Genomic DNA, 54,477 nt, shown 5'->3' with positions numbered 1-54,477 from the left:
GTCAGTAGGTACCCGGCGGCTGCGTGCCTCTGCACAACGCGAGGACTACGGCCGGCTCGGGCCAATGGAGCCTGGAACCCGCCGTAAGGACTACGGCCAGGTGCCACAGTGGCTTCAGGGCGCCTGGTTCCGGGGCGGGAAGCGACGAAGCATCCCTCCGGTGATCGGGCACCCGACGCATCACGTGGATCTTGCGGGCATCACACTGGGCCAGGGCTCCGGGTGTGGACCGGGCCCAGCCGTACCCATCATCCCACAAAAGCCCGAGAACGGGCTTTCCCGCACCGTGGCGCAGTGCTCGGAGTTTTTCCGGAGGTCCCATGGTTACAATCGGCGGCATACCGGTCTTATCGAAAGGACACGCCAGCGCATGAGTACCGCCGCGGGAGGCACTCCCACCCAGCACCAGGATGAGAAGGCGCTTCCCCTCATGACCCGGCACCGGCCTTTCGCGTGGCTCCTGCTCGTGACCGGCGTCGTCGGCTTCATCGCGTCATGGTGGCTCGTCATCGAGAAGCTGGAAGTGCTGCAGGACAAGAACCACGCCACCATCTGCGACATCAACCCGTGGATCTCCTGTGGCCAGGTCATGCAGACCGCGCAGAGCTCCGTGTTCGGATTCCCGAACATGTTCATCGGCATCGTGGCGTTCCCGGTCATCATCACGACCGCCATGGCTTTGCTTTCCGGCGCCCGTTTCGCACGCTGGTACTGGCTCGGCCTCCAGACGGGTGTGACCCTCGGCTTCGCGTTCGTCTGCTGGCTGTGGTCCCAGGCCCTCTACTCTATCGGCATCCTGTGCCCGTTCTGCATGATCGTCTGGGCCATGATGATCCCCATGTTCGTGTGGGTCACGGTGCGGAACATCGTCCACGGGGTCATCCCCGTCCCGGAGAAGTTCCGGAGGTCCGTGGGCGATTTCGCCTGGCCGCTCGTGGCGCTGCTCTACATCGGCGTGATCGCCTCGATCCTGATCCGCTTCAGCGGGGTCTTCTTCGGCTCCACCATGTGAGTCCCGGAGACAGCAATGCCGGTCCAGGAGAGTTCCTGGACCGGCATGGTGCTTTAAGGCCGACGTTCTCAGAACCAGATGGCGATCTCACGCTCGGCGGACTCGACCGAGTCGGAGCCGTGCACGAGGTTCTGCTGGACCGCGACACCCCAGTCGCGGCCGAAGTCGCCGCGGATGGTGCCCGGGGCGGCCGTGGTGGGGTCCGTGGTCCCGGCAAGAGAACGGAAGCCCTCGATCACGCGGTCGCCCTCGACGATGGCCGCCACGACCGGGCCGGACTGCATGAACTCGAGCAGCGGTTCGTAGAAGGGCTTGCCTTCGTGCTCCGCATAGTGCTGCTCCAGCAGCTCGCGGCCGGCGTCGAGCTTCTTCAAGGCGGCCAGGGTGTAGCCCTTGGCTTCGATGCGGGCCAGAATGGCCCCGGTCAGCTGCCGCTGGACGCCGTCAGGCTTGACGAGGACGAGGGTGCGCTCAATGCTCACTACTGCTCCCAAAAAGAGGTGGTTGGTTCCGTAACGATTCTAGGTTGTGGCCGGGCCGCCCGACGACGGCGGTTCAGGCCTCGTCCGGGTGCTCGGCTTCCCAGCGGGCCTGCTCGGCGGCGCGTTGACGCTGCTCCCGGTCGATCCGCCCGCCGGCCCGGAGTCCGTACCACCACGTGATGGCGAACAGGATGCCGATCACGAACATGGTGGATTCCAGGAAGCCCGTGAGGATCAGCAGCAGCTGGATGCCCCAGCCCAGGCCGTAGCCCCACTTCTTCTGCAGGAAAGCGCAGGAGAGCACCATGAGGACGGCCAGGCCGATGCCGACACCCAGGAGCACCGGGGCGATCGGCTCGCTTTTGCGGAGGCCGAAGACCACCAGCGCGGCGAAGAACATCACGAACGCTTCGAGCACCAGCACGGTCGAGGCGAACGTGACCTTGGTCGAGCGGGCCTTCTTCGGGGTCCCGGGACGCCATTCCCGCTGCGCGCGGGTCAGTTTCGCCATGCTCATGCCCCCTTGGCCTGGAGCAGGATGCGGGCCTCCGCCACCACGGTGATCGAACCGGTGATGAGGACCCCTCCGCTCAGGTCATCGTTCGCCTCGGAGCGGGCCACGGCCCATTCGATGGCGTCGTCGAGCTTCTCGGAGATGTGGACGTTCTCCTCGCCCCATCCCAGATCCACGGCCAGCTCAGCCAGCTCCGCGGCAGGGATGGCGCGCGGCGAGGTGGACTGGGTCAGGCAGATCTCCTCCGCCAGGTCGCCCAGGGACTCCTTGAGCTGGTTGAGGATCTCGGCGGCGTCCTTCTCCTGAAGGACGCCCAGAACCACGACGAGCTTGCTGAAGCTGAAGGACTCCTGGATCGCTTCGGCGGAGGCGCGGATGCCGTCCGGGTTGTGCGCCGCGTCCACGATGATGGTCGGAGCGGTGCGGACCACCTCGAGGCGACCGGGCGAGGTGACGTTGAGGAACGCCTCGCGCAGCACCCCGGGATCGAGCTCACGCTCTCCCCCGCCGAAGAACGCCTCCAGCGCGGCCACGGCCACAGCCGCGTTCTCCGCCTGGTGGGCGCCGTGCAGCGGGAGGAAGACCTCGTCGTAGCGGCCGGCCAGGCCCTGGATGTCGAGCATCTGCCCGCCGACGGCCACGGCGCGGGATTCCACACCGAACTCGACGCCTTCGAAACGGAACGGCACGCCCACTTCCTGGGCCTTCTCCAGGAGCACCTGAGCCGCGTCCCGCGGCTGGACGGCGCTGACCAGGAAACCGCCGGGCTTGATGATCCCGGCCTTCTCCACGGCGATCTCGCCCGTGGTGTCACCCAGCAGATCGGTGTGGTCCAGGGAGATCGGGGTCACCACGGAGACCGCGCCGTCGCCCACATTGGTGGCGTCGGTGATGCCGCCCAGGCCCACCTCGATGACCGCGACGTCCACGGGCTGGTCTGCGAAGACCGCGTAGCCCAGGATGGTCAGGCACTCGAAGTACGTCAGGCGCGGCTGATCATCCGCTTCCAGCTCGGCGTCGACGATCGCGAGGTACGGACGGATCTCATCCCAGATCCGCACGAACGTCTCGTCGCTGACCGGCTCACCGTTGATGCTGATGCGCTCGGTCACCTTGGACAGGTGCGGGCTGGTGTACCGGCCGGTGCTGAGCCCGTGGGCGATCAGGCCCTGCTCGATCATGCGGGCCGTGCTGGTCTTCCCATTGGTCCCGGTGATGTGGATGATGGGGCACGCCTTGTTCGGCTCGCCCAGCACCTCCATCGCCCGGAACAGCGGGGCCAGGCGCGGCTCCATCTTGTTCTCCGGAGCACGCCCCAGCAGTTCGGCGTAAACGCTCTCCACCGAGAATTCGTCGCTCATGCTTCCACCTTCTCCACGATCACGGTCGGCTCATCTGCGGTCGCCAGGTCGAGCTCCAGGCTCAGGGTCTCACCCTTGACCAGTTCGCGGTGCGCCTCGAGGGCGTCCACGGTCGCCAGATCGGCGCCGATGCGGGTGCGGATCCGGTCGGAGACCTCGAGCCCGGCGTCCTTGCGGGCCTGCTGGATGGCGCGGACCATGTCACGGGCCACGCCTTCGGCCTCCAGCTCCGGCGTCACCTCGGTGTTGAGCACCACGAAGCCACCGCCGGGCAGGACCGCGGCGGCGCGGGAGCCCGCGTCCTCCGACTCGGCCACCACGGTCTCCAGGGCGTACTCGTGCGGCTCGAGGGCGAGCCCGCCCGCGGTCACCACGCCGTCGTCGCCCACGGACCAATCGCCCGACTTGCTCGCCTTGATGGCCAGCTGGACGTTCTTGCCGAGGCGCGGGCCGGCGGCACGGGCGTTGACCACGAGCTTCTGCTCGATGCCGAACTCCTCCGGGGAGGCCGATTCGGCATCCAGGACGCGGACCTTGCGGACGTTCAGCTCATCGGCGACGACGCCGGCGAAGGCCTCCAGAGACGCTCCACCGGGCGCCACGACGGTCAGCTCCTGCAGCGGCAGGCGCACGCGCAGCTTGGCGGCCTTCCGCAGCGAGGATCCCGTGGAGCAGATCTGCTGCACACGGTCCATGGCCGCGACCAGCTCTTCGTCCTGCGGGAACAGCGCGGCGTCCGGGTAGTCCGTGAGGTGCACGGACCGGCCGCCGGTGAGGCCGCGCCAGATCTCTTCCGCCACGAGGGGCAGGAGCGGCGCGGCGGCGCGAGTCACGGTCTCGAGGGCCGTGTAGAGGGCGTCGAAGGCATCCGTGTTCTCGTCGAAGAAGCGCTGGCGGCTGCGGCGCACGTACCAGTTGGTGAGCATGTCCAGGTACTCGCGCAGGGCGTCGCACGCATCGGAGATGTCGTACGAGTCCAGCGATTCCCGGACGGTCGTCACCAAGGCGCCGGTGTTGGCGAGAAGGTAACGGTCCAGCTCGTCGCTGTAGCCGTCGTAGCGGAGCTTCGCCTCGTAGCCCTGTCCGCCGTTCGCAGTGTTGGTGTAGAGCGAGAAGAAGCTGTACACGTTCCACAGCGGGAGCAGCACCTGGCGCACGCCGTCGCGGATGCCCTGCTCGGTGACCACCAGGTTGCCACCGCGCAGGATCGGGCTGGACATGAGGAACCAGCGCATGGCGTCGGAACCGTCGCGATCAAGGACCTCGGACACGTCCGGATAGTTGCGCAGGCTCTTGGACATCTTCTGCCCGTCGGAGCCCAGCACGATGCCATGGCTGATGACGTTGCGGAACGCCGGGCGGTCGAAGAGCGCGGTGGACAGGATGTGCAGCATGTAGAACCAGCCGCGGGTCTGCCCGATGTACTCGACGATGAAGTCCGCCGGGTTATGGGTGTTGAACCACTCTTCGTTCTCGAACGGGTAGTGCACCTGGCCGTACGGCATCGAGCCGGAGTCGAACCAGACGTCGAGCACGTCCTCCACGCGGCGCAGTGTTCCGCCGCAGCCTTCGTGGACGCGCGTCAGCTCGTCGATGAAGGGACGGTGCAGATCGGTCTCGCCCTGGTGGTTGACGGGCAGCCGGCCGAAAGCCGCCTGCATCTCGGCCAGGGAGCCGTAGACCTCGCGGTGCTCGCACTCCTCGCCATCGCATTCCCAGACCGGGATGGGGCTGCCCCAGAAGCGGTTGCGGGAGATCGACCAGTCGCGGGCGTTCTCGAGCCACTTGCCGAACTGGCCGTCCTTGACGTTGCCCGGGATCCAGTTGATCTCCTGGTTGAGCTCGACCATGCGCTCCTTGAAGGTCGTCACGGAGACGTACCAGGAGGACACGGCGCGGTAGATCAGGGGGTTGCGGCAGCGCCAGCAGTGCGGGTAGCTGTGCTCGTAGCTCGCCTGGCGGACCAGACGGCCCTGAGCCTTGAGATGCTGCGTGATCGGCTTGTTGGCTTCGAAGACCTGCAACCCGGCGATGTCGGCCAGCTCACCGTGCTTGAACAGCGGCAGGAACTTGGCGCCCTCGTCCACGGACAGCACGACGGGGATCCCGGCTGCTTCACAGACCTTCTGGTCGTCCTCACCGTAGGCGGGAGCCTGGTGGACCAGACCGGTGCCGTCGGTGGTGGTGACGTAGTCGGCCACGAGGATGCGCCAGGCGTTCTCGGTGCCGTACTTCTCGGCGTCGGCGAAGTCGTCCCAGAGGCGCTGGTAGCCGATGCCCTCGAGCTGGGCGCCCGCGTAGGTGGCGGTGACCGCCTCGGCGGCGGCAGCGGCGTCGTCGTATCCCAGGTCCTTGGCGTAGCCGGCCAGGAGGTCCTGGGCGATCAGGAAACGGGAGCCCTCGGGGACGTCGGAGGCCTTGACGCCGTTCGGACCCATCGGCACGACGGCGTACTGGATCTCCGGCCCGACCGCGAGAGCGGCGTTCGTGGGCAGCGTCCAGGGGGTGGTGGTCCAGGCGAGGGCGAGGACACCTTCGAGGTCGCGGGACAGCGGGTTCTCCCCCGCGATGAGCGGGAAGGTGACGGTGACGGTCTGGTCCTGGCGGTTCTTGTAGACGTCGTCATCCATGCGGAGTTCATGGTTGGACAGCGGCGTCTCGTCCTTCCAGCAGTACGGGAGGACGCGGTAGCCGTTGTACGTCAGGCCCATCTCGTGGAGCTGCTTGAAGGCCCAGATGACGGACTCCATGTACTCGACGTTGAGCGTCTTGTAGTCGTGCTCGAAGTCGACCCAGCGGGCCTGAGCGCGGACATAGTCCTTCCACTCGTCCGCGTACTTCATCACGGAGGCGCGGCAGGCGTCGTTGAACTTGTCGATGCCCATGGCGGCGATCTGGGTCTTGTCGGTCATGCCCAGCTGCTTCATGGCCTCCAGCTCGGCGGGCAGGCCGTGCGTGTCCCAGCCGAAGCGGCGCTCCACGCGCTTGCCGCGCTGCGTCTGGTAGCGGCCGACGAGGTCCTTGGCATAACCGGTGAGGAGGTGGCCGTAGTGCGGCAGGCCGTTGGCGAAGGGAGGACCGTCGTAGAAGACGAACTCGTTGCTGCCATCGACTCCGGCGTCCCGCTGGTCGATACTGGCCTGGAAGGTGCCGTCCTCATCCCAGTACTTGAGGATCCGCTTCTCGATCTCGGGGAAGCGGACGGAGGCGGAGACGGTGCGGTCCTCGCTGGAGGAGACCTTGGGGTAGATGGTCACTGTGGCATCCTGGCGTTTCGCTGCGTGTCGGCGCGCTGTGCCCGCAGGGGCACGGTGCGACTGCGCGAGGACGCTTCCCTGCCGCTGGGGACAGGTGGCGCGGTACCACCCCGCTTGCCGTCCTCCCGCTGCTGCGGAGGGACGACCGCTCATTGGTGCGCTGTGACGGGCACGACCGTCCGGTTCTACTCTCCCGCTGCTCCTGGCGCACGACGCCGCCGGGACGGGATTTCTTCCGGAAGCTCACCGGTGATGGCCGGGTCGAAGCTTTGTGTCCAGTTTAGCGGATACCGCAAGGTGGCGTGGGCCCGGCGAAGTGGACGCGCATCCCGTCCTTAGTTGGTTCCGAGCGGGCCGCGCAGAAGCTTATGGGCCGCAGGCTGGGCCACGGGCCGGATGGTCACGTGAGCGAGGTTCACGTGATGCGGAGCCTGAACGGCATAGGCGATGACGTCCGCGACATCCTCGGCCACCAGAGGTTCCTCCACCCCCGCGTAGACCTTCGCGGCGGCCTCGGCGTCGCCCAGCCGGCGGAGGGCGAACTCCTCGGTCTGCACCAGACCGGGCGCGATCTCGATGACACGGATGTTGTGCTCGGCTTCCTCCAGGCGCAGTGCGTCGTTGAGCGCGGCCTGGCCGAACTTGGCGGCGTTGTACCCGGCACCGCCTTCGTAGGCGACATGGCCGGCAGTGGAAGTGACGTTGAGGACCGTGCCGCGTCCGTGAGCGCGCAGCAGGGGAAGGAACGCTTTCGTGAGCTTGAGGGTGCCCAGGACGTTGACCCGGTACATCCATTCCCAGTCGTCGGTGTCGGCGTCCGCCACCCGGTCCGCGCCGCGAGCGCCCCCGGCGACGTTGATCAGGGTGTCGATGCCGCCGTCGGCGGTCACGGTCTCGACCAGACGCGCGACGTCGGCGTCCTCGCTGATGTCCGCCGCGAGCGGGACGACGCCGGTCTCCTGGGCAAGTGCCTCCAGGCGGTCCGCGCGGCGTGCGACGGCGTAAACCTTCCAGCCCTCCGCACTCAGCCGGCGGGCCGTGGCCTCGCCGATGCCGGTGCTGGCTCCCGTGACGAGAGCGATTCGAGGGGGCTGGGAGTTCTGGAGCGTCATGGCACCACTTTAACCGGCGTCGGGAAGCACCGTGTCACAGCAGCCTTCGCTCCGGAGCTCCCGCAGCGGAACCAGGCCCATCGGGGGCCGGAGATGACGGAGGCGGAAGGGCAACTCCCCCTCCGCCTCCGTCCGTTCCTCAGGCCCTCGCAAGGCCCCTGACAGCCACCCGGACAGTCGCCGTCACGCGTCATGTCGAGCGCTCCCCTGGTCAGGCTGCTGTGCAGGTGTCTCCTGCGCTCCGGCCGTCACGGGGAGACCGCCCTGTCGGCCGTCCACGGGAGCGATCACCGAGTACACGGAGGAATCACCCTGCAGCGATTGGCTGGCGGTTCCATCGACTCCCACCGGAACGTCACCGGCGATCGTGACGCGGTTGAGCCGGCGCGGCTGGGAATCGTAGTTGTCCGGCGCGTAGTGCTGGGTGATGCGGTTGTCGAAGAGAACCAGTTGATTGGGTTCCCAGTTCACGCGGACGACGTTCTCCGGCCGAGTGACGTACGCCTGGAGCAGGCGCAGGATGTCCCGGGACTCGGTGTTGGACAGACCGACGATCCGGAGTCGCTGGGCGAAGCCGCCGATGAAGAGACCATGCTCGCCGGTCAGCGGATGGACGCGGACCACGGGATGCGCGGTCTCGAAGTGGACCCGGGTGAACTCCTTACGCCGTTCCTCCGCGGTCGCGTGCTCCAGGTTCTTGGGGACGGAGTAGTCGTAGTCGTTCGTGTGGATCGCCCAGAGGGTGTTCGCGAAGCGGCGCAGTTCCTCGGGCAGGTCACGGTAGGCGCCCTCGGTGGTCGCGATCAGTGTCTCTCCGCCGTAGGCCGGCACCTCGATGCTGCGGAGGGTGGAAGCCTGGGGCGGGTTCAGCACGAACGTGACGTCGGTGTGCCAGGTGTTGGCAGAGCCGTTCTCGCTGTCCACGGGTAGGACGTTCTCCTCCCCTTCCACGGACGCGACGGTCGGATGCGCCTTGGTCAGCGGGCCGAAGTGACTGGCGAACCGGACCTGGTCCTCATCGGTGAGGATGTTCGCTTCACGGAAGACCAGGGCCTTGTGCCGGTTGAGGGCCTCGCGGATCTGGGTCACGGTTGCCGGGTCCAGCTCCCCACTGAGGTCCAGCCCTCGGATCTCGGCCCCGATGCGGGCGCTGAGCGGAGTGAATTCAAGTTTGGTGGCGGCGATGGTGCTCATCACGTGCCGTCCTTTCGGTCGTCTTTCTGGAAGGTCAGCGGACCCGCCGCGGGGCAGGCCGTACCCCCGTGTCTACCGGGGTTTCGGGCCTGACGAAAGGTCCGCCGACTTCCAGCTCAACCGTGCGACGTGGCGCTTAAACGGGCGACATCAGAGGTCACCCCCGGCACGCTCGTGTGACCCGGTATGAGCTTCCGTGACCCCTGAATCCGGGCCCGGGAAGAGTGTGAGTTTTCCTCCGGGATGGCCTGTCGACAGGAAGCGGTGAGCCGCCGGGGCCTCCGACAACGGGTAGCTGCGGCTCAGCGGAACCCTCAGCAGACCCCGGCCTGCGAGCGTCACCAGATCCTCGCGCGCCGCGTCCCGGAATGCCGCGCTCTCGGGCTTGGTGCCGGCGAGCGCCTGGAACCCGTTTTCCTCGGCCCGGCGTGATGCGGCGACAGTGACGATGCGCTGTCGGTCAGCGACGAGAGACAACGACACCTCGACGGCTTCATCGGTCCCTGCGGCATCCAGAGCTGCATCGACTCCGCCGCGCTTGAGGGAACGGACCGCCTCCTCGACCCGCTCCTGCAACCCAGGCCCGTAGAGGACCGGGATCCCGCCGAACCCTCGAACCTCCTCCGCCCGGGCTTCACTCGCCGTGCCGATCACGGTGATGCCCCGCAGCGCCGCGAGCTGAAGGACGATGGAACCGACAGCGCCGGACGCCCCGTGCAGCAGAAGGGTCTCGCCGGCGGTGGCGCCGACCGCGTGGAGCATCTCCGCCGCAGTGGTTCCCGCCAGCAGGAGATTCGCGGCCTCCTCGACATCGAGCGACGGCGAACGGTGCAGGACCTTCTCGGCCGACACGGTGAGCTCCGTGGCATAGCCGCCACGGACCCGGAAGGCGAGCACCTCGTCGCCCACCATGACGGGGCCGGTCACAGCCGTCGCACCGGGACCCACCGCCACGACGGTGCCGGCGACCTCATAGCCGATGGCGACCGGCAGCTGCTGACCCGCGCGCGGCGCCGCGACATGCTTGGCATCGGCCGGGTTGACCCCCGCGGCCCGCACGGCGATCGTCACCTCTCCGAGCCCAGGTGCCGTAGGAGAGTATTCGAGGAACTCCCATCCGTCGGGGCTTCCCCATTCCGACGCGATCCAGTGCCATGCCATGAGTTCTCCTTCTTTCGAATGCCAACTGTTTGAATACCGGCCTATTCCGGCCCGTTGCTGTTCCTGTCGAGCCGGTCCTTCGAAAAACCCACTCACGCCGAAAAACGTGCCCACCCCCGGCTTTCGTTCGACGCTACTCCTGCGCTTCAGAGGGAACACCCCTCTCTCACCCAGCGAACACTGCTCCCGGCGACAACCCTGCCCACCCCACGGAGGCCCAGGATTACAGTGGACGGATGCTGCCCTCCCCCACGTCACGCCTCCGCTTCCGTGAAATGACCCCCTCGGACCTCGACGCGATGGCCCGCCTCCTCGGTGATCCCACGGTGATGGAGTTCTACCCTCGCCCGAAGACCAGGCCCGAGGCGCTGGCGTGGATCGAATGGAACCAGCGGAACTACCGCGAGCTCGGTCACGGACTCTGGGTCGTGGAGGACCACGACGGCACCTTCATCGGGGACTGCGGTCTCACATGGCAGCGGGTCAATGGCCTGCCCCGCCTCGAAGTGGGCTACCACGTCGTGCCGGAGTTCCAGCGCCGGGGTCTGGCCACGGAGGCTGCCCAGGTGTGCCGGGATTTCGCGCGGGACGTGCTCGAAGCTCAGGAACTCGTCGCGATCATCCACCCTGAGAACCGGGCATCCCGGCGGGTGGCGGAGAAACTCGGCATGAGGCAGGGCCCGGATGATCACGGGGATGCTGGAGCTCTCGAGGGCACCGGGCCGATCCGGACCGTCATGGCCATGGATTTTCCTCCGCCTCGTCCGTGAGGTCCTCTGGATCCAAGGGGTGCGGTGGCGGGATGCGGTCGGCGCCGGACGGATGTCACTCCACGTGTTCCAGCAGATAGGCGCGCAGCACCTGGGCGTGATTGATCTCGCGGTCCTTCGCCGCGTAAAGCAATTCGACGTCCCGGCCCTCCCTCACGAGTCCGATCACGTGGTCCACCGGAACCGGGTGCTCATCGAGTTCCTCCCGGTACAGCGTGGTGAACTCCTCGAAGCGGGAGGCCATGTGCGCGAACTCCGTTCGGAGCGGGCCGGAGGGGGCGATGTCCTTGAGCCACTCGTCCAGCGCGGCTTTCTCCTTGCTCACCCCGCGTGGCCAGAGCCGGTCCACGAGGATGCGGTACCGGCCTTCGACGGGCTCGTCGTAGATCCGGGCGGTGGTCAATTGTCCAAGCTGCTGATTCGTCATGGTTCATGCTAGGCACCGCGGTTCCATGTCGACCCGAGTGAAGGTCTCTATGTGGACAACCGGCCGGGCCACGCCCTGTGGTGTTCCGTAGACGGGCTGGGCAGAGAGAGTGACCCGGTCAGGTCACGGTCACGGTGAAGGTCATCCGCTGGCCGTTGAGTTCATAGCGGTCGCTGAGCTCACGCCGGACCCGGAACTCGTAGATGACGGTCGCCGTCCCCGTGGAGACCGCGGTGAAAGTCTCGACCTGTTCCGAAGCACCTCCGACAGGCCGAGGCTCGGCGGGCGGCTCTTTCGGGACATCGGCGAGATGCGATCCCGGGCCTTCGACGCGCACCCAGTGGTATCCGACAGACGAATTGGTCATGCCGAGATCGATGATCACTCGGCCACCCACCGGGACGGTCGCGGCGGTGTGGTCCTTGTCCAGACGGAACTCCGGCGCTGCGCACGCGCTGGCGGTGAAGGCCAGCCAGACTCCCGGAATCGACACCAGCACCGCACGACGGCTCATCGATGCCCCTGGCACACTTCTTCTGCTCCCCCGATGACCGGCCATGGTCGGAGTGTACCCGCAAGGCGTGCGCCGGCCCGGTTACAGTGGCACCGTGAACTCTTCCGGTGCCGGCCGCTACGCCCCGTCCCCCAGCGGTGACCTGCATCTGGGCAACCTCCGCACCGCCTTGCTGGCCTGGCTCTTCGCCCGCAGCACGAACCGCCGTTTCCTTTTGCGGGTGGAAGATCTGGACAGGGTCCGGGCCCGCGCCGAAGAGTCGCAGCTCCGAGACCTCGAGGCCGTGGGCGTGGCCTGGGACGAACCCGCGGTCCGCCAGTCCGAACGCGGAGGGCTCCACGACGCCGCCCTCGAAACGCTGATCCGCGACGGGCGGACCTTCGAATGTTTCTGCACCCGCCGCGACATCGCCGAGGCGACGTCCGCGGCGCACGGCGCGATTCCCCTCTACCCCGGGACCTGCCGGAACCTCAGCGATGCCGAACGCGAGGAACGGCGCCGTGAACGCCCTGCCGCGCTGCGCTTCCGGTCCGGGGGCGGCACGGAACGCTTCACCGACGCCCTGGCGGGCGACTACGTGGGTCCCGTGGACGACGTGGTCCTGCGCAGGAACGACGGAGCCGTCGCCTACAACCTGGCGGTCGTGGTCGACGACGCCGACCAGGGCGTGGACCAGGTGGTGCGCGGTGACGATCTCCTCGCCTCCACGCCCACCCAGATCCGGCTGGCGCGCACCCTGGGCCACGCGCCGCCGTCGTACGCCCATGTGCCGCTCGTCCTCGGGCCGGAAGGCAAGAGACTGGCCAAGCGCGACGGCGCGGTGACGCTCAGCGATCTGGCCGCGGCAGGCTGGGACGCGGCGGAGGTCCGCGACGCGCTGTTGCAATCGCTGGGTCTGCCCGGGGGCGGGCTGGAGAACGCCCTGGCGGCCTTCGACCCCGAACGGCTCCCCCGCGAACCCTGGGTGTTCCGCGGCACACTGGGCCGCGGAACACCCGGCTGAGGACCGCCGCGCGCACCAGGCATGAAAGAATTGCTCTCATGACTGATGCGACGCAGGGTACAGACACGCCCGAAGCCACCACCGTTCCCGACAAGCCGGCCCTCGAGGGCCTGGAAGCCAAGCTCACCGAGCGGTGGCTGGCCGAGGGGACCTACAAGTTCCAGCAGGACACCACCCGGGGTGAGGTCTACTCGATCGACACTCCCCCTCCCACCGCTTCCGGCTCGCTGCACGTGGGCCACATGTTCTCCTTCACCCAGACCGACGTTCTCGCGCGCTACCAGCGCATGCAGGGCAAGAACGTCTTCTACCCGATGGGCTGGGACGACAACGGTCTGCCCACCGAGCGCCGCGTCCAGAACTACTACGGCGTCCGCTGCGATCCGGCCATCCCCTACCAGGAGGGCTACCAGCCCCCGGCCGAGCCGGCGAAGAACCAGCGTGACTGGGACGTCGTGTCCCGCCGCAACTTCATCGAGCTGTGCGAGCGCCTGGCCGTCGAGGATGAGAAGGTCTTCGAGCACCTGTTCAAGACCCTCGGACTCTCCGTGGACTGGGACATGACCTACCGCACCATCGATGACGCCTCCCGTGCGGTCTCCCAGCGCGCCTTCCTGGCGAACCACGCGGCCGGGGACGCCTACCTGGCCGAGGCCCCGACCCTCTGGGACGTGACCTTCCGGACCGCCGTGGCCCAAGCCGAGCTCGAGGACCGCGAAGTCGCCGGCGCGTACCACCGGTACCCGTTCTTCACCGAGGACGGCGAGAAGATCTTCATCGAGACCACGCGTCCCGAGCTGCTCGCCGCGTGCGCCGCGCTCGTGGCGAACCCGGACGACGAGCGCTACCAGCCGCTCTTCGGCAAGAAGGTCACGTCGCCGCTCTTCGGCGTCGAGGTCGAGGTCAAGGCCCACCCGCTGGCCAAGGCCGACAAGGGCTCCGGCATCGCCATGGTCTGCACCTTCGGTGACCTGACCGACGTCACCTGGTGGCGCGAGCTGCAGCTGCCCACCCGCGCGATCATCGGCCGCGACGGCCGCATCCTCGCCGAGACCCCCGAGTGGATCACCACCGACGCCGGCCGTGAAGCCTACGAGCGGATCGCCGGCAAGACCGCGTTCTCCGCGAAGGAGGCCGTGGTCGAGATGCTGCGCGAGCAGGACCTCCTGGACGGCGAGCCGAAGAAGATCATGCACGCCGTGAACTTCTTCGAGAAGGGCGACAAGCCCCTCGAAGTGGTCACGAGCCGCCAGTGGTACATCCGCAACGGCGGCCGCGACGAGGACCGTCGCGAGCGCCTCATCGCGCGTGGCCGGGAGATCGACTTCCACCCGGCGTTCATGCGGTCCCGCTACGAGAACTGGATCGAAGGCCTCAACGGTGACTGGCTGGTCTCCCGCCAGCGCTTCTTCGGCGTGCCCGTGCCGGTCTGGTACGGCCTCGACGCCGAGGGCAACCCGGACTACGAGAACCCGATCGTCCCCGCCGACGAGATGCTTCCCGTGGACCCCGCCGCCGACGTGGCCCCCGGTTACACCGAGGACCAGCGCGGCGTGCCCGGCGGCTTCATCGGCGACGCCGACGTCCTGGACACCTGGGCCACCTCCGCGCTGACCCCGCAGATCGTGGGCGGCTGGAGCCGTGACGAGGACCTCTTCGCCAAGGTGTTCCCGTTCGACCTCCGCCCGCAAGGCCACGACATCATCCGCACCTGGCTGTTCTCCTCGGTGGTCCGCGCGGACGCCCTGCAGAACGTGGCGCCGTGGAAGCACGCGGCCATCTCCGGGTGGATCCTGGACCCGGACCGCAAGAAGATGTCCAAGTCCAAGGGCAATGTGGTGGTCCCGACCGCCGTCCTCGAGGAATTCGGTTCGGACGCCGTCCGCTACTGGGCCTCCTCCGCCAAGCTCGGCGCGGACACCGCGTACGAGATCGCCCAGATGAAGATCGGCCGCCGCCTGGCCATCAAGCTGCTCAACGCGTCCAAGTTCGTCCTGAACCTCGGCGCCACGGAGGCCTCGGTGCTGACGGCCGACAGCGCGGTGCTGACGAACGCCCTGGACCGCGGGCTGCTGACCCAGCTCGCCGAAGTGGTCCGCCAGGCCACGGACGCCTTCGAGAAGTACGACTACGCCCGTGCCTTGCAGGTGACCGAGTCCTTCTTCTGGCAGTTCACGGACGACTACGTCGAACTCATCAAGGACCGCGCCTACGGCGCTCAGGGCGAGGAAGGACAGGCGTCGGTCCTGGCCGCACTGGCGACCACGCTGGATGCCCTGCTGCGCCTCTTCGCACCGTTCCTTCCGTTCGCCACCGAAGAGGTGTGGAGCTGGTGGCGCACCGGGTCCGTGCACCGCGCCGCCTGGCCGGCGCCGCTGGAGGGCATCGACGGCGACGTCGCGCTGCTCGCCACGGTCGGCGAAGCTCTCTCGGGTCTCCGCAAGGCGAAGTCCGAGGCGAAGGTCAAGCAGCGCACCGAGGTCCTGCAGGCGACGGTCTCCGGCCCCGCCGCGCGGATCGCGCAGCTCGAGGCCGGCCTCGCCGATCTGAAGGCCGCAGCGAACGCCCGCGAGGTCTCCCTGGTGGAGGCCGACGGCGAGCTCACGGTGAGCGACGTCGAGCTGGCTCCGGCCGAGGCGCCGGCGCAGGCTTGAGTCAGACGCTCGGCTGGTCGCGGCACAGGGTGCCGCGACGCCGAAGGGGTGGTCCCGGATCTTCCGGGGCCACCCCTTCGGCGTTGTGCTAGGGTTGCTTCACATTCAGGCGTTCCGACCGCCTGCTCGAGACGCTGAAGGAGGTGTGACCATGACTGTCACGTTCCCCGTCGCCATGCCCGGCGACGCTTCGACACTCCACACCTCCCTCGTCTCCGCCTGAGCCGCACTCTGACCCGCGCCGTCCGCGCTCCGTCCCTCCGGGACGCACCGAACCGCGCCGGAATCTGCGGCAGGAGACCTCCACGAAAGAGTCTCCACTGTGACTTCTTCACTGCACGAAACCTTTGAATCCCCACTGCTCCGCGCCCACGGCTGGGATCCGGAATGGCAGGACACGTTCTCCGGGCTCGCCGAGCCCGGAACTCTCCCGGCCCGGGTGCTCCGGGCCGAACGCGGCCTCTGCGAGGTCATCACAGCCCACGGACCGGACCGGGTCCAGCTCCTCGGCTCCACCGGACCCGATCACGGCATCTGGCCGACCACGGGAGACTGGATCTCCATGGTCCCGGGCACGAGCTCGACGGCTGCCCACCTGGGTTCCGTCCTGCCGCGGCGGACGCTGCTGGCCCGGGCGACGGCGGGAGGCAGCTCCCAGGAACAGGCCCTCGCCGCGAACGTCGACACCGTCGTGGTGACGGTGTCCCTGGCGAGCCCGCTCCGCCACTCCCGCACGGAGCGGCTCCTCGCCCTCGCCTGGGCATCAGGGGCCACGCCCGTCGTCGCGCTGACGAAAGCCGACACGCATCCGGATCCGGAAGCGGCACTAGAGGAACTGGGACCTGTGGCCCTCGGTGTCCGAGTGGTCGCCACGAGCGCCGAGACCGAGGAGGGCGTGGAGGAACTCCGCGCTGCGATCAGCGGCACCGTGGCCCTGATCGGACCGTCCGGAGCCGGGAAGTCCAGCCTGGGCAACCGCCTGCTGGGCGCCGAGCTTCTGGCCACGGGCGACGTCCGCGCCGTCGATGGCAAGGGGCGCCACACCACCGCCTGGCGGGAGCTGCTGCTGATGCCCGACGGCGGGGTGCTCCTGGACACCCCCGGGCTGCGCTCGGCGGGCGTCACCGGATCCGAAGAGGGAGTCAGTGACGCCTTTTCCGACCTGGAGGAACTGTCCGCACGGTGCCGATTCTCGGACTGCGCCCACACGAGCGAACCAGGGTGCGCCGTCCAGGAGGCGATCGCAGAAGGCACTCTCACGGAGCGCAGACTGCAGAGTTACCGGAAACTCCAGCGGGAGGCGGAACGCATGGCGGCCCGGACGGATGCGAGGCTGCGCTCCGAACGGCTGGCCCAGATGAAGTCGATGGCTCATCAGCACCGGGCCTTCGCGAAGGAACGGGGGCTTTCGAAGAATCGCGACCGTCGCCGCTGAGGTGGCGGGCCCGGAGCCGTCTCGCTCCGGACAAAGGGGAAGCCCCATCGGCGTGTTGCCGTCGGTGGGGCTTCGACTTTCGGCTGCCTGGTGACGGACCGGCAGTCTGGCGGAATCCTCGGATCTTCAGGTCTTCCCGCCTCGTCACTGGCGGCGAGTTCCCGACTTCGCCGATGGCTGCGTCAGGAGTCCCTCATCTCTGAATCTCTGGCTTCCGCGTCCTCTCCTTGCGGAGTGGTACTCACCATTGTGAACCTGTCCCCGGGGCGGGACAAGACCTCCGGAAGAACTACTCCGATGTGATTCCGCATCATCGGTTTCCGTCCGCGTGCGGCACGCATACCGAGCGGCCGGGACGCCTGCCGGGCGCGGTATGGCGCGGTGTGGCACAGTAGTGGCATGCCGGAACTGCCAGAGATCACAGGGCTGCGGGCCTTCCTGGACGACAAGCTGCGAGGGGCCGTCGTGGACTCCGTGCGGATCACCTCCTTCGCCGTGCTCAAGACGGCGGATCCCCCGTACTCAGCGTTGGAGGGGCGGACCGTCACCGGCGTCGCACGACACGGGAAGTTCCTGGATCTCGACGTCGAAGGGATCCACTTCGTCTTCCATCTGGCCAAGGCGGGCTGGCTCCGCTTCACCGAGAACCCCTCGGCCAAGCCGCTCCGGCCAGGGTCCGGTCCGATCGCCGCGCGGCTCTCCTTCACGGTGCCACCTCGCGACGGTCAGGCGGCAGCCCAACTCGGCTTCGACCTCACGGAGGCGGGCACCCGCAAGAGTCTGGCGGTGTACGTGGTCCGCGACCCACAAGAAGTGCCGGGTGTCGCCACCCTGGGGCCGGATCCACTCGACCCCGGCTTCACGCAGGACGCGCTGGACGGCATCATCGAGGGCAGCTCGCAGCAGATCAAGGGGCTGCTGCGGAACCAGGCCGTGATCGCGGGCATCGGCAATGCCTACAGCGATGAGATCCTGCACGCCGCGAAGATCTCCCCGTTCGCGATCGCCAAGTCCCTGGACGAGGACGAGCGCACCCGCATCTTCGCCGCCGTCGAGCAGGTTCTCGGCGAGGCCGTTGCCTCCGCCTCGGGTAAGCCGCCGGAGCAGCTCAAGGACGCCAAACGGGGCGGAATGCGCGTCCACGGCCGGGCAGGCCAGACGTGCCCGGTGTGCGGTGACACGGTCCGCGAAGTCTCCTTCGCCGATCGGGCACTGCAGTACTGCCCCACCTGCCAGACGCACGGGAAGATCCTTGCGGACCGCCGGACCTCACGGTTCCTGAAATAGCGTCAGGGCACGGGATCAGTCGAATGCAGGGCTTTCGGTCCTGCTCCGCTTGAGCTCGAAGAAGTGCGGGTAGGCGCCGAGGGTGACGGCGGCATCCCAGATGCGGCCTGCTTCCTCACCGCGCGGGATCCGGGTCATCACCGGGCCGAAGAAGGCCGTGCCGTTGAAGGCCACCACAGGGGTCCCGACGTCCTGGCCCACGCGGGAGATCCCGTCCTCGTGAGAGGCACGGAGCGCCTCATCGTAAGCATCGCTCTCGCCGGCCTCGGCCAGTTCTGCCGGGAGACCCACCTCGGCCAGTGCCTTGGCGACGACGGCCGGGTAGTCCTTGTTGCCGTTGTTGTGGATCTCGGCGCCCATGGCGTCGTACAGCGGCTTGATGTACTGCTCACCGTGCTGCTGGGCGGCCGCGATGATCACCCGGACCGGGCCCCAGGCCTGGTCCATGAGGGCCCGGTAGTTCTCCGGGAGGTCACGGCCTTCGTTCAGCACCGAGAGACTCATGACGTGCCACTGGACCGTGATGGGCCGGACTTCTTCCACCTCGCCGATCCAGCGACTGGTCACCCAGGCGAAGGGGCATACGGGATCGAACCAGAAATCGGCGCGCTGCTGTTCCACTGGAAATGCTCTCCTTGCTGTGCGGGGTGTTACGGGTCAGGATCTCAGACGGATCGGATCAGGCGGACTTGTTCCGGCGCTTGGCCCGGACTTCGTGACTGATGACGGTCGGTTCGGCCTTGTCCGTGACCACGTCCTTGGTGATGACCACGGTGGCCACGTCTTCGCGGCTGGGCAGATCGAACATGATCGGCAGCAGGACCTCCTCGAGGATGGCCCGCAGGCCACGGGCGCCGGTGCCGCGCTCCAGGGCCTGGTCCGCGATGGCGTCCAAGGCTTCCTGCTCGAACTCCAGTTCCACCCCGTCAAGGTGGAACATCTTCTGGTACTGCTTGGTCAGGGCGTTACGCGGCTCGGTGAGGATCTGGATGAGCGCGGGGCGGTCCAGATGGGACACGCTCGTGATGACCGGCAGACGCCCGATGAACTCGGGGATCAGACCGAACTTCAGCAGGTCCTCCGGAAGGACGTCCGCGTAGTTGTCCGTGTGGTCCTCGGCGGAATGCAGCGGAGCGCCGAACCCGATGCCCTTCTTCCCCGCACGCGAGCCGATGATCTCCTCCAGACCGGCGAAGGCGCCGGCCACGATGAAGAGCACATTGGTCGTGTCGATCTGGATGAACTCCTGGTGCGGGTGCTTGCGGCCGCCCTGCGGCGGCACGCTGGCCACGGTCCCTTCCAGGATCTTGAGAAGAGCCTGCTGCACGCCCTCACCGGAGACGTCACGCGTGATGGACGGGTTCTCGCTCTTCCGAGAGATCTTGTCGATCTCGTCGATGTAGATGATGCCGTGCTCGGCCTTCTTGACGTCATAGTCGGCGGCCTGGATGAGCTTGAGAAGGATGTTCTCGACGTCCTCACCCACGTACCCGGCTTCCGTCAGCGCCGTCGCGTCGGCCACGGCGAACGGGACGTTGAGCCGTTTGGCGAGTGTCTGCGCCAGATAGGTCTTGCCACAGCCGGTGGGGCCGACGAGCAGCACATTGGACTTCGCCACCTCGACCTCGTCGAGGCCTTCGCCCAGGGCGGTGCCGGAAGCTCCCGAGCGGATGCGCTTGTAGTGGTTGTAGACGGCGACGGAGAGCGCGCGCTTGGCCGGCTCCTGGCCGATGACGTACTGCTGCAGGAAGTCGAAGATCTCGCGGGGCTTGGGCAGCTCCATGGGACCGAGGTCCTTGACCTCCGCCAGCTCCTCTTCGATGATCTCGTTGCAGAGCTCGATGCACTCGTCACAGATGTACACCCCGGGACCTGCGATGAGCTTGCGCACCTGCTTCTGGCTCTTTCCGCAGAAGGAGCATTTGAGCAGGTCCGTGCTCTCACCAATCCGAGCCATGAGGGACTTCCCTTCGTCGCCCACCCGGGAACGGTGTGTCTCCGGGCTCCAGTCGTATTTCCACTCTAAGTCAGGGCTCCGACACTTTGGCCGAAGACAGACGTCGCCGGGGCAAATAATTGCCCCGGCGACTTCCGGTTGCGCTCAGGATCAGCGCGTGATCGCGGCCTTCTTCACCTTGCGGGAGTCAAGCACCTGATCCACGAGGCCGTATTCCACGGCCTCGGCGGCGGTCAGGATCTTGTCACGCTCGATGTCGTTGTTCAGCTGCTCAGGCGTGCGGCCCGAGTGCTGCGCCAGAGTCTCCTCCAGCCAGGACCGCATCCGCATGACCTCGTTGGCCTGGATCTCCAGGTCGGAGGCCTGTCCGCCCTGTCCGCCGGAGAGGGCGGGCTGGTGGATCAGGACGCGGGCGTTCGGCAGGGCCAGACGCTTTCCGGGGGTTCCGGCCGCGAGCAGGACCGCGGCGGCGCTGGCCGCCTGGCCGAGGCAGACCGTCTGGATCTCCGGGCGGATGTACTGCATGGTGTCGTAGATCGCGGTCATCGCCGTGAACGACCCACCCGGGGAGTTGATGTAGAGCGTGATGTCCCGTTCCGGGTCGGTCGACTCGAGCACGAGCAGCTGCGCCATGATGTCATCGGCCGAGGCGTCATCCACCTGGACGCCCAGGAAGATGATGCGGTCCTCGAAGAGCTTGGTGTACGGGTCCTGGCGCTTGAAGCCGTACGGCGTGCGCTCCTCGAACTGGGGCAGGACGTAGCGGTTGTTGGGCAGGTTTCCCGCGGACCAACCGAAGTTGTAGTTCATGTCTGTGACTCCTTGCGAATCGGTCCGATGTTACTTGTTGGTTCCGCCGCCGCCCGGCACGGAGGCCGCGTGCTCGGCGATCTTGTCGAAGAAGCCGTATTCCAGGCCTTCCTTCGCGGTGAACCACTTGTCCCGGTCGTTGTCCTTCAGGATGGTCTCCACGCTCTGACCGGTCTGGTCGGCGGTGAGTTCCGCCATGACCTTCTTCATGTGGAGGATCAGCTCGGCCTGGATCTTGATGTCCGAGGCCGTGCCGCCGATGCCGCCCGAAGGCTGGTGCATCAGGATGCGGGCGTTCGGGGTGGCGTAGCGCTTGCCCTTCGTGCCCGAGGAGAGGAGGAACTGACCCATGGAGGCGGCCAGACCGGTCGCCACCGTCACCACATCGTTCGGGATGAACTGCATGGTGTCGTAGATCGCCATGCCCGCCGTGACGGAACCGCCGGGCGAGTTGATGTAGAGGTAGATGTCCTTCTCGGGGTCTTCTGCCGACAGGAGCAGCAGCTGGGAGCAGATGGCGTTGGCGTTTTCGTCACGCACCTCCGAGCCGAGCCAGATGATGCGCTCCTTGAGCAGGCGATTGTAGATGTAGTTGTCCTGCGCCGCAGGGTCAACGCTCGCCATGCGCGGTGCCGGTGTTTGCTGTGACATGGTTGCCTACCTCTTTCGTGGATGGCCGCAAACGGATTTCGGTTACTTGGACACTAACCGTTTTCGGCGGGCCGTTGTTCGCCAAAACGGCCCTGTTCGCTTTAGGCGCACCGGGCCGGTGGCTGCACAGCGCAAAGGACCGCCGGAGGATCATTCCTCCAGCGGTCCCTCGTGTCATGCAGCGTGCGACGGCGGCAGCCCGCCGTCGTCGGAGTGCTTACGCCTTGGCGTCAGCAGCTTCCTCTGCGCCTTCTTCGGCGGCTTCGGCTTCGAGCTCGTCGCGGCCCTTGACGAAGTCGCTCAGGTCCACTGCCTTGCCCTCGGAGTCGACGACCTCGGCCTGGCCCAGCACGACGGCCAGAGCCTTGCGGCGGCGGACCTCGGCGACCATGAGCGGCACCTGGCCGGCCTGGTCGAGGATCTGGGCGAACTGGTTCGGCTCCATGCCGTACTGCGAAGCGGTGGTCACCAGGTAGTCGATGAGCTCGTTCTGGGAGACGCCGACCTCTTCCTTGTCCGCGATGGCGTCCAGGATGATCTCGTTCTGGAACGCACGCTCGGAGTTGGCCTTGACCTCGGCGCGGTGCTCCTCGGTGTCGTGGTCCTCACCGGAGTGGTTGTTCTCCGGGGAGAAGTGCTGCTCGATCTGCTCTTCGATGACGGACTCGGGGACCGGCACGGAGATCAGCTCGACGAGCTTGTCCAGGACCTTGTCGCGGGCCTCGACGCCCTGCTCCATGAGCTTGCCCTCGGCGGCCTGCTTGGCGAGGTCCTCACGGAGTTCGGCGATGGTGTCGAACTCGGAGGCCAGCTGAGCGAAGTCGTCGTCGGCCTTCGGCAGTTCGCGGACCTTGACGCTCTTGAGAACGACCTTGACCTGAGCCTTGGCGCCGGCGTGCTCGCCGCCCACCAGGGTGGTGTCGAAGACGGCGTCCTCGTCGACGGACAGGCCGGTGACGGCCTCGTCGAGGCCTTCCAGCATGGTGCCGGAGCCGACCTGGTAGGACAGGCCACTCGCGCTGTCGACCTCTTCGCCGTCGATGCTGGCGGTGATGTCGATCGTGATGAAGTCATCGTTGGCGGCGGGGCGCTCGGCGGCGACGAGGGTGCCGAAACGGCCACGCAGGTCTTCCAGCGCCTTGTCGACGTCGGCTTCGCTCGCCTCTGCGGCGGCGACCTCGACCTTGATGCCGGCGTAGTCCGGGAGCTCGACCTCGGGACGGACGTCCACCTCGACCTGGAACTTCAGCTCACCATCGGTGGCGGAGGGGTCGGGGACCTCGGTGATCTCCACCTCGGGACGGCTCAGCGGACGGATCTCCGTCTCGGCCACCGCCTGCTGGTACCAGCCGTTGAGGCCGTCGTTGATGGCGGTCTCGAGGACGTAGCCACGACCGACACGCTGGTCGACCAGCTTGGACGGAACCTTGCCCTTGCGGAAGCCCGGGACCTGGATCTGGGAGGCGATGGTCTTGTACGCCTCGTCAATGCTGGGCTTCAGCTCCTCGAAGGGGACCTCGACATTGAGCTTGACCCGGGTGGGCGAAAGGTTCTCGACAGCGCTCTTCACGGCGTTCGTTCTCCTGATTGGTGTCTGGATTCAGTTCTGCGCCGCCGGATTGCTGTGAACGCACCGATGGCAGATGTGTGCGCAGAGTCGGGGTGACAGGATTTGAACCTGCGACTTCCTGCTCCCAAAGCAGGCGCTCTAGCCAAGCTGAGCTACACCCCGTAAGTGCAGATGACAGTCTATAGGCCACCGTGACGCATTCCCTAAATCGGGTTCGGCGCACCCGGGGAAGCCCCGTTTTGCGATCGTCCCGGCTCGCCTGTAAGCTCAAACGCGCAACGGGGACGTAGCTCAATGGTAGAGCCTCAGTCTTCCAAACTGATTACGCGGGTTCGATTCCCGTCGTCCCCTCTCCCGATGCCCCGGTTCCTGCGAACCGGGGCATTTTTCATGCCCTGGGATGGGCGTGTGTGCTCAGTTGTTGCGGGTGTCGCGGCTGAACATCCGCAACAACTGAGCACACAGCGAGGGAGCAGTGATTCAGTGCTGGCAGCCCGGGCACCAGTACAACTTGCGCCCGGCCAGTTCGCGGAGAGCGATGTCCGTGCCGCAACGCGGGCACGGGCTGCCCTGGTGCTGATAGACGGAGAACGCCTCGTGCTCTTCCGGCAGCGGACCCGACCAGGCGCCGGGCTCCGTCGTGATGATCCGGCCGTCCCGCACCCCATCGGCCAGGAGACGCTCCGCGTCGGCCCAGAGTCCGGCGGCCTCCTCGGCGCTGAGCGACGTGCCGGGGCGCGCCGGGTCGATCCCGGCGCGGAACAGCAGCTCTGCGCGGTAGATGTTGCCGATCCCGGCCACCACGCCCTGGTCCATCAGCAGCTGCCCCACAGAAGTGCGACGCGACCTCAGGCGGCGGGCGAACTCTTCGCCGTCGCGCTCATGGCCGGGAAGACCACGGTGCAGCGGATCGGGGCCGAGCTTGGCGCGCGCGGCCGCCACCTCCGGGCCGGTGGCGGCGTCGCAGCGGCTCGCGCCCCGCAGATCCGCCCAGCCGTGCTCGCTCACGAGGCGGACGCGGACCGCGCCCACGGGCGCCGGAGGGCCCGTGTAGACATCCTCGCCGCTGTCCGCGACTTCGCGCTCACCGATACGCCGCGGGGCGCCGATGCTCGACGCCCCCGTGAAGGTCTCATCGCCGCCGAACTCCCAGGCGCCATAGAGGCCGAGGTGCACGTGCAGCCAGAGATCGTCCTCGAAACCGAGGAACAGCTGTTTTCCGTGAGCCTCGGAGGAGAGCAGACGCCGCCCGTCAAGCAGGGCAGCGCCCGCGGCGAACCGCCCCTGAGGGCTGCTCACCGCCAGGCGCTGACCGGCGAAGACGTCGTGGAACTGGATGGCCAGTCGCCTGACCGAATGCCCTTCAGGCACTAGGCCAGGACCTCGCCCGTCTCTTCGTAGTGGGCGATCTTGCCGATGCGGCGGACGTGGCGCTCGTCGTTGCTGAAAGGCTCGGTCAGGAAGGCGTCGATCAGCGCGGCGGCTTCTTCGACCGTGTGCTGACGGCCACCCACGGCCACCACGTTGGCGTCGTTGTGCTCACGGGCCAGGCGGGCCGTGGAATCGTTCCAGGCGAGCGCCGCACGGACGCCCTTCACCTTGTTCGCGGCGATCTGCTCACCGTTGCCGGAACCGCCCAGGACGATGCCCAGGGCGTGAACGCCGGCGGCCTGATCGGCGACGACGGCCTGCGCCGCGTTGATGCAGAAGCCCGGGTAGTCATCGAGCGCGTCGTACTCGGTGGGCCCGTGGTCGATGACCTCGTAACCCTGCTCGGTCAGGTGCTTCACCAGGTAGGCGCTCAGCTCCATTCCGGCGTGGTCGGTTGCGATGTGGACGCGGGGCTTGACGGCAGTGTCGGTCACGTGGTTCTCCGGGGAATTCTGAGGAGGGATCGGTCGTCTCCACCCTACCCGTCCCGGGCGCACGTTACGCGGGCCGGGCGAGGCTGCGCAGCGCGGCCGCGAGCCGCTCAGCCGTTTCCTGATCGGGGGCGGAGAACGTGACCGCCGGATGGCCGCCGCTCGTCATCGGCAGCACGACGACGGCGGGCCCGCTCGCCACGAGAAAGCTGCGGCCGCGCTCCCCCGTCCTCGGCCCCCAGCCGCCGTAGTCGGCAGCCGTCGCCTCGAGCGCTTCGGCGCCTCGGATGTCCCCCGCGGAGATCCGGCACACGGGAAGGAACCCGCCCAGGCGCAGCGAGAGCCCCTCACGGCTCACACGGATGCGCAGGATCAGCAGCGCCGCGGCGGCCAGGGCGAGCACCAGGAGCACCAGGGCCAGCCACGGGTTCACGATGCTCACGAGGGCCGCCGGGAAGACCCCCAGGAGGCCCGTCATCACGAGCACCGACGTGCGGGGACGCGCCCACACCGCGGTCTCCACGGCGGCCAGCTCCGGATGCGCCAGTGCCTCGAGCTCACGCTGCAGCGCACGGTCATCGCGGGGATCCCATTGCGCGAGCGGGGTGTAGACGTAATGGACCAGCAGGCCGAGACCGAGGGCGCCGCCGGTGCCCAGCAGCAGGACCAGGTTGTCCACATGGGAGTTCCGGGCGTCCGTGAGGTCGAACTGCCCGGCGAGTCCGGCCGCGGCCACCGTGCAGAGGAACAGGCTCAGGGTGATGCCTGCGGAGAGCATGATCCGCCGCATCAGCACGGGGAGGTTCGTCAGACCGGAGGCCACCAGGAACGGCAGTGAGGGGATGATGATCAGGAGGACCGCCATCGTCAGATAGCCGGCGAGGTCCGTGAACGCCACGCCGCCCTGGCTCTCCCAGCGGAACGCCACGGGCGTGGGCAGGCGGCGCGCGACCGCCTGCACGGCCAGCCAGAACGCGCCGGCCAGGACCAGGGGGAAGCCGACCGCGAAGCGCAGGGTCCGCCAGTCGACCACCCCGTCACGCCGACGTCGTGTTTCGTCTCCTTCAGCACCGCGCATGTTCTTCACGCTACCCTCTGGCGGAGAGGAGCGGTCAGCGGGCATAGTTGTGAAACACTAGCTTCAAAGTGGCGCCAAAGGTGGCGCTCCTCACCATCAGCCCCAGGGAAAGGCGCAGAACTTGCCAGGAATGAATCTCACCCGAGCGGAAGCCGAGGAGCGCTCAGCGCTCCTTTCTGTTGACTCCTACACGGTGGACCTGGACCTCACCAGGGGCGATCGGGTCTTCGGCAGCACCACCACGGTGCGCTTCACGGCCAAGGACGACGCCTCCACCTTCATCGACGCGGTGACCGACTCGGTCTCCCAGGTGATCCTCAACGGCGCGGATCTCGATCCCGCCCAGGTCTCCGACGGCGTGCGGATCCAGCTCGACGGCCTGGCCGCCGAGAACGTCCTCACCGTGGTCGCCGAGAACCCTTACATGAATACCGGAGAGGGCCTGCACCGCTTCGTGGATCCTGTCGACGGAGAGGTGTACCTCTACACGCAGTTCGAGGTCCCGGATTCGCGCCGCATGTTCGCGGTCTTCGAGCAGCCCGACCTCAAGGCGACCTTCACGTTCAACGTCACGGCCCCCGCGCACTGGGACCTGGTCTCCAACTCCCCCACCCCGGTTCCCGTGCCGCAGCCCGCAGGCGAGGACGGCGGCGCCCGCTCGCTGTGGAGCTTCACCCCCACCCCGCGGCTGTCCTCGTACGTCACCGCCCTGATCGCCGGCCCGTACCAGTCGGTGCGCAGCGAACTCGTCAACTCCGAGGGACGCACCATCCCGCTCGGCGTCTTCGCCCGCAAGTCCCTCATGCAGTACCTCGACGCGGACAACATCTTCGAGCTGACCCGGCAGGGCTTCGAGTTCTTCGAGCAGCAGTTCGGCATCCCGTACCCCTTCGAGAAGTACGATCAGCTCTTCGTCCCCGAGTTCAACGCGGGCGCCATGGAGAACGCCGGAGCCGTGACCATCCTGGAGGGCTACGTCTTCCGCGGACAGGTCCCCCAGGCCCAGGTGGAGCGCCGCGCGATCACCGTGCTGCACGAACTCGCCCACATGTGGTTCGGCGACCTCGTCACCATGCGCTGGTGGAACGACCTCTGGCTCAACGAGTCCTTCGCCGAGTACATGTCCCACCTGGCGGCCGTGGAGAACACCGCGTTCACCAATGCCTGGACCACGTTCGCCTCGGTGGAGAAGTCGTGGGCCTACCGCCAGGACCAGCTGCCCAGCACGCACCCGATCTTCGCCGCGATCAACGACCTCGCGGACGTCGAGGTCAACTTCGACGGCATCACCTACGCCAAGGGCGCCTCGGTGCTCCGTCAGCTCGTGGCCTGGGTGGGCCAGGAGGAGTTCATGGCGGGCGTGCGCGCCTACTTCGCCAAGCACGCCTGGAAGAACACGGTGCTGAACGACCTGCTGGTCGAGCTGGAAGCCGCCAGCGGGCGCGATCTGGGCGACTGGGGCAAGCTCTGGCTGGAGACCGCCGGCGTGAACACCATCAAGCCCGAGCTCGAGCTCGACGCGGCCGGCGTCATCACGTCCTTCACGCTCGTGCAGACCGCGCCCGAGGACCACCCGACCCTCCGTCCGCACCGCCTGGCCATCGGCCTGTACTCGCTGGACGCCGAAGGCCGCCTGGTGCGCACCCGCCGTCTGGAGCTCGATGTCGACGGCGAGCGCACCGAGGTTCCGGGGCTGGTGGGCACGCCGCACAACGGCCTCATCCTCATCAACGACGACGACCTCGCCTACACCAAGGTCCGGCTCGACCCGGCGTCCTGGAGCTATGCGCAGGAGCACCTCTCCGCGTTCGCCGAGTCCCTCCCCCGCACCCTCGTGTGGGCCTCCGCCTGGGATGCCGCCCGCGACGCCGAGGTGCCGGCCCGTCAGTATCTTCAGCTGCTCCTGAACAACATCGGCGCCGAGACGGACTCGTCCGTGGTGCTCATCCAGCTCCGCCAGCTGGCCACCACGCTGAACTTCTACGTGGCCCCGGAGCACCGGGAGCAGGCCATCATCGAGGCGGCGGACGCCCTCCTGGAGCTCGCCGAGAACGCGGCGCCGGGCAGCGACAGCCAGCTCCAGTTCATCAAGGCCTTCGCGCTGCACGCCCGCAGCCAGGCCCAGCTGGACTGCGTGGCCGAGATCCTCGACGGCACCCGGGAAGTCCCCGGCCTAGCCGTGGAGCAGGACCTCCGCTGGGAGCTGCTGACCTCGCTCGTGGTCGGCGGACGGGCCGCGCAGGCGGAGATCGACGCCGAGCTGGAGCGCGACAACACCGCGAACGGCCAGAACTCCGCAGCGCTGGCCAAGGCCGCCATCGCCACTCCCGAGGCCAAGGCCGCGGCATGGCAGGAGATCGTGGTGGACGGCAAGCTGTCCAACGCGATCCAGGGTTCCGCGGTGTCGGGCTTCACCCGCGTGCATGACGCGGCCCTCCTGGCGCCGTACGCGGAGAAGTTCTTCGAGGCCGTCCCCGGGATCGTGAAGAGCCGCACGCTGGCCCTCGCGCAGCAGATCCTCGTCGGCCTGTACCCGTCCTACCAGACGACCCAGCAGACGGTGGACCGCACCAACGCGTTCCTGGAGACCCTGGACGAGGACAGCGCCGCGCTGCGACGCACCCTTCTGGAGAACCGGGACGCCGTGGAGCGCGCACTCCGGGCGCAGGCCGCGGACGTCTGATCCCGGCGGTGACCTGAGCGGCTGCGCCGCCACAGCAGTCCCGACGACGGCGGGCGGGCCACTCACACGAGTGGGCCGCCCGCCGTCGTCGTCCCCGCCGTCCTGCCCCGGACAGCCCGGACGGCCTGGGCAAGCACCACGTGCCCAGCACGGCACTAGGCTGAGCACATGGCCATCGACCTGCATCATTACGACGTCACCGTGGACTGGACCGGGAACCTCGGCACGGGGACGAGTTCCTACCGCGCCTACTCGCGGGATCACACCGTCCAGCTGCCCGGGCTGCCCCCGCTCCCCGGCTCGGCGGACCCCACCTTCCACGGCAACGCCGAGCGGTACAACCCCGAGCAGCTCCTGCTCACCGCGCTGGCGCAGTGCCACATGCTGTCGTACCTCCATGTGGCGGTCCAGCACGGGGTGACCGTCACGGCGTACCGCGATCACGCCACGGGGACCATGCGGCTGAACCGCGACGGCAGCGGCCAGTTCGAGGAGGTCACCCTGCACCCTGAGGTCACCGTGGCGGATCCCGCGCACCGCGAGCTCGCGGACGAGCTGCACCGCGAGGCCAATCGCCTGTGCTTCATCGCCAACAGCGTGAACTTCCCGGTGCACCACGAACCGAGCGCGCGGGCCTGACGGTCCGCCTGCTCCTTCGGCGCTCCGGCGGGACGCGCCTCCCGGCAAAGGACGGGCCGCGCCTACCTCAGCAGGGCCTACCGCAGCAGTCCCAGCAATTCAGTCTCCCGCGCCGCGCTGAGTCCTGCCTTCCGCTCCCGGTCGAAGCCCTGACGCCGCTCCCACTCGAGAGTGTCGGCCCAGGTCTCGTCGAGAGGACCCTGACGCAGCCCCGAGGCGACAGCTCCGACAGCGGTGCGGGTCATGAAGCCTTCATAGCCGGCCGGGAGCCAGACGGGAAGCGACCCGGGACCGGCCCACGGAGCGACGCCCTGCTCGTCCAGCCAGGCGTCCTCGGCGACGATCGGCTCACCGTCGAACCCTGAGACGCGCAGCCACTCGGCCACCTCATCCACCCAGGGCCGGGAGGCGCCGGCCGCATTGAAGGTTCCCGCCAGGCGCCGTTCCGCGGCGGTCAGCAGGAACGCCGCGTAATCCCGGACATCCAGGTACTGCACGCTCGAGCGCTCCCCGCGAGGCAGCAGCACGCGGCCTCCTCGCGCGAGACGGGCGGGCCAGTAGCCGAAGCGGTCGCTCGGGTCACCCGGGCCCACCAGCAGCCCCGGCCTGCTGATGTGGGCCCGCTCCGGGAGGGCGCCCAGCACCTCCAGCTCGCAGCGGACCTTCGCCGGGCCGTACTCCTCCATGGAGGCCATCGGCGCGCCTGCCGGCAGCGGTTCGAGCAGGTCCGCGGTCTCGTCGGCCTCCGGCACATCATGCGCGGCGTAGACGGAGCAGCTCGACACGAGCGTCCAGTGCGCCGCCCGATCCGCCAGAGCCTCCAGCGCCCAGGCCGCATGGTGCGGCTGGCGCGTCACGTCCACGACGGCGTCGAAGTCCCCCGTGAGCCCGTCCAGGGCGGCGACTCCCGCCTCCCGGTCGGCCCGGTGCCAGTGGGCGCCGTCCGGGGCCGCCCCGCTCTCCCCTCGGGCGACGAGGTGGACCTCGTGGCCCGCGGCGACGGCCTGGCGGGCCAGTTCGGACGAGAGGAATGCGGTGCCACCGAGGATCGCTATGCGCATGCGTTCAGGCTACGGCGCTAGGGTGGTGAAGGCCATGGCTTCAGCCCACGGCAGAGACCGACCAGTACGGCGAGGAAAGGACCCGAGTGGCATTCAAGACAGGCAGCAGTGAGCAGGCGGCGATCGTGATGACAGGAGCGTCCGTCGATTTCCTCGAAGTGGCGATCGTGATCGCGGTCGGAGTGCTGATCTGGGCGCTGGCGACCTTCTTGATCCGCAAGGTCACCAAGCGGATCGCCCAGGGGATCACGTTCCTGAAGAAGGAGCGCTTCCGCTGGGTAGCTCCCGCGCTGCAGGCCCTGGAGAGCCAGCGCCGTGAGCAGCGGGCCAAGACGATCGGTTCCCTGCTGACGAGCGTGACCACGGTGGTGATCTCCGTGATCGTGGTGTTCTACGTCCTCAAGGCGTTCGGCGTGGACATCGCGCCGCTTCTGGCGAGCGTCGGCGTGGTGGGCATCGCGATCGGTTTCGGCTCGCAGCAGCTCATCCGGGACTACCTGGCCGGCATCTTCATCAGCCTCGAGGACCAGTACGGCATCGGGGACCGGATCGTGACCAGTGAGGTCGAAGGCGTCGTGAAGGCCGTGGGTCTGCGGATCACCAAGGTCGAGGGCGACGACGGCACCATCTGGTACCTGCGCAACGGTGAGATCATGAGGGTGGGGAACCGCTCGCAGGGCAACTATGTCCCCGCAGAGACCCCCTCCGGCACGGAAGAAGGACAGTAAGCGCATGGTCAACCCCGAGGAGCGTCCGCAGCTCATGCGCAACGACCCGTTCTCGCAGCCCACCTACACGGATAGCTTCTACGAGCTGATCGGTGGTCACGAGACGTTCGTGAAGCTGGTCGACGTGTTCTACGAGGGCGTGGCCCAGGACGAGCTGCTCCGGCCGATGTACCCCGAGGAGGACCTCGGCCCCGCGAAGCACCGGCTCACGATGTTCTTCGAGCAGTACTGGGGCGGGCCGAACACCTACAGCCAGGAGCGCGGCCACCCGCGCCTGCGGATGCGGCACTTCCCCTTCACCGTGACGGCGGAGGCCCGTGACCGCTGGCTCCTGCACATGCGCGCAGCCGTGGACGCCCTCGAGCTGGCGCCTCTGCACGAGGCGACGCTCTGGGACTACATGGAACGCGCCGCCCACTCGATGGTCAACACGCCGGGCTAGTCCTCGAGAGTTCCTTCCAGGGGCCCGTGGTTTGGGCCCTGGGGAGGATCAGCCGAGCAGGCTGGCGGGGCGGCGCACCAGCACGTGGCCGGCAGGCGTGCTCAGCCGCCACCAGGTGCCGTGGCGGAAGAGAGTGGCGTCGGCGTCGTCAGTGAGGAAGCCGAGCGCATGGGCCGCGAAGGCCGCGCCACGCGGCAGTTCGGCGGCTGACTCCGGCGCTTCGCCCTGTTGCACGGTCCACGGCGCCGTGAACGGCTCGCCCCAGACGCTCGCCCGGGCGTTGTTGACGATCAGCGCACCCGGGCTGTCCGGCAGGATCCCCGCCACGCGGCGGATGCCTTCCTCGGCCGCGTCCTTCAGGGCGGCGCCGGACACGGTGGCGACCGGCTCCCACGGCCCGCGGGGCACCCCGACGCCGGCCCACGACTCACGGACCGTGGTCGGCGGGATCTCCAAGTGGGACGCCTCCGGCTGTCGCGCCACCCGGTCAAGGATCGCAGCGAGCGGAACGGTGACGTCGAGCTCCGCGGGGGCGGCCAGGGCGACCGTGCGGAGACCCAGGACGGTCGGCGTCGACTCGCCCAGCAGCGCGGGACGCAGCACGCAGACCGACGCCAGGAGGACCGGACCCGCGGCTTGCAACCGAATGCCCGAATCCTGGATCGATTTGGCGCGCGTCACGAAGTTCTTCAGGTCTGCGAGGTCCCGGGCGTCGCTGAAATCGAGCTGTTCCGGACGGAAGAGGGTGGGTGCTTGCACCCCATCGACTTTACTCGCGCCCGCGCTGCCGAAGGTCGCGCTGTGTCATACGCCTCAATGGCCGGGTCCTGCCGTCACCGCTGCGAATCTCTCCGGACTGCCGATCAGCGACGACGGCGGAACGGCACCGCCTCGCCGTTCCACTGTTCGAGCGCGTGCCGCTGAGCGGGGCTGAGTCGGACGGGCACGCCGCTTTCGCGGTTGACCAGGACCATGGACGACGCCGCAAGCGCGTACACGGCCGAGCCGTCCGGTTCCGCCACCTCGTACCCGAAGTCGAAACTGGAGCCGCCGATGCCCGTCACCCAGATGTTGACGTGCACCGGATCGGTGCGGAAGAGCAGCGGCTTGACGTATTCGATCTCGTGACGTGCCACCAGGGTGAAGTTCTCCACGCCCACCAGATCGTCGAAGGAGTCCTCCTCCGCCGCGCCCGCTCCCGCGTCCTCGCCCAGCGCCCGGTGGATCAGCTGCACGCGCGCATCCTCGAGGTAGCTGAGGTAGACCACGTTGTTCACGTGGCCGTAGCTGTCGATGTCGCCGAAGCGGATCTGGACGGGGAAACTCAGGCCGGGTCGTTCTGTCATGAGGGAGATTCTTCCAGATCAGCAGGCCGGTCAGGTCTTCGCGGGGCGCCGGCGGCGGCCGTGGACGGCGCCCAGTCGGTGACCGCCGAACTGTCACCGGGCTCTCGGTTGAGCCTGCCGGACGGCACTGAGTAAAGTCAGCTCCATGACTGCCGAGCATGATCGTCCGACCCCTGCCGTTCCGGACCCCCAGGAGACCGGGCGGAGGGCCACTCAGGAGCTGCTGAAGCTGCTGGAACTGGATGACTTCAACGGCATCAGGACGGACGAGGACATCTTCGTCGGGCCGGTGCACGAGCAGCCCCGCAGCCGCGTGTTCGGCGGCCAGGTCCTGGCGCAGTCCCTCATGGCGGCCGGACGCACGGTCGATCCGGAGCGCGCCGTCCACTCGATGCACGGATACTTCCTCCGTGCCGGTGATTCGCAGGAGCCCATCACGTTCGGGGTTCAACGCCTGCGGGACGGCCGCTCCTTCTCTGCGCGCCGCGTGCATGCCTACCAGGGCGGCGTGCCGATCCTCTCGATGATCGCGTCCTTCCAGACGGAGGACGAGGGCGTCGACCACTTCCAGCCGATGCCCGAGGGCATGCCGGATCCGGAGTCCCTCCCGTCCACCGCCGAGCTGCTCGCCGGGATCGACCACCCGGTGGCCCGGTACTGGGCCTTCGAGCGGGCGTTCGACATCCGGCATATCGACGCTCCGCTCTACCTGAGCGCCGATCCACAGGCCGGCGCGCGGAACGCCGTGTGGATGAAGACCTTCGACACCCTGCCCGACGATCCCGCACTGCACCGCGCCGCCCTCGCCTATGCGAGCGACTACACGCTGCTGGAGTCGATCCTGCGCAGGCATTCGCTGGCCTGGAGCAATCCCGGGATGAGCGTCGCCAGCCTGGACCACGCCATGTGGTGGCACCGTCCGGTCCGCGCCGACGAATGGCTTCTCTACGTGCAGGACTCCCCCAGCGCCCAGAACTCCCGAGGGCTCGCGCAGGGCCGGATCTACGACCGGAACGGTGTCCTCGTCGCGTCCGTGGCACAGGAAGGCATGGTCCGCGTCCCCGAGCTGTGAAGCGCGAGACCGGCTCCGCCCCGTCTTAAGACGCAAACGGCGAGGGCCGACGACGGCGGTCTCCCGCGGTCGTCGGCCCTCGCCGTTGCGCTGTGGCCTTGTTTGCTGCGCTGTGGCCTGGTCAGCTGACCTGTCCGGCCTGTCGCGATCAGTCGCGGGTCAGGCGGCGGTGCGTCACGCGATGAGGACGGGCCGCTTCGGCCCCCAGGCGGTCGACCTTGTTGGCCTCGTAGGACTCGAAGTTGCCCTCGAACCAGTACCAGTTGGCCGGATCCTCCTCGGTGCCTTCGTAGGCCAGGATGTGCGTGGCCACTCGGTCCAGGAACCAGCGGTCGTGGCTGACGACCACGGCGCAGCCCGGGAATTCGAGCAGCGCGTTCTCAAGGCTGCTGAGAGTTTCGACGTCGAGGTCGTTGGTGGGCTCATCGAGGAGCAGGACGTTGCCGCCCTGCTTGAGGGTGAGCGCCAGGTTCAGGCGGTTGCGCTCACCACCGGAGAGCACCCCGGCCTTCTTCTGCTGGTCCGGTCCCTTGAAGCCGAACGCGGCCACATAGGCGCGGGACGGCATTTCGACCTGACCCACCTGGATGAAGTCCAGGCCGTCGGAGACGACCTCGAAGAGGGTCTTCTCCGGATCGATGCCGCCACGGCTCTGGTCGACGTAGGAGATCTTGACCGTGTCGCCGATCTTGAGCTCGCCGCCGTCCAGGGGCTCCATCCCGACGATGGTCTTGAAGAGCGTCGACTTACCCACGCCGTTGGGGCCGATGACGCCGACGATGCCGTTACGGGGCAGGGAGAAGGTCAGGCCGTCGATCAGGACACGGTCGTCGAAGCCCTTGCGCAGGTTCTCGGCCTCGATGACGAGGTTGCCCAGGCGCGGTCCCGGCGGGATCTGGATCTCTTCGAAGTCGAGCTTGCGGGTGCGCTCGGCTTCCGCTGCCATCTCCTCGTAGCGGGCCAGACGGGCCTTGGACTTGGTCTGGCGGCCCTTGGCGTTGGAACGGACCCAGTCCAGTTCCTCGGCCAGGCGCTTGGCCATCTTGGCGTCCTTCTTGCCCTGGACTTCCAGACGGGCGCGCTTCTTCTCCAGGTACGTGGAGTAGTTGCCCTCGTAGGGGTAGAGGCGGCCACGGTCGACTTCACAGATCCACTGGGCGACGTGGTCCAGGAAGTAGCGGTCGTGGGTGACTGCCAGGACGGCGCCTTCGTAGTTGCTGAGGTGCTGTTCCAGCCACAGCACGCTCTCGGCGTCCAGGTGGTTGGTGGGCTCATCGAGCAGGAGGAGGTCGGGCTTCTGCAGCAGCAGCTTGCAGAGCGCGACACGGCGGCGCTCACCACCGGAGAGGACCGTCACGTCGGCGTCACCCGGCGGGCAGCGCAGCGCGTCCATGGCCTGCTCCAGCTGGGAGTCGAGGTCCCAGGCGTTGGCGGCGTCGATGGCCTCCTGCAGCTTGCCCATCTCTTCGAGGAGGGCATCGTAATCCGCATCGGGATTGGCCATCTCTTCGGAGATCTCGTTGAAACGCTGGACCTTGGAGTAGATCTCAGCGACACCTTCCTGGACGTTGCCCAGGACGGTCTTCTCCTCGTTCAGAGGAGGCTCCTGGAGAAGGATGCCCACGGTGTAACCGGGGCTCAGCCGGGCCTCACCATTGGAGGGGGTGTCCAGCCCGGCCATGATCTTGAGGATGGTCGACTTACCAGCACCGTTCGGGCCCACGACACCGATTTTGGCACCGGGGAAGAACGACATGCTGACGTCATCGAGAATGACCTTGTCACCAACGGCCTTGCGAGCCTTGGTCATCGTGTAAATGAATTCCGCCATGACCTTAAATCTAGTGCGTGGGCGCACCGAAGTCCTATTCGTTCTCCGGACCGCCCCGCACCGGCACCGCGTTCCGGGTGGCCCTTGCCCCGCGCATCACCGCACGAAAGGCGCCTTCGGCAGAGCTCAGGACCCGGTCCGGGGGCCGCCCTGGTCGCCGATGAAGCACTTGCCGTTGCTCAGCGTCGGCAGCGTTTTGCTGCTGACGGTCCCCTCCCGGAGGTAGACGAACACGCAATTCTTGGGGACCACCACCGCTGCGGCGACCACGGCATCGGCCTCCAGCCCGGTCGGGGTGACCGAGCTGCTGACCTCCACCGTCACGCCCGGACCCACCGCCGCCTGCATGGCCTTGCGGACCACGTCGGTGGACGGCTTGGAGACCCCCTTGAGACTCTTCTCCACCGAAGCCTCCACCTTCTGCCGCGCCTGTTCGGCAGGGTTCGGCGTGGCCGCGGAGCCCGCGCCCGCCGTCGTCGCCGGGGATCCCGGTTCCACTGGCGCCGGGGCCGGAGAGCTGCACGCGCTCAGGACAAGGCCCAGGCTCACGGCGCCGGCCGACAGGAGGCGGCGCGAACGACCGCCACGCTGCACGTCGGACCCTGACCGCGCACGGTGGAGTACGGGCTCGCGGAAGGAGGACTGCGGGGCGGGGGCGGAGGGCTTCATCAGGCGTTATTGTGCCATGCCGCCCCGTCAAGATGCCGGGATCGCGCCTCCGCCGTCCCCGATGCCCCCTTTGCCAGGGTGCTCAGGCCGCCTCGGGATAGCGGCCGGTCTCCTCATCGTCACGCACCACACCGAGCGGGCCGCCCTTCTGCCCCTCGCCGTGCCCCTCGCCGTCGTCGCCGCGTGCAGCATCACCCGGCTGATCGTCCAGGACCTCCCCCGTCACGGGATCGACGCGCTGACCTTCGGCCAGCAGCAGGTCGTCGCGCGCCGCCTGCGTCCCGGCATCGGGCTCACGGTTCGCAGGCTGCTGCGCGACGCTCCGCTGATAGTTCGCCGTTCCCCAGCTGAGGTCATGACCGATGCTCTCCGCGTCGATCTGGGCGACGTTGTAGACCCTTCCATCCCGTTCCCATTGCCGGAGTTTGAGGCGGCCCATGACCACCACCCGCTGCCCCTTCTTGACGCTGCCCGCGATGTTCCCCGCCAACTGGCGATAGGCCTGGACCGTGAACCAGTTGGTGTCCCCGTCCACCCACTGCTGCGTGGCTCTGTCGTAATGCCGGTCCGTGGAGCCCAGGCGGAAGTTCGCCGTGTTGACGCCGCCGTTGGTGGTCCCGGGCCGGACGTCCCCGGCCACGAAGCCCCGCACCGTGATGATGTCTGCCATGGTCGTTCCTTTCTCGTGCTGAATCGATGACTCCAGCCTGTGGCAACGGCAACCGTCCAGAGCCGCCTGTCCGCCCTATGTGGACACCTCACGCAACAGGCCCTCCACAACTTCGGGGTAGACTCGATGGGCCGCCGGGTTACCCCGGCCGGCCCCTGTAGCTCAGTGGATAGAGCAGCGGCCTTCTAATCCAATGGATCAGGATTCGGACCATCTGTCCCATACATGAGCCAGGAAAACGGAACTCCCGTGCGCAGAGCCCATGCCCGCACGGCAATCTTCCGAGGCTCGACTAGGCCGCGCTCATAGTTGCTCACGGTGGCCCGTGAAATATCAATCTCCTTCGCCAAGGTCACCTGATCTAGGCCGGCATGCTCGCGCGCCTTCCGGAGACGGTCGGCCAAGGTCCAAAGCGGAATGACGAACTCTGGCTGTGTACTCATAGCTCCAACTTAGCCGAACGCTTCGCAACTACGCAATGGATAGCCCTACCCATAGAGTTTGACAATTGCGTAATCGCGCCTAGGGTTAGCTTTATGCCTAACCCTCAGCTTCTCACCGCACGTCAGGTTGCAGACCGCTTGCATCTGACTCTTCGAGTTGTGCAGCTCCGCGCTAAGAAAGGCGACATTCCTGTCGCGTTCAAATCCCCTGGAATCACAGGGCAGTACCTGTTCGATCCGGCAGACGTGGCCGCTATCGAGGAGGCCATTCGTGCTTGATCTGATCATCGCGTGCTTGAACGCCGTGCTCGCAGCGCAGGCCCTATTGGTGATAGTCGCCGTAGTGTCCGGCCTTGCCATCGCGGCCGTACTGCTCGCCTTCGTGCACGGGCTTACCCGCGCCGGCCGGGAGGCGGAATGGCGGATTCACGACCTAGAACGTCGGGTTGAGCTACTGGACCACGAAGACGAACGCGCTTGGGCGGCTGTAGACGCCGGATGTACTTGGACTGCACCACGTCCCACCTCCTGGGCCAGACCGCCCGCGCGCCCACGGTCCTCTGAGAGCGAATCAGAATGACCGCGCGCCCCTTGTCGTCCATATACACGCGGAAGCCGTCAGATTCACCGTCCGCTAGCCTGTCGCGTTCAAATCCATCGCGGCTCCGATATCCGGACTGGACAACACCGTGCTGCGCCCACGCCTTGACGTGCATCGAGGGGTCGGGGCCGAAGTGCTTGACACGGACCTTGTACAGGCCATTCTCCAACGTCCGGCTGAGCACAAGGCCCGACTTGCTGCGGTTCTCCCATCGCTGGAACAAGGCCCAACACCAGCCAATGAGCCCAAAGACCGTGGCAACTATGGCACTCCAATTCACACTTTCCATGCCAATGATCCTAGGAGGTCAGTAGTGGAAGCCCTGGCAATCGCGGTAATCGTCTCGGTCGCTGTCTGGCACCTTTGGAAGGCCGACAGTGAGCGTTGAAGCCATGACAATCGTGCTCCACCACTCACAGGCAAAGGGGACAGACAAACTCGTCCTACTGGGCATCGCCAACCATGACGGCGACGGCGGGGCGTGGCCCTCAATGGCGACCCTCGCGAAGTATGCGAACGTGACCGTCCGAAACGCCCGCGTCGCCGTACAGCGATTGGTGGAGCTGGGCGAGGTGCAGCGGTCTGTTATGTCGGGTGGTACTCACCGCACGGCGGACCATCTGCGGCCGAACCTGTATCGAATCCTGCTGCAGTGCCCTCCGGGGTGTGATCGCTCGTCGCAGCACCGTGTGGACAACTCGCCCACACCCCCGGATGCCAACGACCGGGGAGGACGTGAGCGACCGGGGTCCCCGGATGCCAACAACCGGGGACCCCGGATGCCAGCGACCTCCGAACCCAAAGTGAACCACCAGGGAATCAATCAGGGGTCACCTAAGCCGGGTACCTCACCAGCAGCCAAGCAAGTCTGCTGGGCCTGTGGAAAACCCTGGAAGGGACGCGGCCTCTACTGCACGCACTGTTCGAGTGACGGACTCGCTACCCCGATGATCAGCTGCCGGCACTGCGGCAACTGCCGCAAGCGGGCCTACCCAGGAGAACAGGACTTCATATGCAGCGACCATCCAAGCGCCTAGACCCGTTCGAACTCCGCGTGCTGTGGTCCGGCCTCGCCCGCGAACTCGCAGACCTCGAACGCCTCAACGGCAAGCCCTGGGATCGAGCCGTGGTCTACAAGCAGCTACTCACCGTCGAACGCTTCCAGAACACCAAACACATACCCATCAGGAGGAACAAGCCATGACCACCAAGCAGGAACTACCTACGAAGCCACCGTTCGTCATCGATCTGACTAAGACCACCACGGTTACGAGAGATGACCTCGGATTCATCGCCCGGACGCTCGGCCTTGACCCGTACAAGGTGCGTGCAATTCGGATCGATGCGGAACGGATCACCGTCGAGCACCGAATCGGCGCCCGACAGATCGAAGTGCGCGTCTGGGACGTGACCAAGTGATCGCGGAACGCGCCGTGACGACCCAGGGCCACGACATAAGCACCCTGCACGCCTGGATACTGCACAGGTGCGCTGTCTCGCTTGACCGGGATCACCCGGAGTTCGAGTACGGCAGATGGACCATCGACGGGGACGCCGCCCACACCGCCGACACGAACGGGAGGCTGTGGTGAGCGAGGGCGTCTACACCCTGGCCGGCGATGACATCGGGGATATCCCGGTTGCCATGCTGAACGAGTACGCGGGCCTCTCGCCAAGGTGGGCACGCACTCAGACATTGATGGCTATTGATGGGGATGCTGTGGCTCGTGCCGCCGGCGCCCGGCTGCAGCGGTCTGTGGATCAGGTCATGGCGCAGTGGCCGAAGCTGCCCCGGTTCACGGCGTGCGCCGGCTGCAACGAGGACGTGGCCGATTGCGTGTGTGACCGCATGTGCAACGAATGCCACCAGCTCGTGAGCGAGTGCGTCTGCTACCCGTGGGGCGAGGTGCCCTGCTGATGGCTAGGCGATGGGGCGGGCGGAAGGTCGCCCGCTTGACGCAGTTGGTGATCGATACCTACGGCCTCAAGTGCCATCTGTGCGGCGGATACATCATGTCGAAACGCTCGCTGAGCGTTGACCATGTGTTGCCGCGTGCTCGTGGTGGCAGTGACTCGTTGGAGAACCTGAGGCCGGCTCACGTCAGCTGCAACAGCAGCAAGGGCGCGCGAATCAGCAGCGAGCAGCGAGCCGTGGAGGACTACACCGGCTTTTTCAGCTGACGGACCGCCGGAAGCCCCGCGCCCCGTTTCCTTTTCCCCCCGACAAAAAACAAAAACCCCGAAAGGAGGCCCAAAATGGCGGACGAAATGACGCCGGCGCTGCCCGGACTCGGGCCGATCCAGCCCGAAGCGTCCCGGCTTGAGCGGGCGCTTGACCAGCACATCCGGGAGCTGAACGACGCGGACCTCATGACCTCGGAATCCTGGGTCTGGGCGAATCTCGTGATGGACCTCGCCCGCGCCATCGCGTCGAGCGCAGCGAAGGGCCGGGCCTCCGGCGCCGCGCTGGCGACTAAGCCGCTGATCGAGGCTTTCGACCGGCTGCCCGTGAAGGACGGCAGCGACTTCGCGGCCATCATGCGGGAGGCCGGCTTTGCCGCTGCCTGACCTTGAGCCGGGAGCGCCGGCCTACGCCACGAAGCCGAACCCGGACGCACCTAGCGACATGGGTCAGATCACCGCGGCTTCCCGGATGCTCGGCCGTGACCTGATGCCCTGGCAGAAGCTCGTGGCACAAGTCGCGGGCGAGCGGCGCATTGACGACCCGCGCCGGTACCGGTACCCCATCGTGTGCGTGACCGTGCCCCGGCAGTCCGGCAAGACGACGCTCATGCGGACCGTGCTCGCGCAGCGCGCCATCGCGAACCGTAACCGCGTGGCGTTCTACACCGCGCAGACCGGGAAAGACGCCGTGGCGCGCTGGGCTGACCTCGTGAAGGACATCGAGCAAGGCCCGCTTGCCCGGTTCGTGGAGAAGCGGATCGCGGCAGGCTCGCAAGCTCTGACGTTCCCCACCGGCTCCCGCATTTCGCCGTTCGCGCCGACTGCAAAGAGCCTGCACGGGTACACCCCGCACGACGTGATGCTCGATGAAATCTTCGCGTGGGACGCCGCGCAGGGCGCCGACCTCATGGGCGCCATCAAGCCGGCGCAGCTCACCTTGAAGGACAAGCAGCTGTGGCTTGTCTCCACCGCCGGCCACGCCGGCAGCGAGTTCCTGAAATCGTGGGTCGACGCCGGCCGGCTCGCCGTGGACGACCCCGGCGCCGGCGTCGCGTACTTCGAGTGGTCCATGCCTGAGGGACTGGACCCGTACGACCCCGCGTCGTGGGCGTTCCACCCCGCGCTAGGCCACACGATCACGGCCGAAGACCTCGCATCCGACGCGGAGTCTCAGACGCGCGGCGAGTGGATGCGCGCCTACATGAACGTCTGGACCGGCAGCGTCGAACCCATCTTCGACATGGACGCCTGGGAGAAGCGCCGGCACGTGCTTGACCCGGCGCCGTGGCATCAGGTCACCGTCGCCTACGAGGTGGCCTACGACCGCAGCAGCGCCGCCGTCTGGGGTGTCTACACGAACCCCGCCAGCGGCCGGCCGGCGTTGAAGCTGATCAAGGCCGGCCCCGGTGCCGAGTGGGTGGCGCCTGAGGTGGCCAAGCTCGACTTCGAGCACCGGCCGCGCGCCATCTACGCCGACGACGCCGGCCCTACCCGGATCGTCACTGACCAGCTCCGCACGATGCCCAGCCGCCGCGCCGGCGCCAAAGGGATCGACGTGCAGACGCTCAGCTCCAAGGACTTCGCCACGGGCTGCGCCGCGTTCAAGGCGCACGTGAGCGAAGGCGGCTTCGACCACGACGCCGGCCCCGAGTTCGCCCGGCAGATGGAAGGCGCCGTGTCCCGCCCGATGGGTGAGGGCTGGGTGTTGAGCCGCCGCGACTCCCGCGTACCCATCCCTGACCTGATCGCCGGCGTCGTAGCGCTGCGCGGTCACGAGCAAGCCCCGCCCACCCTCTCCAAGCCGAAAGTGCGGTTCTGACATGGCAATCAAGATCGACTTCACCCGACACAGCGTGGTAGCGCTCTGCACCGAGTGCGGATGGCGGACCGTGCGCGCCACACGGGAGGCCGGCCACCGCGCCGGCGCCGACCACTGCCGCGACATGCACGCCGGCGCCGCCGGCAACCCATCCGCAGCGGCCCGCATGACCTCGCTGAGGGCACGAAAGCGCCCCGACGGGGCAGAATGACACCGGCGTAATTTTCGAGCGTTACGGGGCGGTTGGAAGGTTCCTATATGGGACTTTTCAGCCGCCTCCGCCGTTCCGGTGACGCTCTCGCCATCGCGCAGCGTCTCGAAGCGAGCTATGACGGGATCGTTGGGTGGGAGTCTCCCCGCGACCAGTTCAAGAGCCTCGTGCTCGCCGAACTCTACGACCTCGAATATCAGCCCGTCACTCGGCAGACCGCGATGGCCATCAGCGCCGTCGCGAAGTGCCGGCACCTCATGGCCGGCCACCTCGGGAAGATGCCCCTCGTTGCCTACCGTGGCAACAAGCCGATGGACAAGCAGCCGCTCATCGTCACGCAGCCGGAAGTCGGCCGGCCCCGGTTCATCACCATGACATGGACCGCTGACGCTCTCATGTTCTTCGGCCGGGCATGGTTCACCGTCACGCAGCGCTACCAGGAGGACGGCCGGCCGGCTCGCCTCCGGTTCGTTCCCGAGTGGGAAGCCGAAGTGATCGACGGGCAGCTCGTCAAGGCGTACGGCGTCAAGGTCGATCCGAAAGACGTGGTTCGCGTCGACGGTCCCCATGAGGGGCTGCTGACCTTCGCCGGCCCGCGCATCCGTGAAGCCCTCGCTATCGACCGCGCTGCAGCCCGCGCGGCCGATAACCCGGTCCCGTCCATCGACCTCCACCAGACCGGCGGCGCCGACATGAGCGACGAAGAAATCGACGCACTGATCGAGCGATGGGGAACCAAGCGCAGGGGCGTCCACGGCGCCATCGGCTACACGAATGCCAGCATCGAGGCCCGCGCCCTCGGGCAGCCCGTGGAGCAGCTTCTCATCGACGGCCGCAACGTCGCCGCCCTGAACATCTGCCGCTCCCTCGGCTTCCCCGCGTGGGCTGCGGACGTGACCGTCGCCGGCTCAAGCCTGACGTACTCCAACGTCCAGTCACGCACCCGTGAGCTGATCGAAAACACGTACGCCTCCTACATGGCAGCCATCGAGGCGCGGTTCAGCATGGACGACATCCTGCCCGCCGGCGTCTGGGCCGGCTTCGACACCTCCGGCCTGCTGCGCGGCGACTTCACCGAACGGATGAACGGCTACAAGGCCGCTATCGACGCCGGCATCTACACCGCTGAACAGTGCCGTGCCCTTGAGGCCGGCCGACCCTTGGAGGAAGCATGAGCACCCGCACCCCGCCGGCCGTCGTGACCCTGGCCGGCCACCGCGCCGGCCTGACCGCCTCGGCCAAGTCCCGCACGATCTCCGGCGCCATCCTGCAGTACGGCGTCGTGGGATATTCCAGCGCCGGCCCCACGATCTTCGAGGCCGGCAGCCTGACCGTCCCGGAACCCATCAGCAAGGTCAAGTTCCTGCACCAGCACGACGACGACAAGCCCCTCGGGGTCATGTCGTCACTGACCGATGCCGGCGAGTTCCTGCACGCCTCGTTCACGATCCCGCCCGGCGAGGACGGCGACCGCGCCCTCACCGAAGCTCAGGACGGTCGCCGCGACGGCCTGTCCGTGGGCGTCCAAATCACCGAATACGCCTGGGACGACAACGACAACCTCATCGTCAAGGCCGCCCGCCTGCACGAAGTCTCCCAGGTCACCATCCCCGCATTCGAGAACGCCCTCGTCTCCGACGTTGCCGCCTCCCATGGAAAGGACACCACCATGCCCACGACCACTACCGCCCCGCCGGCCAAGCCCGCACCCGACACCACGGCCACCGCCGCCGCTCAGACTCCCCCGCCGGCCCCTCAGACTCCCCCGGTCACGCCGCCGGCGCCGGCCGCGTCCGGCCTTGAGGTGTTCGAGCGGCAGGCCGCCCCCATCGTCCCGGCCAACGCCGGCCGTGGCGGCATGACCCTCGCCGCCGCCGCGCAGAAGGTGATCGAGCTGGCCCAGGCCGGCCACTCTGCCCTGCAGATCACGGCAGCCCTGAACGACATCGTGCCCGCCGACGACGCCGGCGAAGGCTACCTTCGCCGTCAGTTCATCGGCGAGCTCTGGCAGGCGATGAAAGACGACCGGCCCATCATCGACAGCTTTGGCCGTGGCAAGCTCACCGGCACGAAGGTCTACGGCTGGAAGTGGGACCTTGAGAACTCCCCGAAGGTGGGCAAGTACGCCGGCAACAAGCAGCCCGTGCCGTCCAACAGCCTCAAGACCATCCCCGTCGAGGGTGACGCTCAGGACTTCGCCGCCGGCTGGGACGTGGCGCGTAAGTACATCGACCTCGGCGCCTCCGGCTTCATCGAATCCGTGTTCCGTGGCGCGGCCGTGGACTACCGACAGCAGACCGAACTTTGGTTCGGGCAGCAGATCATCGAGGCCGGCACCCCGCTCGCCGGCGCCACGTCCGTCCTGTCCGCCCTGAACGCCGGCGCCATCGCCGCCGCGAAGATCGGCGCATCCATCAACGTCATGCAGTTCGGCACGAAGGTCTGGGAGGACTTCATCAACCTCAAGACCGCCGACGTTCCGTGGTGGCTGCAGAAGCAGGGCAACATCGAAATCGACGGTCTCAAGGGCAACGCCGGCGGCATGTCGTTCATCTGCAACGTCGGCCTTGACGACGGGCAGGTGCTCATGGCCGACAAGCGCGCCGCGACCTACTACGAGGACTCGTCCGACCCGATCCGCGTGCAGGCGCTCGACCTGCCGCGCGGCGGCGTGGACCTCGGCGTGTTCGGCTACGCCGGCGCCATCGTCCACGACCCGCGCGCCATCCTCGTCGCGGACACGACCCCGGCACCGCCGGCCGGCTAACGATGGCTAAGCAAGTCACCGTTGACGACCTGGGCACGTGGCTGAAAGTCGCCGGCATGGCCGGCGACCAGACCGCCGCTCAAGTCGTCGCGGCCACCAACTCGTTCGTGTCGTCCCTGCCGTCCATCCGCACGGACCCTGAGACGGGAGATTGGCACCCTGACACGATCCTCGGTGCCACGATGCTCGCCGCGCGCCTCTGGCGCCGGCGGAACAGCCCGAACGGCGTCGAGGCGGTCACGGAGGCCGGCACGTCGTTCGTAGCCCGGTACGACTCGGACATCTCACGGCTGCTGCGGATCGACGGCTACGGCCCGGCAAGGATCGGCTGACATGGACTTCCCCGCAGTGCTCGCCCACGTGCAGGAACAGCTGGCCGACGCCGGCATCACCTCGGCCACCGACTCCCGGAACCTCGAACTACCGGGAGCATGGGTGACCCCCGGCCCGATCCACCTTGACCGCCTCGACCGTGAGACCGGGCAAGTCGAGGTCGACCTGTTCCTGATCGCCCCCGACACGGGCGCCGGCGAGGCGCTCGTCAACCTCGCGGACCTGCTGCGCCGCGCCGCCGAAGTCCTGGTGTTCGAGGACGCCGCCCCGGTCAACGTGCAGCTCCCCAACCACGGCGCCGACCCCATGCCGGGCCTACAGATCAGTCTCAGCTACGAAGTCACCCCCGACTAAGGAGAACCCAATGCCCATCAAGAGCGACAAGCTCGGCCCCGGCCGGCTCACCATCGGCGAGACCGGCACCGTGCAGGAATTCGGCTCGCAGCTGCGCAAGTGCCAGCTCGAACCGGATGTGGACACCGAAGACCCGATCCCCGTCCTGTCCGGCGAGGAACTGGCCGGCGACGACACGATCAAGGCCAACCTCACCGGCTCCGTGCTGGACAGCTACGACATGCAGTCGCTGGCCGTCTGGGCGAAGAAGAACACCGGCAAGGAACTGCCCTTCGAGTTCGTGCCCAACGAAAGCACGACCAACGCCTACAAGATCATCGGCCGGGTCAAGATTCGCCCCATTGGCTCCGGCGGCGACGTGAAGACCCGCAACGAAAACGACTTCGAGTTCCCCGTCGTCGCTGATTGGGACTACGTGCCCGTCAACGAAGGCCCGTAGTCATGGCACGCCCTCAGGTCGAGGTCCGGGGAGCGACACGGCTACGCGCCACGCTCCGGCAGGCCGGCATGGACATGCAAGACCTGAAGGACGCCAACGCGCGGGCAGCGGCCACCGTCGCGGCCGCTGCCCGCACCACGGCGCCCCGTGTGACCGGGACGCTTGTGAGCACCATCCGTTCGACCGGGACCGCCCTCGCCGGCGTCGTGCGCGCCGGCTACAAGCGGACCCCCTACGCCGGCCCTAACAACTGGGGATGGCCCACCGGCTCCGCGCCGCGCGGGCATTACGGCGGCTCGAACTTCATCACCACCGCAGCGGCGAACACGCAGCCGACATGGCTGCCGATCTACCTCCGTGACCTGCAATCCATCATCAACAACGTCAAAGGAATCTGACATGCTCAACACCCCGCAGCGCAGCACCGCTTACTACGAGACCAAGGACGGCGATATTCACGGCCCGTACCGTGTCGGGATCGCAAGCAAGCTGCAGTACGAAAAGACGGCGAAGGCGCGCGGCTGGGACGCCGACGAAAAGCCGTTCACCCTGAACCTGTTCTTCGCATGGCACGCATCCAAGCAGGCCGGCGCTCACGAACAGACCTTCGACGAGTTCACCGCCGCCACGTTCGACGCGTGGATCACGTACGAAGACGTGCCGGGCCTGGGGCCTACCCAGTCGGCACCGGCCGACGAGAGCTGATTTGGCTATCGCTTCAAACGGGCATCCCGCCGTCCGTCCTCGAACAGGAGAACGAGGCGGATTTGCTCACCATGTTCGATTTGCTCACCCCTGACGAGTAGGAGGCCCGCCCGTGGCTAAGAGCGCCATTCTGGCCGTGCGCATCGTCTCCGATGCGAAGGACGCAGTGTCTGGCATCGGCAAGGCAACAGGCGCCGTGGGCGGCCTCGTCAAGGCGGCAGGCGTCGCCGCCATCGCCTACGGCGGCGCCAAGCTCGTGGAGTACGGCACGAAGGCCGTGAAGATGGCCGGCGACTTGGAGCAGTCGCAGGGCGCCATCAAGACCGTGTTCAAAGGCTCCTCCGGGCAGATGCTCAAGTGGTCTGAGCAAGCCGCGACCGCCGTGGGCCTGACGAAGAACGAGTTCAACGAACTCGGCACGCTGATCGGTACGCAGCTGAAAAATGGCGGGACCGCTATGGATCAGCTCGCCCCGAAAACGAACCAGCTCATTACCCTCGGTGCAGACCTCGCGTCCATGTTCGGTGGCACCAGCAAGGAGGCCGTTGAGGCGCTGTCCTCGGCCCTCAAGGGCGAGCGTGACCCCATCGAGCGTTACGGCGTCTCCCTCACTCAGGCGAAGATCGACGCCGAAGCCGCCGCGCTCGGCTTCAAGAAGGTAGGCGGCAGCCTCTCGGAGGAAGCCTCCCAGGCTGCGACGCTCTCCCTGATCATGAAGCAGACCGCCGACGCCCACGGCAATTTCGCGAAGGAATCGAACACGCTGCAGGGGCAGCAGGCCCGGGCGAAAGCTCAGTGGGACAACATCATTACGACCCTCGGCACGCTGCTGCTGCCGATCCTCACGCAGGTGTTCGGCTTCATCAACACGAACGTCCTGCCCGTGGTCAAGCAGTTCACGGACTCGCTCGGCGCCAACGGCGCGCAGGGCGCCCTCACCGGCACGACGGGAGCGATGGCGCCGCTGCAGGAAGCGTTCAAACAGGTCACCCCTCTGATACCCCAGTTCGCGGGCCTGTTCAAGCAAATCGCGCCCCTTGCCGTAAGCCTCGTGTCCGCCGTCGTGCCGCTCGTCGCGGAACTCGCTTCCGAACTCGGCCCGACCCTCGTAGACCTGGCTAAGGAGGTGGTACCTCCGTTCATCGAGGTGCTGCGCGAAATCGTGCCGGTCATCAAGATTCTGGCGCCAATCGTGTCGCAGACCTTCCAAGTAGCCGGCGCCGTCATCAAAACGACGCTCGGTTTCATCGCCGGTCTGCTGAAGACCGTCACGGCCGCGATGCGGGGCGATTGGTCCGGCGCCTGGAATGCCATGAAGGACACGGCGCTGAACTTGGTGCGCAACATCAACCAGACCGTCGAACGCTACTTCGGGATGATCCCTGGCAGCATCATGCGCGGCCTCGGCGACCTGAGCCAGCTCCTGACCGGCGCCGGACAGGCCATCATGAACGGACTCCTCGGCGGCCTGCAGTCCATGTGGGGCAACGTGCAAAATTTCGTGGGCGGCATCGCTGACTGGATCGCACAGCACAAAGGCCCGATCAGCTATGACCGACGTCTTCTGACGCCCGCCGGACAGGCCATTATGGCCGGCCTCATCGGTGGGCTCAAAGACGGCATGACACCACTGGACCGTCAGCTCAAAGCCATCACCGGCCGAATCCTCGGCATCGACGGGCTGGCCCCGTCTGTGTCGCTCGGGGTCGCAGGTGACGGCTCGTCCGGCGCGCAGCTATCCGCCGCCGGCCGGGGCAACACCTACATCACTGTGAACGTGGAAGGCGCCCTTGACCCGGTGGCCGTGGGCCGTCAGATCGAATCCGTGCTGACTCAGGCCATGCGCCGCACGGGCCGTCTGTCGAACGGGGAGGCGCTGTGATCCGGTTCGATCAGGCGACGCTTTCCCTGAACCGTTACGAGCTGTCGCCGTCGGTCAAGACTCGCGGCATGGTCCCGACCGTGCTTTCCCCGCTGTCCTATGAGTGGGGCGCGGAGTCGTGCGCTGACAACCTCGACCCCGCGACGCTCACGGCTGAGGTGATCATCCCCCGCACACACGCCCACCTCTACCCGACCTTGCAGACGCTCGTCTCCCTCGCCCTGACGGTCAGCGACGGCGCCGGCGGATTCCTCGGCGGCGGCCCGGTATTCCGTGGCCGCGTGGAGTCCGTGAACTACTACGACCAGGAGAACCGTGGCGACATCTTGAACCTTGTCCCGGCCGCCGGCTGGGCATTCCTGTACGGGACGGATCGGGCCGGCGCCACGGCGCTCCCGGTGCAGCAGACCGGCCGGCGCATGAACGTGACCGTACCCGTTCCGCCCGGCGCCGGAACGCACCACCTCTGGGCCGTGTCTCCGATCATGACGGCTACCCCGGACGCGATGTATCAGCTCGGTTCCTACACGCAGGACGTGTTCGATGTGCCGTGGGACGTGGCCGTTACCGTGGAGGAACTGGACGCCGGCGGCGCCGTCACCGGCTCGTGGGAGCTGTACGACAAGCGCCTGACGACCACGGATAACCAGACTGACAAGTGGTACCTCCGTCACTTCGGCGACGTGATGTGGCCGGGAGCGCAGCGTTTCCGTCTGGTGTTCCATGCCTCGGTACGCCCGGTCAGCGGCGCCGGTGTGCGCGTCGTCGGGCTGGACATGACGCAGGCTGTAGACGTGACCGGCTGGGATGAAAGGGAGTTCCGGCCGGCGCTGCGACGGTACAAGATCAGCGTTGCCGACGCTTCCGGCGCCGCCGGCCGCATCCGCGTGGGCAGCGAGCCGTGGCCGGCGGAGTCCGGCGGGAACCGTGCGTTCCGCATTGCCCAAGCGGCGCAGGATCGTGGATCGCTGCTGAGCTTCACAGGGCCGGCCATCTATCAGCTGCTCGCGCCCCGCGACGTGGACAGTCAGTCCGCGCTTGATTGCATCCAGCGCGTCTACGCGTCGACGGGCGAGGTTAGCACTGGCTCGGCCACGGCCTACGACATGGTGACGCCGGCGAAGCTGCCCCTGTACGTTGACCGGCTCGCCGTGAACCCTGCCACGGGTAAGGCGCAGATCGTCGCCGGCCGGGTCTACGACCTCCCCGCGGGCTGCATCCAGCGTTCTGATATCTCGCTCGACTCGAACGACCTGACGAATCAGTACCGGCTTGGATGGCGGGACACGACGGCGCAGGAGGACGCCGCAATCGACTTTGTGAATACCGCCAGCGTCAACCAGTTCGGCCCCATGTCCCGCACCTCTGACACCGACCTACCGGCGCCGGAAGGTCCGGCTGCAGAACGGGCGCGTGCCATCACTGCTCTGCAGGGCTCCCCCCGCCCGCGCCTCTCACAGGATGCCGTGGTGGTCCTCAAGGCCATGCCGGCGCAGAACGGTATCGACGCGCTGCTCGACTCCGTGACCGGCTTTGCCGCCGTCGTGAGGATTCCCGACCCTCCCGATGGGATCGGGAACCTTCACCGCGTGCACGGCCTCAAGCCCGTGTTCGGGAAGTCTCCCAGCCTGACCCTCAAGCTCGAACCCTACGAATCGACGTGGGCGCGAGCGGTCATGTTCTCCGAAGTTCAGGCCGACCCCGAACTCAGCTCCCTGACGTTCGCCAAGTCCGACACCGTGACCTTCTCCCAAGTCCGCACCGCATCCCCGAAGGGCCGCTAACCATGAAGCCAATCAACGGATTCCCCGCCCTCGAAGACTCCGACACCCTCTATCAGACGAAGCTATGGAGCGACGCCCTCACCCCCGGCGCGTGGACGAAACTCACCCTGCTGAACGGCTGGCAAGACTACGTGGGCGGCGGTCAGTACCGAAACGGCCTATGGGTCCGTTCTGAGGCCGGCGGCTGGCGTCTGGCCGGCATGATCAAGGGCGGCGCCGCCGGCTCACAGATCGCATCAATCACTTACCCCGCCGGCACCGAACAGGGAAAGACCCGGCCCGGCTTTAGCGACATGATCACCGTCCACACCTCCGGCGGCTACGGCGCCGTGCTGTTCGCCGTCAACGCCTCCGCCGGCACGACCGACACCCTTTCCTACCTCAGTGGCGCGGCCAACCCGACGTTCCTGAACATCAACCGTTTCATCCCCAACGCCTAAGGAGGGCACATCATGGCACTCACGCTCCAGCAGTTCGTCAACAAGTACGACGGCCGGGAAATCCTCATCCCCGGCTACACCACCGCCGAATGCGTGGCGGAGTTCTGGGCGTTCAACCGCGAATGCGGCAACGGCGAACAGTACGCCGCGCCCGGCGCTTCCGACCTCTGGAAACTGAATTGGGACGACTACGAGAAGATCACCGGGCAGCTGCAGCCCGGCGACCAGTGCATCTGGGGAGGCTGGCCCGGCCACGTCGCCCTGTACCTCGGCGCCGACCAGGGCGAAACGTCGCTGTTCCTCTCGCAGAACCCCGGCCCATGCCGGACGCAGCGCCTCAACCGCGCCGGCATCATCGGCGCGCTGCGACTCAAGACGCTCCGCGCCGGCCAAGTCGGGAACCTCACGCTGCCGGCCTCCGCCACTCAGTGGGCCGTCTACCCGCAGGGCGTGGCGCCGGTGAAGGGTAATCAGGTGGGGTACCTCTACCCGTCCAAGTTCGGCGGCCTGACCTATCAGGTGAAGGGCTGGACGATCCCCGGAACCGTGGCCCTGATCGACACCCGCGACTACGGCCGCGTGCAAATCTACGTCGCTCCCGGCACGGGCGCGCAGCTCGCTTGAAAGGAACCCATGACCCGCGCAATCGGTCCCGTCACGACCGCCAGCACGGCCGGCGCCGCCCTGGCCGTCATCCTCATATGGGGATTCGAGACAGCAACGCACATCGACATTCCCGACCTCGTGGAGGGCGCCATCACCGTACTCTGTACGGCCGTCTCCGGCGCCGTCGTGCCGACCCGTGGCCGGCACGCCGCCGGCGGTGGTGAGGATGGCTGAGAGCGAGGACAGCGCCGTGACCCTCGGGGAGCTGTCCCGGCACATCAAGAGCTTGTCTGGTGAGGTACACGCCGTTCGGGACAAGCTGGACAACCTGACCTCCTGGCGAGACGTGCAGCGCGTCGAGGAAGGTCTACGCGCCAAACACGACGCCGATATCGCAGCGGTCAACCTGCAGGTGTCAGCCCTCACCGCCCGTCTGCAGGTGCTTGAGGACTGGCAAAAATGGTTCCAACGCATCGTGATCGGCGCGGTTGTCCTCGCCATTCTGGGCGTGGTGATCGCCACGAAATCCGGCGCCATGTGACAAGAGCGGCCCGCGTCGAAACGCGGGCCGCTCTGACGTGCCCCTGGAGGGAATCGAACCCCCGACCGTTGGATTAGAAAGCCACTGCTCTATCCTCTGAGCTACAGGGGCAGGCGCCCACCAGTCTAGATCATGCCGCCCGGCGCCCTGACCTCGCCGGCATACTCACAACGGGCAGCGTCTCATAGCCGGCCCTGATCTGTTCGAGGTCCACCTTCAGGTAGTGATTCGTCGTGTCCATGCGCTCGTGACGCATCCCACCTTGGATCACGAAGGCGCTCACGCCGTGCCGGTTCATCTCCGTGGCCGTCGCCGCGCGCAGGTCATGCGGCCGGTGTTTGAGGCCGGCGCGGCGGATCGCGTCACTCAGGACGGCCGACACGGATTGGCCTGTGATGTGCCCCTCGCCGGCCGCGAACTTCCGATTCGCCTGATGGTTCGGGAACCAATAGGCGTCCCTCGGCATGTCCTGCACGATCTCCCACAGCGCCGCCGGTATCGGCAGCTCTTTCGTCTTGTTGCCCTTGCCTACCGTCGTGAGCGTCTGACGCCTCCAATCCACGTCTCCGCCGTGCACAGCGGCTATCTCAGACGCCCGAAGTCCCACGTAGTAGTAGAGCGCCACCATCACCCGAGTACGCCGGTAGATGCCGGACGACAGCAGCGCCTCAATCTCGTCCACGTGGAACGGGCGCGGATCGCGCGGCGCCATCTGCACCTTGGGCAACTGATAGGCCGGGTTATCCGCCCTGAGCCCCTCTTCCTGCATCCACGCGAAGAACGTGTTCAGACCCGACCGCCGGTGAACCCGCGTGGAGTTCGACCAGCGCTGAGCGCCGATCCACTCAATCAGCTCCCGCTTAGTCACGGAGTAGATGCCCGACGTTTCCCGATCCACGTGCCGAATGAAGATCAGCCGCTCCCGGATCGTCCGCTCCGCCAAGTCCGCCGTGCGCATGTAGGCGGTCCAGTACCTCAAAGTCTCCTCAGTGTTCATGTCTCCCCATGTCAGTGCGATTGGGCGTGTCGTGGCACAAAAATACACGCCCACGTGATATGTGGGCGTGTACTAGTGTTGAACCTTTAACCAATACCGGCCTCCCGGTTTGTTCCCTTCACCCTCACCACCTCGGGCACGTCGGGATCAAGCACGACAGGCCCATCCTCGCGCCTGTGCACCCGGTCAGCCGGCCGCGTCCCGGTCAGCCAAGCCCCGAACCTCCTGAGCCACGACCACGCCCGCCTCACGCCGCACGCTCCAAATCGTCAGCCGGCGCCACTGGCCAGAAGTCGACCGTGATCACGTTCTCCGGCTCGTCTGAACCCTCGTCCATATAATCCGACGGTCGGGGGTTCGACTCCCTCCAGGGGCACGCAGCCCGGATGCCCGGGCCTCCTTTCACCGGAGGCCCGGGCATCTCGCGTTCCGCCCTTTCCTGCCGAAACCTCTCGGCCACGGCGCCTTCCATGAGCCAAAACCGCCACCAATCGCCATATCTTGCCCGAATCCGGGCAGATTTTTGCCACTCGCAGTGGATGAGCGCAATACTCCCTATATGCCTGACCACGACCTCGTCCGCCGGATCGCCGGCTCCACGGGCCTGCCCGAGTCCGTCGCGGCCCGGGTGATCGAGGACGTCCTCGCCGTGCACTCCGAAACCGTCGACAGCTACGTCCGCCGCCGGCACGCGGAACTGCAGGTCCACGGCACCCGCAACACCGAAGCGTTCGAGCTCATCGCGGCCGAACTCAAGGACCGCCCCTTCGCGGCGCCCGACCTCTCGGTCCGGCAGCTGCGCCGCATGATCTACGGCTGAGCCGGCACCGCCCGGCGAAGCCACCCAGCACCCAGCACCACCCACCCCCTCGACCCCCAGGAGACTCCCCCATGTGCGGAATCGTCGGATACATCGGCCACCATCCGGCCGCGCCCATCCTCATCGAAGGCCTGACCCGCCTCGAGTACCGCGGCTACGACTCGGCGGGCATCGCCGTCGTCGGCAGCAAGGGCACGACGACGGTCCGCCAGGTCGGCCGCGTGCGCCAGCTCGAGGCGGCGCTCCCCAAGCGGCTGGCCGGCAAGGCGGGGATCGGCCACACCCGCTGGGCGACCCAT

General features: G+C 67.3%; 61 protein-coding genes and 3 tRNA genes (1 of these 64 cut by a window edge). 37 read left to right on the top strand and 27 right to left on the bottom strand.

What is annotated here, in order from left to right; genetic code table 11:
• Positions 1-370: 370 nt before the first annotated feature.
• Positions 371-1,012, top strand: coding sequence for a vitamin K epoxide reductase family protein (locus AB6732_RS05085; protein WP_370958849.1), 642 nt, complete (start codon positions 371-373; stop codon positions 1,010-1,012).
• 68 nt (positions 1,013-1,080) lie between these two features.
• On the opposite strand, the gene ndk is transcribed toward AB6732_RS05085, so the two are convergent.
• The 7 genes from ndk to AB6732_RS05050 all read right to left on the bottom strand — a co-directional run bounded on the left by ndk (position 1,081) and on the right by AB6732_RS05050 (position 10,093).
• Positions 1,081-1,494 (bottom strand): nucleoside-diphosphate kinase, encoded by a 414-nt coding sequence (ndk, locus tag AB6732_RS05080; protein WP_107002925.1) that lies wholly within the window; start codon positions 1,492-1,494, stop codon positions 1,081-1,083.
• Between the two features lie 73 nt (positions 1,495-1,567).
• Positions 1,568-2,005, bottom strand: a complete 438-nt coding sequence (locus AB6732_RS05075; RefSeq protein ID WP_370959597.1) for a DUF4233 domain-containing protein — start codon at positions 2,003-2,005, stop codon at positions 1,568-1,570.
• Between the two features lie 2 nt (positions 2,006-2,007).
• On the bottom strand, positions 2,008-3,369 hold the full coding sequence (locus AB6732_RS05070; RefSeq protein WP_370958846.1) for a folylpolyglutamate synthase/dihydrofolate synthase family protein: 1,362 nt from the start codon (positions 3,367-3,369) through the stop codon (positions 2,008-2,010).
• Positions 3,366-6,626 carry an isoleucine--tRNA ligase gene (ileS, locus tag AB6732_RS05065; RefSeq protein ID WP_370958844.1) on the bottom strand — a complete coding sequence of 1,087 codons (3,261 nt, stop codon included), beginning with the start codon at positions 6,624-6,626 and terminating at the stop codon, positions 3,366-3,368. Before ileS ends, AB6732_RS05070 begins: the two co-directional genes overlap by 4 nt.
• A gap of 335 nt (positions 6,627-6,961) precedes the next feature.
• Entirely contained in the window at positions 6,962-7,738 is a 777-nt protein-coding gene (locus AB6732_RS05060) for an SDR family oxidoreductase (protein ID WP_370958842.1), read from the bottom strand.
• A 183-nt stretch (positions 7,739-7,921) separates the two neighbouring features.
• On the bottom strand, positions 7,922-8,932 hold the full coding sequence (locus AB6732_RS05055) for a TauD/TfdA dioxygenase family protein (RefSeq protein ID WP_370958840.1): 1,011 nt from the start codon (positions 8,930-8,932) through the stop codon (positions 7,922-7,924).
• A 150-nt stretch (positions 8,933-9,082) separates the two neighbouring features.
• On the bottom strand, positions 9,083-10,093 hold the full coding sequence (locus AB6732_RS05050) for an NADP-dependent oxidoreductase (RefSeq protein ID WP_370958838.1): 1,011 nt from the start codon (positions 10,091-10,093) through the stop codon (positions 9,083-9,085).
• Positions 10,094-10,329: 236 nt separating this feature from the next.
• On the opposite strand from AB6732_RS05050, the gene AB6732_RS05045 reads away from it, so the two are divergent.
• Positions 10,330-10,863, top strand: coding sequence for a GNAT family N-acetyltransferase (locus tag AB6732_RS05045; protein ID WP_370958836.1), 534 nt, complete (start codon positions 10,330-10,332; stop codon positions 10,861-10,863).
• 55 nt (positions 10,864-10,918) lie between these two features.
• Here AB6732_RS05045 and AB6732_RS05040 read toward each other — a convergent pair whose 3' ends face one another.
• Both AB6732_RS05040 and AB6732_RS05035 read right to left on the bottom strand, forming a co-directional pair.
• Positions 10,919-11,290, bottom strand: coding sequence for a DUF488 domain-containing protein (locus AB6732_RS05040; RefSeq protein ID WP_370958834.1), 372 nt, complete (start codon positions 11,288-11,290; stop codon positions 10,919-10,921).
• A gap of 118 nt (positions 11,291-11,408) precedes the next feature.
• Positions 11,409-11,804 (bottom strand): protease inhibitor I42 family protein, encoded by a 396-nt coding sequence (locus AB6732_RS05035; RefSeq protein WP_370958832.1) that lies wholly within the window; start codon positions 11,802-11,804, stop codon positions 11,409-11,411.
• A gap of 94 nt (positions 11,805-11,898) precedes the next feature.
• Here AB6732_RS05035 and gluQRS point away from each other — a divergent pair, with 94 nt between their 5' ends.
• The 4 genes from gluQRS (at position 11,899) to AB6732_RS05015 (ending at position 18,183) form a co-directional block, all read left to right on the top strand.
• Complete coding sequence (gluQRS, locus tag AB6732_RS05030; protein ID WP_370958830.1) at positions 11,899-12,807, top strand: tRNA glutamyl-Q(34) synthetase GluQRS; 909 nt, start codon at positions 11,899-11,901, stop codon at positions 12,805-12,807.
• A 38-nt stretch (positions 12,808-12,845) separates the two neighbouring features.
• On the top strand, positions 12,846-15,461 hold the full coding sequence (gene valS, locus AB6732_RS05025; RefSeq protein WP_370958828.1) for a valine--tRNA ligase: 2,616 nt from the start codon (positions 12,846-12,848) through the stop codon (positions 15,459-15,461).
• A gap of 322 nt (positions 15,462-15,783) precedes the next feature.
• The gene (rsgA, locus tag AB6732_RS05020) at positions 15,784-16,896 is read left to right on the top strand and encodes a ribosome small subunit-dependent GTPase A (RefSeq protein ID WP_370958826.1); all 1,113 of its coding nucleotides are present in this window, start codon (positions 15,784-15,786) and stop codon (positions 16,894-16,896) included.
• 399 nt (positions 16,897-17,295) lie between these two features.
• Entirely contained in the window at positions 17,296-18,183 is an 888-nt protein-coding gene (locus tag AB6732_RS05015) for an Fpg/Nei family DNA glycosylase (protein WP_370958824.1), read from the top strand.
• 15 nt (positions 18,184-18,198) lie between these two features.
• Here AB6732_RS05015 and AB6732_RS05010 read toward each other — a convergent pair whose 3' ends face one another.
• The 6 genes from AB6732_RS05010 to AB6732_RS04985 form a co-directional block, all read right to left on the bottom strand.
• Positions 18,199-18,804 (bottom strand): DsbA family protein, encoded by a 606-nt coding sequence (locus tag AB6732_RS05010; protein ID WP_370958822.1) that lies wholly within the window; start codon positions 18,802-18,804, stop codon positions 18,199-18,201.
• A gap of 58 nt (positions 18,805-18,862) precedes the next feature.
• Positions 18,863-20,140 carry an ATP-dependent Clp protease ATP-binding subunit ClpX gene (gene clpX / locus AB6732_RS05005; RefSeq protein ID WP_370958820.1) on the bottom strand — a complete coding sequence of 426 codons (1,278 nt, stop codon included), beginning with the start codon at positions 20,138-20,140 and terminating at the stop codon, positions 18,863-18,865.
• A 150-nt stretch (positions 20,141-20,290) separates the two neighbouring features.
• Positions 20,291-20,950 carry an ATP-dependent Clp protease proteolytic subunit gene (locus AB6732_RS05000; RefSeq protein ID WP_107002914.1) on the bottom strand — a complete coding sequence of 220 codons (660 nt, stop codon included), beginning with the start codon at positions 20,948-20,950 and terminating at the stop codon, positions 20,291-20,293.
• Between the two features lie 30 nt (positions 20,951-20,980).
• On the bottom strand, positions 20,981-21,574 hold the full coding sequence (locus tag AB6732_RS04995; RefSeq protein ID WP_208189416.1) for an ATP-dependent Clp protease proteolytic subunit: 594 nt from the start codon (positions 21,572-21,574) through the stop codon (positions 20,981-20,983).
• A 244-nt stretch (positions 21,575-21,818) separates the two neighbouring features.
• The gene (gene tig / locus AB6732_RS04990) at positions 21,819-23,171 is read right to left on the bottom strand and encodes a trigger factor (protein WP_370958818.1); all 1,353 of its coding nucleotides are present in this window, start codon (positions 23,169-23,171) and stop codon (positions 21,819-21,821) included.
• 87 nt (positions 23,172-23,258) lie between these two features.
• A tRNA-Pro gene (locus tag AB6732_RS04985) sits at positions 23,259-23,333 on the bottom strand.
• Between the two features lie 118 nt (positions 23,334-23,451).
• On the opposite strand from AB6732_RS04985, the gene AB6732_RS04980 reads away from it, so the two are divergent.
• A tRNA-Gly gene (locus AB6732_RS04980) sits at positions 23,452-23,522 on the top strand.
• A 129-nt stretch (positions 23,523-23,651) separates the two neighbouring features.
• On the opposite strand, the gene AB6732_RS04975 is transcribed toward AB6732_RS04980, so the two are convergent.
• The 3 genes from AB6732_RS04975 to AB6732_RS04965 form a co-directional block, all read right to left on the bottom strand.
• The gene (locus AB6732_RS04975) at positions 23,652-24,542 is read right to left on the bottom strand and encodes an Fpg/Nei family DNA glycosylase (protein ID WP_370958816.1); all 891 of its coding nucleotides are present in this window, start codon (positions 24,540-24,542) and stop codon (positions 23,652-23,654) included.
• Complete coding sequence (locus tag AB6732_RS04970; RefSeq protein ID WP_370958814.1) at positions 24,542-25,036, bottom strand: ribose-5-phosphate isomerase; 495 nt, start codon at positions 25,034-25,036, stop codon at positions 24,542-24,544. Before AB6732_RS04970 ends, AB6732_RS04975 begins: the two co-directional genes overlap by 1 nt.
• Before the next feature lie 64 nt (positions 25,037-25,100).
• Positions 25,101-26,111: a hypothetical protein gene (locus AB6732_RS04965; RefSeq protein ID WP_370958812.1), complete on the bottom strand. Its 1,011-nt coding sequence runs from the start codon at positions 26,109-26,111 to the stop codon at positions 25,101-25,103.
• A gap of 130 nt (positions 26,112-26,241) precedes the next feature.
• Here AB6732_RS04965 and pepN point away from each other — a divergent pair, with 130 nt between their 5' ends.
• Positions 26,242-28,794: an aminopeptidase N gene (gene pepN / locus AB6732_RS04960; RefSeq protein WP_370958810.1), complete on the top strand. Its 2,553-nt coding sequence runs from the start codon at positions 26,242-26,244 to the stop codon at positions 28,792-28,794.
• A gap of 168 nt (positions 28,795-28,962) precedes the next feature.
• A complete protein-coding gene (locus tag AB6732_RS04955; protein ID WP_370958808.1) occupies positions 28,963-29,433 on the top strand; it encodes an OsmC family protein in 471 nt (156 codons plus the stop codon).
• Positions 29,434-29,510: 77 nt separating this feature from the next.
• Here the strand turns inward: AB6732_RS04955 and AB6732_RS04950 are convergent, their stop codons facing one another.
• Positions 29,511-30,494 (bottom strand): NAD-dependent epimerase/dehydratase family protein, encoded by a 984-nt coding sequence (locus AB6732_RS04950; protein ID WP_370958806.1) that lies wholly within the window; start codon positions 30,492-30,494, stop codon positions 29,511-29,513.
• 128 nt (positions 30,495-30,622) lie between these two features.
• On the opposite strand from AB6732_RS04950, the gene AB6732_RS04945 reads away from it, so the two are divergent.
• Both AB6732_RS04945 and AB6732_RS04940 read left to right on the top strand, forming a co-directional pair.
• Complete coding sequence (locus AB6732_RS04945; protein ID WP_066211865.1) at positions 30,623-31,222, top strand: mechanosensitive ion channel family protein; 600 nt, start codon at positions 30,623-30,625, stop codon at positions 31,220-31,222.
• 4 nt (positions 31,223-31,226) lie between these two features.
• Complete coding sequence (locus AB6732_RS04940; RefSeq protein WP_370958804.1) at positions 31,227-31,664, top strand: globin; 438 nt, start codon at positions 31,227-31,229, stop codon at positions 31,662-31,664.
• A gap of 48 nt (positions 31,665-31,712) precedes the next feature.
• On the opposite strand, the gene AB6732_RS04935 is transcribed toward AB6732_RS04940, so the two are convergent.
• Positions 31,713-32,423, bottom strand: a complete 711-nt coding sequence (locus AB6732_RS04935) for a hypothetical protein (protein WP_370958802.1) — start codon at positions 32,421-32,423, stop codon at positions 31,713-31,715.
• A gap of 104 nt (positions 32,424-32,527) precedes the next feature.
• The gene (locus tag AB6732_RS04930) at positions 32,528-33,010 is read right to left on the bottom strand and encodes an acyl-CoA thioesterase (protein ID WP_370958800.1); all 483 of its coding nucleotides are present in this window, start codon (positions 33,008-33,010) and stop codon (positions 32,528-32,530) included.
• A gap of 145 nt (positions 33,011-33,155) precedes the next feature.
• Here AB6732_RS04930 and AB6732_RS04925 point away from each other — a divergent pair, with 145 nt between their 5' ends.
• Positions 33,156-34,082: an acyl-CoA thioesterase gene (locus AB6732_RS04925; RefSeq protein ID WP_370958799.1), complete on the top strand. Its 927-nt coding sequence runs from the start codon at positions 33,156-33,158 to the stop codon at positions 34,080-34,082.
• A gap of 148 nt (positions 34,083-34,230) precedes the next feature.
• On the opposite strand, the gene ettA is transcribed toward AB6732_RS04925, so the two are convergent.
• From ettA to AB6732_RS04905, 4 genes are all read right to left on the bottom strand, one after another.
• A complete protein-coding gene (gene ettA, locus AB6732_RS04920) occupies positions 34,231-35,913 on the bottom strand; it encodes an energy-dependent translational throttle protein EttA (RefSeq protein ID WP_307497217.1) in 1,683 nt (560 codons plus the stop codon).
• 126 nt (positions 35,914-36,039) lie between these two features.
• A complete protein-coding gene (locus tag AB6732_RS04915; RefSeq protein WP_370958796.1) occupies positions 36,040-36,582 on the bottom strand; it encodes a hypothetical protein in 543 nt (180 codons plus the stop codon).
• 82 nt (positions 36,583-36,664) lie between these two features.
• Complete coding sequence (locus tag AB6732_RS04910; protein ID WP_370958794.1) at positions 36,665-37,252, bottom strand: single-stranded DNA-binding protein; 588 nt, start codon at positions 37,250-37,252, stop codon at positions 36,665-36,667.
• A gap of 185 nt (positions 37,253-37,437) precedes the next feature.
• The gene (locus AB6732_RS04905; RefSeq protein WP_370958792.1) at positions 37,438-37,695 is read right to left on the bottom strand and encodes a helix-turn-helix domain-containing protein; all 258 of its coding nucleotides are present in this window, start codon (positions 37,693-37,695) and stop codon (positions 37,438-37,440) included.
• A gap of 93 nt (positions 37,696-37,788) precedes the next feature.
• Between AB6732_RS04905 and AB6732_RS04900 the strand changes: the two genes are divergently transcribed.
• The 23 genes from AB6732_RS04900 to AB6732_RS04790 all read left to right on the top strand — a co-directional run bounded on the left by AB6732_RS04900 (position 37,789) and on the right by AB6732_RS04790 (position 52,361).
• Positions 37,789-37,974 carry a hypothetical protein gene (locus AB6732_RS04900; protein WP_370958790.1) on the top strand — a complete coding sequence of 62 codons (186 nt, stop codon included), beginning with the start codon at positions 37,789-37,791 and terminating at the stop codon, positions 37,972-37,974.
• A gap of 714 nt (positions 37,975-38,688) precedes the next feature.
• The gene (locus AB6732_RS04895) at positions 38,689-39,333 is read left to right on the top strand and encodes a helix-turn-helix domain-containing protein (RefSeq protein WP_370959596.1); all 645 of its coding nucleotides are present in this window, start codon (positions 38,689-38,691) and stop codon (positions 39,331-39,333) included.
• Positions 39,309-39,500, top strand: coding sequence for a hypothetical protein (locus tag AB6732_RS04890; protein WP_370958788.1), 192 nt, complete (start codon positions 39,309-39,311; stop codon positions 39,498-39,500). Before AB6732_RS04895 ends, AB6732_RS04890 begins: the two co-directional genes overlap by 25 nt.
• The gene (locus AB6732_RS04885; protein WP_370958786.1) at positions 39,497-39,715 is read left to right on the top strand and encodes a hypothetical protein; all 219 of its coding nucleotides are present in this window, start codon (positions 39,497-39,499) and stop codon (positions 39,713-39,715) included. The genes AB6732_RS04890 and AB6732_RS04885 overlap by 4 nt, the downstream gene beginning before the upstream one ends.
• Positions 39,712-39,888, top strand: a complete 177-nt coding sequence (locus AB6732_RS04880) for a hypothetical protein (protein ID WP_370958784.1) — start codon at positions 39,712-39,714, stop codon at positions 39,886-39,888. The genes AB6732_RS04885 and AB6732_RS04880 overlap by 4 nt, the downstream gene beginning before the upstream one ends.
• 176 nt (positions 39,889-40,064) lie before the next feature.
• The gene (locus AB6732_RS04875; protein ID WP_370958782.1) at positions 40,065-40,214 is read left to right on the top strand and encodes a hypothetical protein; all 150 of its coding nucleotides are present in this window, start codon (positions 40,065-40,067) and stop codon (positions 40,212-40,214) included.
• A 35-nt stretch (positions 40,215-40,249) separates the two neighbouring features.
• Positions 40,250-40,477: an HNH endonuclease gene (locus tag AB6732_RS04870; protein WP_370958780.1), complete on the top strand. Its 228-nt coding sequence runs from the start codon at positions 40,250-40,252 to the stop codon at positions 40,475-40,477.
• A gap of 75 nt (positions 40,478-40,552) precedes the next feature.
• The gene (locus AB6732_RS04865; protein ID WP_370958778.1) at positions 40,553-40,864 is read left to right on the top strand and encodes a hypothetical protein; all 312 of its coding nucleotides are present in this window, start codon (positions 40,553-40,555) and stop codon (positions 40,862-40,864) included.
• A gap of 58 nt (positions 40,865-40,922) precedes the next feature.
• Positions 40,923-42,299 carry a hypothetical protein gene (locus AB6732_RS04860; RefSeq protein ID WP_370958776.1) on the top strand — a complete coding sequence of 459 codons (1,377 nt, stop codon included), beginning with the start codon at positions 40,923-40,925 and terminating at the stop codon, positions 42,297-42,299.
• Between the two features lies 1 nt (position 42,300).
• Complete coding sequence (locus AB6732_RS04855; RefSeq protein ID WP_370958774.1) at positions 42,301-42,510, top strand: hypothetical protein; 210 nt, start codon at positions 42,301-42,303, stop codon at positions 42,508-42,510.
• Between the two features lie 47 nt (positions 42,511-42,557).
• Complete coding sequence (locus AB6732_RS04850; RefSeq protein WP_370958772.1) at positions 42,558-43,685, top strand: phage portal protein; 1,128 nt, start codon at positions 42,558-42,560, stop codon at positions 43,683-43,685.
• Positions 43,682-45,277 (top strand): HK97 family phage prohead protease, encoded by a 1,596-nt coding sequence (locus tag AB6732_RS04845; RefSeq protein ID WP_370958770.1) that lies wholly within the window; start codon positions 43,682-43,684, stop codon positions 45,275-45,277. Before AB6732_RS04850 ends, AB6732_RS04845 begins: the two co-directional genes overlap by 4 nt.
• Before the next feature lie 2 nt (positions 45,278-45,279).
• On the top strand, positions 45,280-45,609 hold the full coding sequence (locus tag AB6732_RS04840) for a hypothetical protein (RefSeq protein WP_370958768.1): 330 nt from the start codon (positions 45,280-45,282) through the stop codon (positions 45,607-45,609).
• 1 nt (position 45,610) lies between these two features.
• The gene (locus tag AB6732_RS04835; protein WP_370958766.1) at positions 45,611-45,964 is read left to right on the top strand and encodes a hypothetical protein; all 354 of its coding nucleotides are present in this window, start codon (positions 45,611-45,613) and stop codon (positions 45,962-45,964) included.
• Between the two features lie 10 nt (positions 45,965-45,974).
• Positions 45,975-46,403 carry a hypothetical protein gene (locus AB6732_RS04830; protein WP_370958764.1) on the top strand — a complete coding sequence of 143 codons (429 nt, stop codon included), beginning with the start codon at positions 45,975-45,977 and terminating at the stop codon, positions 46,401-46,403.
• Positions 46,404-46,405: 2 nt separating this feature from the next.
• The gene (locus tag AB6732_RS04825) at positions 46,406-46,801 is read left to right on the top strand and encodes a hypothetical protein (RefSeq protein WP_370958762.1); all 396 of its coding nucleotides are present in this window, start codon (positions 46,406-46,408) and stop codon (positions 46,799-46,801) included.
• A 1-nt stretch (position 46,802) separates the two neighbouring features.
• A complete protein-coding gene (locus AB6732_RS04820) occupies positions 46,803-47,108 on the top strand; it encodes a hypothetical protein (protein WP_370958760.1) in 306 nt (101 codons plus the stop codon).
• A 112-nt stretch (positions 47,109-47,220) separates the two neighbouring features.
• On the top strand, positions 47,221-48,990 hold the full coding sequence (locus AB6732_RS04815) for a hypothetical protein (RefSeq protein ID WP_370958758.1): 1,770 nt from the start codon (positions 47,221-47,223) through the stop codon (positions 48,988-48,990).
• Positions 48,987-50,774 carry a hypothetical protein gene (locus tag AB6732_RS04810; protein ID WP_370958756.1) on the top strand — a complete coding sequence of 596 codons (1,788 nt, stop codon included), beginning with the start codon at positions 48,987-48,989 and terminating at the stop codon, positions 50,772-50,774. Before AB6732_RS04815 ends, AB6732_RS04810 begins: the two co-directional genes overlap by 4 nt.
• A gap of 2 nt (positions 50,775-50,776) precedes the next feature.
• The gene (locus AB6732_RS04805) at positions 50,777-51,214 is read left to right on the top strand and encodes a hypothetical protein (protein WP_370958754.1); all 438 of its coding nucleotides are present in this window, start codon (positions 50,777-50,779) and stop codon (positions 51,212-51,214) included.
• Between the two features lie 12 nt (positions 51,215-51,226).
• Positions 51,227-51,838, top strand: coding sequence for a hypothetical protein (locus AB6732_RS04800; RefSeq protein ID WP_370958752.1), 612 nt, complete (start codon positions 51,227-51,229; stop codon positions 51,836-51,838).
• A 9-nt stretch (positions 51,839-51,847) separates the two neighbouring features.
• Entirely contained in the window at positions 51,848-52,054 is a 207-nt protein-coding gene (locus tag AB6732_RS04795) for a hypothetical protein (protein ID WP_370958750.1), read from the top strand.
• The gene (locus AB6732_RS04790) at positions 52,047-52,361 is read left to right on the top strand and encodes a hypothetical protein (RefSeq protein ID WP_370958748.1); all 315 of its coding nucleotides are present in this window, start codon (positions 52,047-52,049) and stop codon (positions 52,359-52,361) included. The genes AB6732_RS04795 and AB6732_RS04790 overlap by 8 nt, the downstream gene beginning before the upstream one ends.
• A gap of 38 nt (positions 52,362-52,399) precedes the next feature.
• On the opposite strand, the gene AB6732_RS04785 is transcribed toward AB6732_RS04790, so the two are convergent.
• Both AB6732_RS04785 and AB6732_RS04780 read right to left on the bottom strand, forming a co-directional pair.
• A tRNA-Arg gene (locus AB6732_RS04785) sits at positions 52,400-52,472 on the bottom strand.
• 19 nt (positions 52,473-52,491) lie between these two features.
• Positions 52,492-53,358 (bottom strand): tyrosine-type recombinase/integrase, encoded by an 867-nt coding sequence (locus tag AB6732_RS04780; RefSeq protein ID WP_370958746.1) that lies wholly within the window; start codon positions 53,356-53,358, stop codon positions 52,492-52,494.
• A 559-nt stretch (positions 53,359-53,917) separates the two neighbouring features.
• On the opposite strand from AB6732_RS04780, the gene AB6732_RS04775 reads away from it, so the two are divergent.
• The gene (locus AB6732_RS04775) at positions 53,918-54,178 is read left to right on the top strand and encodes a hypothetical protein (RefSeq protein WP_370958744.1); all 261 of its coding nucleotides are present in this window, start codon (positions 53,918-53,920) and stop codon (positions 54,176-54,178) included.
• Between the two features lie 71 nt (positions 54,179-54,249).
• On the top strand, positions 54,250-54,477 hold the beginning of the coding sequence (glmS, locus tag AB6732_RS04770; protein ID WP_370958742.1) for a glutamine--fructose-6-phosphate transaminase (isomerizing). The gene runs 1,593 nt beyond the window's last position; the window shows 228 of its 1,821 coding nt (coding positions 1-228); its start codon is at positions 54,250-54,252; its stop codon lies beyond the right edge, outside the window.

This window comes from Arthrobacter sp. RCC_34 (genome assembly GCF_041360795.1).
Lineage (GTDB): Bacteria > Actinomycetota > Actinomycetes > Actinomycetales > Micrococcaceae > Arthrobacter_E.
The sequence above is the reverse complement of the archived record's forward strand: the minus strand, read 5'-3'. Positions and strand labels throughout refer to the sequence as shown.

Excerpts from the sequence above, each read along its gene's own strand:
- AB6732_RS05085 (WP_370958849.1), top strand. The coding sequence starts at position 371 with ATGAGTACCGCCGCGGGAGGCACTCCCACCCAGCACCAGGATGAGAAG.
- AB6732_RS05075 (WP_370959597.1), bottom strand. The coding sequence starts at position 2,005 with ATGGCGAAACTGACCCGCGCGCAGCGGGAATGGCGTCCCGGGACCCCG.
- AB6732_RS05070 (WP_370958846.1), bottom strand. The coding sequence starts at position 3,369 with ATGAGCGACGAATTCTCGGTGGAGAGCGTTTACGCCGAACTGCTGGGG.
- AB6732_RS05060 (WP_370958842.1), bottom strand. The coding sequence starts at position 7,738 with ATGACGCTCCAGAACTCCCAGCCCCCTCGAATCGCTCTCGTCACGGGA.
- AB6732_RS05055 (WP_370958840.1), bottom strand. The coding sequence starts at position 8,932 with ATGAGCACCATCGCCGCCACCAAACTTGAATTCACTCCGCTCAGCGCC.
- AB6732_RS05050 (WP_370958838.1), bottom strand. The coding sequence starts at position 10,093 with ATGGCATGGCACTGGATCGCGTCGGAATGGGGAAGCCCCGACGGATGG.
- AB6732_RS05045 (WP_370958836.1), top strand. The coding sequence starts at position 10,330 with ATGCTGCCCTCCCCCACGTCACGCCTCCGCTTCCGTGAAATGACCCCC.
- AB6732_RS05040 (WP_370958834.1), bottom strand. The coding sequence starts at position 11,290 with ATGACGAATCAGCAGCTTGGACAATTGACCACCGCCCGGATCTACGAC.
- AB6732_RS05035 (WP_370958832.1), bottom strand. The coding sequence starts at position 11,804 with ATGAGCCGTCGTGCGGTGCTGGTGTCGATTCCGGGAGTCTGGCTGGCC.
- valS (WP_370958828.1), top strand. The coding sequence starts at position 12,846 with ATGACTGATGCGACGCAGGGTACAGACACGCCCGAAGCCACCACCGTT.
- AB6732_RS05015 (WP_370958824.1), top strand. The coding sequence starts at position 17,296 with ATGCCGGAACTGCCAGAGATCACAGGGCTGCGGGCCTTCCTGGACGAC.
- clpX (WP_370958820.1), bottom strand. The coding sequence starts at position 20,140 with ATGGCTCGGATTGGTGAGAGCACGGACCTGCTCAAATGCTCCTTCTGC.
- AB6732_RS05000 (WP_107002914.1), bottom strand. The coding sequence starts at position 20,950 with ATGAACTACAACTTCGGTTGGTCCGCGGGAAACCTGCCCAACAACCGC.
- AB6732_RS04995 (WP_208189416.1), bottom strand. The coding sequence starts at position 21,574 with ATGGCGAGCGTTGACCCTGCGGCGCAGGACAACTACATCTACAATCGC.
- AB6732_RS04965 (WP_370958812.1), bottom strand. The coding sequence starts at position 26,111 with ATGCGCGGTGCTGAAGGAGACGAAACACGACGTCGGCGTGACGGGGTG.
- pepN (WP_370958810.1), top strand. The coding sequence starts at position 26,242 with ATGAATCTCACCCGAGCGGAAGCCGAGGAGCGCTCAGCGCTCCTTTCT.
- AB6732_RS04955 (WP_370958808.1), top strand. The coding sequence starts at position 28,963 with ATGGCCATCGACCTGCATCATTACGACGTCACCGTGGACTGGACCGGG.
- AB6732_RS04950 (WP_370958806.1), bottom strand. The coding sequence starts at position 30,494 with ATGCGCATAGCGATCCTCGGTGGCACCGCATTCCTCTCGTCCGAACTG.
- AB6732_RS04945 (WP_066211865.1), top strand. The coding sequence starts at position 30,623 with ATGACAGGAGCGTCCGTCGATTTCCTCGAAGTGGCGATCGTGATCGCG.
- AB6732_RS04940 (WP_370958804.1), top strand. The coding sequence starts at position 31,227 with ATGGTCAACCCCGAGGAGCGTCCGCAGCTCATGCGCAACGACCCGTTC.
- AB6732_RS04930 (WP_370958800.1), bottom strand. The coding sequence starts at position 33,010 with ATGACAGAACGACCCGGCCTGAGTTTCCCCGTCCAGATCCGCTTCGGC.
- AB6732_RS04925 (WP_370958799.1), top strand. The coding sequence starts at position 33,156 with ATGACTGCCGAGCATGATCGTCCGACCCCTGCCGTTCCGGACCCCCAG.
- ettA (WP_307497217.1), bottom strand. The coding sequence starts at position 35,913 with ATGGCGGAATTCATTTACACGATGACCAAGGCTCGCAAGGCCGTTGGT.
- AB6732_RS04915 (WP_370958796.1), bottom strand. The coding sequence starts at position 36,582 with ATGAAGCCCTCCGCCCCCGCCCCGCAGTCCTCCTTCCGCGAGCCCGTA.
- AB6732_RS04910 (WP_370958794.1), bottom strand. The coding sequence starts at position 37,252 with ATGGCAGACATCATCACGGTGCGGGGCTTCGTGGCCGGGGACGTCCGG.
- AB6732_RS04905 (WP_370958792.1), bottom strand. The coding sequence starts at position 37,695 with ATGAGTACACAGCCAGAGTTCGTCATTCCGCTTTGGACCTTGGCCGAC.
- AB6732_RS04900 (WP_370958790.1), top strand. The coding sequence starts at position 37,789 with ATGCCTAACCCTCAGCTTCTCACCGCACGTCAGGTTGCAGACCGCTTG.
- AB6732_RS04895 (WP_370959596.1), top strand. The coding sequence starts at position 38,689 with ATGACAATCGTGCTCCACCACTCACAGGCAAAGGGGACAGACAAACTC.
- AB6732_RS04890 (WP_370958788.1), top strand. The coding sequence starts at position 39,309 with ATGCAGCGACCATCCAAGCGCCTAGACCCGTTCGAACTCCGCGTGCTG.
- AB6732_RS04885 (WP_370958786.1), top strand. The coding sequence starts at position 39,497 with ATGACCACCAAGCAGGAACTACCTACGAAGCCACCGTTCGTCATCGAT.
- AB6732_RS04875 (WP_370958782.1), top strand. The coding sequence starts at position 40,065 with ATGGCGCAGTGGCCGAAGCTGCCCCGGTTCACGGCGTGCGCCGGCTGC.
- AB6732_RS04865 (WP_370958778.1), top strand. The coding sequence starts at position 40,553 with ATGGCGGACGAAATGACGCCGGCGCTGCCCGGACTCGGGCCGATCCAG.
- AB6732_RS04860 (WP_370958776.1), top strand. The coding sequence starts at position 40,923 with ATGGGTCAGATCACCGCGGCTTCCCGGATGCTCGGCCGTGACCTGATG.
- AB6732_RS04855 (WP_370958774.1), top strand. The coding sequence starts at position 42,301 with ATGGCAATCAAGATCGACTTCACCCGACACAGCGTGGTAGCGCTCTGC.
- AB6732_RS04850 (WP_370958772.1), top strand. The coding sequence starts at position 42,558 with ATGGGACTTTTCAGCCGCCTCCGCCGTTCCGGTGACGCTCTCGCCATC.
- AB6732_RS04845 (WP_370958770.1), top strand. The coding sequence starts at position 43,682 with ATGAGCACCCGCACCCCGCCGGCCGTCGTGACCCTGGCCGGCCACCGC.
- AB6732_RS04840 (WP_370958768.1), top strand. The coding sequence starts at position 45,280 with ATGGCTAAGCAAGTCACCGTTGACGACCTGGGCACGTGGCTGAAAGTC.
- AB6732_RS04835 (WP_370958766.1), top strand. The coding sequence starts at position 45,611 with ATGGACTTCCCCGCAGTGCTCGCCCACGTGCAGGAACAGCTGGCCGAC.
- AB6732_RS04830 (WP_370958764.1), top strand. The coding sequence starts at position 45,975 with ATGCCCATCAAGAGCGACAAGCTCGGCCCCGGCCGGCTCACCATCGGC.
- AB6732_RS04825 (WP_370958762.1), top strand. The coding sequence starts at position 46,406 with ATGGCACGCCCTCAGGTCGAGGTCCGGGGAGCGACACGGCTACGCGCC.
- AB6732_RS04820 (WP_370958760.1), top strand. The coding sequence starts at position 46,803 with ATGCTCAACACCCCGCAGCGCAGCACCGCTTACTACGAGACCAAGGAC.
- AB6732_RS04805 (WP_370958754.1), top strand. The coding sequence starts at position 50,777 with ATGAAGCCAATCAACGGATTCCCCGCCCTCGAAGACTCCGACACCCTC.
- AB6732_RS04800 (WP_370958752.1), top strand. The coding sequence starts at position 51,227 with ATGGCACTCACGCTCCAGCAGTTCGTCAACAAGTACGACGGCCGGGAA.
- AB6732_RS04795 (WP_370958750.1), top strand. The coding sequence starts at position 51,848 with ATGACCCGCGCAATCGGTCCCGTCACGACCGCCAGCACGGCCGGCGCC.
- AB6732_RS04790 (WP_370958748.1), top strand. The coding sequence starts at position 52,047 with ATGGCTGAGAGCGAGGACAGCGCCGTGACCCTCGGGGAGCTGTCCCGG.
- AB6732_RS04780 (WP_370958746.1), bottom strand. The coding sequence starts at position 53,358 with ATGAACACTGAGGAGACTTTGAGGTACTGGACCGCCTACATGCGCACG.
- AB6732_RS04775 (WP_370958744.1), top strand. The coding sequence starts at position 53,918 with ATGCCTGACCACGACCTCGTCCGCCGGATCGCCGGCTCCACGGGCCTG.